The sequence below is a fragment of the Kitasatospora sp. NPDC034023 genome (assembly GCF_055575795.1).
The window spans coordinates 1-54,164 of the sequence record NZ_JBVIRY010000023.1; the positions used below are offsets into that span (position 1 = coordinate 1).

Below are 54,164 nucleotides of genomic sequence, written 5' to 3' on the forward strand. Positions count from 1 at the left end.
CCCACCCCTGAACACGACAACGGCCTGCACAACCCCAACGGGGTCGTACAGGCCGACGTCACGCAGGCCCTCACCGATTAACCAACAGCATCCGGAACCCGGCGGGGGCCCTCTGGGCGTACGGGGTGTACAGGGCGTACGGGCTCAGCCCAGGTGGGTGCGGACCGCCTCGGCCAGCCGCTGCCCGACCGCCTCGGCCTGCACCGGGTCGGCGGCCTCGACCATCACCCGGACCAGCGGCTCGGTGCCCGACGGCCGCAGCAGCACCCGGCCGGTGGAGCCCAGCTCGGCCTCGGCCGCGGCGACCGCGGCGGCCAGCTCGGTGCTGGTCTTCACCCGGGACTTGTCGACGCCCTTGACGTTGATCAGGACCTGCGGCAGCCGGGTCATCACGGCGGCCAGGTCGGCCAGCGGCTGCTTGGTGGCGGCCAGTCGGGCGCCCAGCATCAGGCCGGTCAGGGTGCCGTCACCGGTGGTGGCGTGGTCCAGCAGGATGACGTGGCCGGACTGCTCGCCGCCCAGCGCGAAGCCGTGCTCCTTCATGGCCTCCAGCACGTAGCGGTCGCCGACGGCGGTCTCCACCAGCTCGATGCCCTCGCGCTCCATTGCCAGCTTGAAGCCGAGGTTGGACATCACGGTGGCCACCGCGGTGTTGCCGCGCAGGGTGCCGGCCTCCTTCATGGCGACCGCGAGGATGGCGATGATCTGGTCGCCGTCCACCTCGTCGCCCTCGGCGTCGGCGGCCAGGCAGCGGTCGGCGTCGCCGTCCAGGGCGATGCCGAAGTCGGCCTTGTGCTCCTTCATCGCGACGCGCAGCCGGTCCAGGTGGGTGGAGCCGACGCCGTCGTTGATGTTGAGGCCGGTGGGCTCGGCCCCCAGGGTGTGGACGACCTCGGCGCCGGCCCGGGCGAAGGCCTCGGGGGCGACGTAGGCGGCCGCGCCGTGGGCGCCGTCGATGACGACCTTGACGCCGTCCAGGCGGTTGGGCAGCACGCCGATCAGGTGGGCGACGTACTTGTCGAAGCCCTCGGTGTACTCGCGGACCCGGCCGACGGCGGCGCCGGTCGGACGGTTCCAGTCCTCCTCGCCGAGCGTGTGCTTGCGGTAGTGGGACTCGATCGCGTCCTCGATGCGGTCGTCCAGCTTGTGGCCGCCGCGGGCGAGGAACTTGATGCCGTTGTCCGGCATGGCGTTGTGACTGGCGGACAGCATCACGCCGAAGTCGGCGCCGAGCGCGCCGGTGAGGTAGGCCACGGCCGGGGTGGGCAGGACGCCGACCCGCAGGACGTCGACTCCGGCACTCGCCAGACCGGCGATGACGGCGGCCTCCAGGAACTCTCCCGAGGCACGCGGGTCACGGCCGACCACCGCGACCGGCCGGTGGCCGTCGAAGGCACCGGCCTCGCCGAGCACGTGCGCCGCCGCGACCGACAGCCCGAGCGCGAGCTCCGCCGTCAGGCCCTGGTTGGCCACCCCGCGTACGCCGTCCGTACCGAAGAGTCGTCCCACTGTCCCGTCCTCCATCACCACTGCTCGGAACCCAACCGATGATCCCGGCCGCCGCACAGTAGCCGGGGAACGCGTCGCCCCGGAGTACACGTGGTACTCCGGGGCGACGGTTGCGCAACACCAGGGGGGCGGCGCCGCCAGGGCGGACGCCCCCCTGGGACGCGATTAGCGCTTGCTGTACTGCGGCGCCTTGCGGGCCTTCTTGAGACCGGCCTTCTTGCGCTCGACGGCGCGGGCGTCACGGGTCAGGAAGCCGGCCTTCTTCAGCGCGCCGCGGTTGTTGTCCACGTCGGCCTCGTTCAGGGCACGGGCCACGCCGAGGCGCAGCGCGTAGGCCTGGCCGGACACGCCGCCGCCGCTGATGCGGGCGACGACGTCGTAACGGCCGTCCAGCTCGAGGAGCTTGAAGGGCTCGTTCACGGTCTGCTGGTGCACCTTGTTGGGGAAGTAGTCCTCAAGGGTGCGACCGTTGATCTTCCACTGGCCGGTGCCGGGGACGATGCGCACGCGGGCGATCGCCTCCTTGCGACGGCCGAGGCCGGCGCCCGGGATGGCCTCGCCGAAGCGGCCGGCCAGGGACTCGGAGGTGTAGCTCTCCTCGGAGGTGTACTCGCCCTCGACGGCCTCGGCGGCCTCGTCGAAGTCGACCTCAAGGGTTTCAGTGGTCTCGGCCACGGTGTTCCTCAGCTCTTTTCAGTGATGGGGGGCTTGGTGGCCGAATTACTGCGAGACCTGGGTGATCTCGAACGGCACCGGCTGCTGGGCAGCGTGGGGGTGCTGGTCGCCCGAGTAGACCTTCAGCTTCGAGAGCATCTGGCGGCCCAGGCTGTTCTTGGGGATCATGCCCTTGATGGCCTTCTCGACGGCCTTCTCCGGGTTGTTCGCCAGCAGGTCGTCGTAGCGCACCGAGCGCAGACCGCCCGGGAAGCCCGAGTGGCGGTAGGCCAGCTTCTGGGTCTTCTTGTTACCGGACAGGTGCACCTTGTCGGCGTTGATGATGATGACGAAGTCACCAGTGTCAACGTGCGGCGCGTAGATCGCCTTGTGCTTGCCCCGGAGGAGGTTGGCGGCCTGGGAAGCCAGGCGGCCGAGCACGACGTCGGTCGCGTCGATGACGTGCCACTGACGCTGGACGTCGCCGGGCTTGGGGCTGTACGTACGCACGGTCGTAGCCTTCGCTTTTCAGTGAGTGAGTCCTGACAGGAGCACCCGGACGGAAGAGCAGCCTGGTCAACCTTGGACGCAATTCAAGGGGGACCGCTGGTCGTCGACCTGATGTCTCCGGCGTACCGACCTCTCACGTGAGATAGAGCGAGCCAATACGCACATCAAGCGTCCAGGTTACCGGCACGACGGGAAGGGGTCAAAAATCGACGTGGACCCCCCTCGCCGTCACTCAGCGTTCGCGCTCCACCCGGGTCACGTCCCAGACCGGTTCCGGCGACTCGTACACCCGGCCGTCGGCCCCGAACACCAGGAAGCGGTCGAAGGTCTTGGCGAACCAGCGGTCGTGGGTGACGCACAGCACGGTGCCGTCGAAGGCCTCCAGCCCGGCCTGCAGCGCCTCGGCGCTCTCCAGGTCCAGGTTGTCGGTCGGCTCGTCGAGCAACAGGGCTGTCACACCGGAGAGTTCGAGCTTGAGGATCATCAGCCGGGCCTGCTGCCCGCCGGACAGCGACTCGAACTTCTGCTCCTCCTGGCGGTCCAGCTCGTACCGCCGCAGCGCGCCCATCGCGGCGCCGCGGCTGAGCGCGTGCTCCTCCTCGACGATGGAGCGGACGGTACGGCCGAACAGCTCCGGGTGGGCGTGGGTCTGCCGGAAGTGGCCGGGCACGACCCGGGCGCCGAGCTTCCAGCCGCCGGTGTGCGCGACCGTCTCGTCGCCGGCCAGCAGCCGCAGGAGGTGCGACTTGCCGGCGCCGTTGGCGCCCAGCACCCCGATCCGCTCGCCGTAGAAGACCTCCAGGTCGAAGGGCTGCATCAGGTCGGTGAGTTCCAACTGCTCCAGGGTGAACGCGCGCACGCCGGTGCGGCCGCCCTTGAGCCGCATGGTGATGCTCTGCTCGCGCGGGGGCTCCTCCGGCCGGCCGGCCTCCTCGAACTTCTTCAGCCGGGTCTGCGCGGCCGCGTAGCGGGTGGCGAGGGCGTGGCTGACCGATGCGGCCTGGCGCAGGGTCACCACCAGCTTCTTGAGCTTGGCGTGCTCCTCGTCCCAGCGCCGCCCCAGCTCCTCGAAGCGCGCGAACCGGTCCTTGCGGGCCTCGTGGAAGGAGTCGAAGCCGCCACCGTGCACCCAGACGCTGCTGCCGGCGGCACCGGACTCCACGCTGATGATCTTCTCCGCCGTGCGGGAGAGCAGCTCGCGGTCGTGTGAGATGTACAACACGGTCTTCGAGGTCGCCTTGATGGCCTCCTCCAGCCAGCGCTTGCCCGGCACGTCCAGGTAGTTGTCCGGCTCGTCCAGCAGCAGCACCTCCTCGGGGCCGCGCAGCAGCGTCTCCAGGACGAGCCGCTTCTGCTCACCGCCGGAGAGCGTGTTCAGGCCGCGCCACTGGGCCTTGTCGAAGGGCACGCCGAGGGCCGCCATGGTGCAGACGTCCCAGTCGGTCTCGTAGTCGTAGCCGCCGACGTCGGCCCAGTCGGAGAGCGCCTGGGCGTAGGCCATCTGCGTCTTCTCGTCGTCCTGGGCGATCATCGCCAGCTCGGCCGCGTCCACCGCGCGGGCGGCCACCGCGATCCGCTCGGGGGCGACCGACACCAGCAGGTCGCGGACCGAGGCGTCGGCCGGCAGCGCGCCCGGGGTGGACCGCTGGTCCTCGCGGCCGGTGGTGCCGACGAACTGGCGCATCACGCCGAGCCCGCCGCTGATCGTCACCGAGCCGCCGTGCGGCTGGAGGTCCCCCGCGATCATCCGCAGCAGGGTGGTCTTGCCGGCGCCGTTCGCGCCGACCAGGGCGACCGCGGCGCCCTCGCCGACCCGGAAGGACGCGTCGTCGAACAGCACCCGTCCGTCCGGCAGGTAGTACTCAAGGTGCGAAATTTCGACGTGTCCCATGGGAGCGATTGTCCCAAGCGGACGCCCATGGCCAAAACGGATTACCCGACGGGCTGCCCCGGCAGGGTGCGCATCCGCCGGGCCTGGCGATTGCGCTCGGCCAGCTGGTCGTCCGCCGGGTAGCCGACCTCCTCCAGCGTCAGCCCGTACGGCCGGATCACGTTGACCGCGGAGTTGCGCACCCCGCCCGCCAGCACCTCGCCGGGGAACTCCACCGGCCGGTGCCCGTCGCCGACCAGCAGCATCGCGCCGACCAGCGCCCGGACCATGTTGTGGCAGAAGGCGTCGGCCCGGACGGTGGCGACCGCGAGCGAGCCTTCCTGGGCGGCGTAGGCGTCCACCGGGACCCGGTCCCAGTGCAGCTCCAGCAGGGTGCGGATGGTGGTGGCGCCCTCGCGCTTCTTGCAGTACGCGGCGAAGTCGTGCTCGCCGAGCAGCAGCTTCGCCGCGGCGTTCATCCGGTCCACGTCCAGCGGGCGGTCGTGCCAGAGCACGTGGCCGCGCAGCAGCGGGTCCACCCCGCCCGGGTGGTCGGCGACGCGGTACGCGTACCGCCGCCAGATCGCCGAGAAGCGGGCGTCGAACCCGGCCGGCGCCTCGCCGACCCGGTAGATCCGGACGTCCCCGGGGAGCCGGCCGGCCAGCCGGCGCAGCAGCTTGTCCCGGTGCGCCTCCCACAGCTCGGCCGGCAGGTCGACGTGCGCGACCTGGCCGCGGGCGTGCACCCCGGCGTCGGTACGGCCGGCCACGGTCAGCGGGAACAGCTCCGGACTGCGGGTGACGATCTGCAGCGCGCTCTCGATCTCCTCCTGGACCGTCCGCCGGCCGCCCTTCTGCCGGGCCCAGCCGGAGAACTCGGCGCCCTGGTAGGCGAGGTCGAGGCGGACCCGGACGTACCCGTCCGCCGGTCCGTCCTTCACCGGCGGCTGCTCGGCGCAATCGTTGACCACAATCCACTCCAGACAGAAGGAACGGGCCCGCTCCCCCACGAATGGGAGAACGGGCCCGCACTACACCTACAGGTGTCAGGCCTGCTCGGCGGCCTCGGCCTCGGCGGCCTCGGCCTCGGCGGCCTTGGTCTCGACGGCAGCGGCCTCGTCGGCCTCCTTGACGGCGCGCTTGGTGGCGCCCTCGGCCTCGCCGACGGCGGTCTGCGCGACGGTCAGCGCCTCGACCAGCTCGATCACGGCCATCGGGGCGTTGTCGCCACGACGGGGACCGATCTTGGTGATACGGGTGTAACCACCCGGGCGGTTCTCGTAGCGCGGCGCGATCTCGGTGAAGAGGGTGTGCAGCACGGCGATGTCGGTGATCGTCTTGCGAACCAGACGACGGTTGTGGATGTCGCCCTTCTTCGCCTTGGTGATCAGCTTCTCCGCCAGCGGGCGCATCCGACGGGCCTTGGCCTCGGTCGTGGTGATGCGGCCGTACTGGAACAGCTCCCGGCACAGACCGGCGAGCAGCAGCGGCTCGTGGTGCGGGCCGCCGCCGAGGCGGGCACCCTTGGTGGGACGCGGCATGGAATTACTCCTCGAATCTCCGACTGCGGCCGTACCAGGTACCGCAGCGGGCGTACAGGCACGGTGCCCGCACGACTTTCACGACAGCGGAGGCGGTTCCGGAGAACCGCCCCCGCGGTCAAGTCTCTCAGTACTGCTCGGTCTCCGCGTAACCCGCGTCGTCCAGGTCGTCGGCGCCGAAGGCGTCGGCGGCGGCGGTCGGGTCGAACCCGGGCGGGCTGTCCTTGAGGGCCAGGCCCATGCCGGCCAGCTTCGCCTTGACCTCGTCGATCGACTTCGCACCGAAGTTGCGGATGTCGAGCAGGTCGGCCTCGGAGCGGGCGACGAGCTCACCCACGGTGTGGATGCCCTCGCGCTTGAGGCAGTTGTACGACCGAACGGTGAGCTCCAGCTCCTCGATCGGCAGCGCCAGGTCGGCGGCCAGGGCGGCGTCCGTCGGGGACGGGCCCATGTCGATGCCCTCGGCGTCGATGTTCAGCTCGCGGGCGAGGCCGAACAGCTCCACCAGGGTCTTGCCGGCCGAGGCCATGGCGTCGCGCGGACGCATGGCGGGCTTGGTCTCGACGTCGACGATCAGCTTGTCGAAGTCGGTCCGCTGCTCGACACGGGTGGCCTCGACCTTGTAGGTGACCTTCAGCACGGGGCTGTAGATCGAGTCGACCGGGATGCGGCCGATCTCCTGGCCGGAGGCCTTGTTCTGGACGGCGGAGACGTAGCCGCGACCGCGCTCGACGGTCAGCTCCATCTCCAGCTTGCCCTTGCCGTTGAGCGTGGCGAGGACCAGCTCGGGGTTGTGCACCTCGACACCCGCCGGCGGGGCGATGTCGGCGGCGGTGACGACACCCGGGCCCTGCTTGCGCAGGTACATCACGACCGGCTCGTCGTGCTCCGAGGAGACGACCAGCTGCTTGATGTTGAGGATGAGGTCGGTCACGTCCTCCTTGACGCCCGGCACGGTGGTGAACTCGTGCAGGACGCCGTCGATGCGGATGCTGGTGACAGCGGCACCCGGGATCGACGACAGGAGCGTGCGGCGCAGGGAGTTGCCGAGGGTGTAGCCGAAGCCCGGCTCCAGCGGCTCGATCACGAACCGCGAGCGGAACTCGTCGACGACCTCTTCGGTCAGCGAGGGGCGCTGAGCGATAAGCATGGGGGCGTTCCTCCAGTTGTCTTCGGCACCCACTATTTGATGCCGACAGGACCAAGCGTACGGGCTCCCGAAAGCAGTGACTATTCACTACGTGGGAGCCCGTACGAGGTTTAAAACAGAACCCAGCGTGCCCGAAGGCGCTGCGTCAGACGCGGCGGCGCTTCGGCGGACGGCAGCCGTTGTGCGGGGTGGGGGTGACGTCCTGGATCGAGCCGACCTCCAGGCCGGTGGCCTGGAGCGAACGGATCGCGGTCTCGCGGCCGGAGCCCGGACCCTTCACGAAGACGTCAACCTTGCGCATGCCGTGCTCCTGCGCGCGACGGGCAGCGGCCTCGGCGGCCATCTGCGCGGCGAACGGGGTGGACTTGCGCGAGCCCTTGAAGCCGACGTGGCCGGCGGAGGCCCAGGAGATCACGTTGCCCGCGGGGTCGGTGATCGAAACGATGGTGTTGTTGAACGTGCTCTTGATGTGCGCGTGGCCGTGAGCGACGTTCTTCTTTTCCTTGCGGCGGATCTTCTTCGCGCCGGCAGCCTGACGACCCTTGGGGGGCATAAGTCTGTTCTCCTACTGAGGTGGTCGGTCCGCTGACCCGCGGGCCGGAGGGATGTCCGGTGACGGGACGGACTACTTCTTGCCCGGCTTCTTCTTGCCGGCGATCGCGCGACGCGGGCCCTTGCGGGTACGCGCGTTGGTGTGGGTGCGCTGGCCGCGGACCGGCAGGCCACGGCGGTGACGCAGACCCTCGTAGCAGCCGATCTCGACCTTGCGGCGGATGTCGGCGGCCACCTCACGGCGGAGGTCACCCTCGACCGTGTAGTTGGCGTCAATGTACTGGCCGAGCTTGATCAGGTCGTCCTCGGAGATGTCGCGAACGCGGACATCCGGGCTGACACCGGTCTCGGCGAGGGTCTGCTGGGCGCGGGTACGGCCGATGCCGTACACGTACGTAAGGGCGATCTCGATCCGCTTCTCACGGGGGAGATCAACGCCGGCGAGGCGTGCCATTCAAGGCTCCTGTGGTTCTTCAGAGGTCTTGCGTGCTACCTACTCCGACACCTCACGGTGAGGGAGCCCCGGCCTCTTACCGGGGGCGGCAGTCCGTCCGCGAAGGGACGGATCGGGTAGCCCGCTTATGACGTTTTCGCGTCGCGCGAAGTACTACGAGAAATGCTGGAGAGCGATCAGCCCTGGCGCTGCTTGTGGCGCAGGTTGTCGCAGATCACCATGACCCGGCCGTGACGGCGGATCACCTTGCACTTGTCGCAGATCTTCTTGACGCTCGGCTTGACCTTCATGCTTCAGGTTCTCCGGGTCTAGATCTGACGTTCTTACTTGTAGCGGTAGACGATCCGGCCGCGCGTGAGGTCGTAGGGGCTGAGCTCCACGACGACCCGGTCGTCCGGCAGGATGCGGATGTAGTGCATGCGCATCTTGCCACTGATGTGCGCGAGGACCTTGTGACCGTTCTGCAGCTCGACCTTGAACATCGCGTTCGGAAGAGACTCGATCACGGTGCCCTCGATCTCAATGGCGCCTTGCTTCTTAGCCATGAACTGCGAGATCCACCTTCCGGGACCGGCTACCGTATGCGGAACGCTCGTGCGAACCTGGGTTCACCCCGTCCCCGAGGGGAAGAGGGCGCGCTGAAGCACGCTACGAGTGAGCCGACGGTCCATCCTACGCCAGCGTTTCCGGTGGACCAAAACGGGGGCCCCGGAAAGCGGCACCCGTCACACCGGCGGCGTCAGACCCCGGCGGAGAGCGTCAGCGGCTGGACGTGCGCGGTGCAGGCCGAGCAGCGGCGGGCGGCCTCGGGGATCTCGGTGAGGCACTCGGGGCACGGGCGCTTGGGGGCCTTCGGCTTCTTCGGCAGGTAGCGCGCGGTCGCCTTGGTGATCGGCAGCACCACGCAGAAGTAGAGCACCGCGGCGGTCATGACGAAGGCGATCAGGACGTTGAGGAACTGGCCGTACGGGAAGGTGACCCCGGCCACCGTCGCCTTGTACGAGCTGAAGTCGCCGGCCGCACCGACCACCACGCCCACCAGCGGGGTGAGGAAGGCGGACACGAAGCCGGTCACCACCCCGGTGAACGCGGCACCGATGACCACACCGACCGCCATGTCGATGACGTTGCCGCGCATCATGAAGTCGCGGAATCCCTTGAGCACGTGCTCACTCCTGCATCGCTCGTAAACCGGTCGGGCGGCAGCTGACCACTGCCAGTCGATAAAAATAGGACAAAAGCCCTGGAGGTCCAAACCTCCAGGGCTCTGATCCCTTGTCAGCAGCGGCGCTCGGGCGCCGCGACGACTACGCGAGCGGGTCCGGAGCTGCGGTGATGCCCAGCTTGGCCAGTTCGGCCCGGCCTCCGTCGAAGGCGGTCAGGACCAGCGGGCCCTGCTCGGTCACGGCCACCGAGTGCTCCCAGTGCGAGGCCCAGGTGCCGTCGTTGGTGACGACCGTCCACTCGTCGTCCAGGACGGTCGTGTGCGGGGTGCCCAGCGAGACCATCGGCTCGATCGCCAGCACGGTGCCGGGGACCAGCTTGGGGCCCTTGCCGCGGCCGCGCTCGACGTAGTTCAGCACGTGGGGCTCCATGTGCATCGCGGTGCCGATGCCGTGGCCGCCGTAGCCCTCGGTGATACCCCACTTGCCCTTCGGCGGCAGCGGCTGGCGGCGGATGAAGCCCTCGATCGCCTTGGAGACGTCGACCAGGCGGTTGTTCTTCTTCATCTGGGCGATGCCGGCCCACATCGAGCCCTCGGTGACCCGGCTCAGCATCTCGACCTCGGGGCGGACCTCGCCGACCGCCACGCTGATCGCCGCGTCGCCGTGCCAGCCGTCCAGGATGGCGCCGCAGTCGATCGAGATGAGGTCGCCCTCCTGCAGCACCCGCTCGCCCGGGATACCGTGCACGACCTCGTTGTTCACCGAGGCGCAGATCACGCCGGGGAACCAGAGACCGCCGTGGTTGGCGCGGAAGTTCGAGGTGGCGCCGTGGTCGGTGATGACCTTGTCCGCGATGTCGTTGAGGTCCTGGGTGGTCACCCCCGGAGCGACCGCCTCGCGGCAGGCCTTCAGGGCCTCGGCGACGACCAGCCCGGCCGCTCGCATCTTCGCGATCTGCTCGGGGGTCTTGATCTCCACCATCTGGTCACGCCTTCCAAGTCCGGATTACCACTGCCCTACCACCGTACGACGCCGAAACGGCCGGGCCACCCGCTGGGCGGGCGACCCGGCCGTACCGTCGTACGTTCGCCGAGAGACTCAGCTGTCCTGCTTCAGCGCCTCGATCGCGCGGGCGGTGACCTCGTCCACCTTGCCGAGGGCCGGGATGGTCACCAGGAGACCCTGCTCCTTGTAGTAACCGATGATCGGCTCGGTCTCGGTGTGGTAGACCTCCAGGCGCGTGCGCACCTTGTCCTCGGTGTCGTCCGAGCGCTGGTACAGCTCGCCGCCGCACTCGTCGCAGACGCCCTCGGCCTTCGGCGGGTTGTAGTCCACGTGGAAGACGTGGCCACCGTCGTTGCGGCACAGGCGACGGCCCGCGATCCGCTTGACGACCTCGTCCTCCGGGACCTCCAGGTCCAGCACGCCGTCCAGCTTGATGCCCTGCTCGGCGAGGAACTCGTCGAGCGCCTCGGCCTGGCCGAGGTTGCGGGGGAAGCCGTCCAGCAGGAAGCCGTTCACGGCGTCCTCCTGGAGCATGCGGTCCTTGGCCATCCCGATGGTGACCTCGTCCGGTACCAGACGGCCCGCGTCCATGTAGCTCTTGGCCTCGAGCCCCAGCGGGGTGCCCTGACCGATGTTGGCGCGGAACAGGTCTCCGGTGGAGATGTGGGGAATGGACAGGGTCTTGGCGAGCAGGTGCGCCTGAGTACCCTTCCCGGCCCCGGGAGGACCAACGAGGACGATACGCATCAGCGGAGGAACCCTTCGTAATTGCGCTGCTGGAGCTGGCTCTCGATCTGCTTCACAGTTTCGAGTCCGACGCCGACGACGATGAGCACACTGGTGCCGCCGAACGGGAAAGCGGTCTGCTGTCCGAAGGCGACCAGGGCGATCATCGGGATCAACGCGATCAGGCCCAGGTAGAGCGAACCCGGCCACGTGATTCGGGTCAGCACGTAGTTCAGGTACTCGGCCGTCGGCCGGCCGGCCCGGATGCCCGGGATGAACCCACCATACTTCTTCATATTGTCGGCAACTTCTTCGGGGTTGAAGGAGATCGCGACGTAGAAGAAGGCGAAGAAGACGATCAGCAGGAAGTAGGTCGCCATGTAGATCGGGTGGTCACCCTTGACGAAGTTCGTCCGGATCCACGTGGCCCAGCCCGCCTGGCTGTTGGTCAGCTGGACCACCAGGGCGGGAATGTAGAGCAGCGACGAGGCGAAGATGACCGGGATGACACCGGCCTGGTTCACCTTGAGCGGGATGTAGGTCGAGGTGCCGCCGAACGCCCGGCGGCCGATCATCCGCTTCGCGTACTGGACCGGGATCCGGCGCTGGGCCTGCTCGACGAAGATGACCAGCATCACGACGATGATGCCGACCGCGACCACGGAGAGGAACTCGACCCAGCCGCCGCCGATGGTGCCGCCGGTCTTGATCGCCCACATCGAGGTCGGGAACTGCGCCGCGATCGAGGTGAAGATCAGCAGCGACATGCCGTTGCCGATGCCGCGGTCGGTGATCAGCTCACCCAGCCACATGATGACCGTGGTGCCGGCCGTCATCGTGAGGACCATGACCGCGATCCGGAACACTCCGGTGTCCGGGACGATCTGGTTGGCCACCGGGCAGCCCGAGAACAGCGCGCCACTGGAGGCCGTCGCGACGATGCCGGTGCCCTGGAGCACGGCGAGCGCGATGGTCAGGTAGCGGGTGTACTGGGTGATCTTCGCCTGGCCGGCCTGGCCCTCCTTCTTCAGCATCTCCAGTCGCGGGATCACGACGGTGAGGAGCTGGAGGATGATGCTCGCCGTGATGTACGGCATGATGCCGAGCGCGAAGATCGTCAATTGGAGGAGCGCGCCACCGCTGAACAGGTTGACGAGCCCGAAGAGGCCGTTGTTCTTTGTCGCCTTCACACACTCGTTCACGGCCGTGAAGCTCACGCCGGGGATCGGAATGTGCGAGCCCAGCCGGAACAGCACCATGATGCCCAGCGTGAACAGCAGCTTCTTGCGCAGGTCGGGCGTCTGGAACGCCCGCGCGAACGCACTGAGCACGGTGCCTCCTGCGCCTCCCGCACGTCGTCGGCGGGAGGGTCGGTCCTGAATGGGGAGTTTGCGGTTCGGGCTCCCGTACAGACGGCACAGGCGAGCCTACGCGCAGCCTACAAGGGAACTCCACGGACTCTAACAGTGCGCGGCCACTCGGAAGAAGCGCGTACGGCCCCTCCCCCACTCACGGGGTACGGGATGCCCGGGTTTGCCACACAAAAGAACGAGCACCCGGCCGTCCGGAACCGAACGGTCCCGCACGGCCCGGGAACGGCACGAGCCCCGCACCTCCCGAAGGAGGTGCGGGGCTCGAAGCCGGAGTGTCAGCGGGCTCAGATGAGCTCGTTGACCGTACCGCCGGCGGCCTTGATCTTCTCGGCGGCGGTGCCGGAGACGGCGTCCACCGAGACCTGCAGGGCAACCGAGATCTCGCCGGTGCCGAGCACCTTGACGAGCGAGTTCTTGCGAACCGCGCCCTTCTCGACGAGACCCTCGACGGTGACCTCTCCACCCTGCGGGTAGAGCTCGGCCAGCTTGTCGAGGTTGACCACCTGGAAGGTGATCTTGAAGGGGTTCTTGAAGCCCTTCAGCTTCGGCAGGCGCATGTGGAGGGGCATCTGGCCACCCTCGAAGCGCTGCGGAACCTGGTAGCGGGCCTTGGTGCCCTTGGTACCACGACCAGCGGTCTTACCCTTGGAGCCCTCACCACGACCGACACGGATCTTGTCGGTCTTGGCACCAGGGGCGGGACGCAGGTTGTGGATCTTGATCGGGTTCTCGCCCATGATCAGTCCACCTCCTCAACCGTCACCAGGTGACGGACCGTGTGGGCCATCCCGCGGATCTCGGGACGGTCCTCCTTCACCACGACGTCGTGCATGCGCTTGAGACCAAGCGAACGCAGGGTGTCACGGTGGTTCTGCTTGCTGCCGATGTACGACTTGGTCTGCGTGATCTTCAGGCGAGCCATCAGGCGCTCACCCCAGCAGCACGCGCCCGCAGCAGAGCAGCGGGGGCCACGTCCTCCAGCGGCAGGCCACGACGAGCGGCGATCTCCTCGGGGCGCACGAGGCCCTTCAGAGCAGCCACGGTGGCGTGCACGATGTTGATCGCGTTGTCCGAGCCGAGCGACTTCGACAGGATGTCGTGGATGCCGGCGCACTCCAGGACGGCGCGCACCGGACCACCGGCGATAACACCGGTACCGGGGGCGGCGGGCTTCAGGAGCACGACGCCGGCGGCCTTCTCACCCTGGATGGGGTGCGGGATGGTGCCCTGGATACGGGGGACCTTGAAGAAGTTCTTCTTGGCCTCCTCAACACCCTTGGCGATGGCGGCCGGAACCTCCTTCGCCTTCCCGTAACCAACACCCACGGTGCCATCGCCATCGCCCACCACGACCAGCGCGGTGAAGGAGAAACGACGACCACCCTTGACAACCTTGGCGACACGGTTGATCGCGACGACGCGCTCGACGTAAGCGGTCTTCTCGACGGCGGGGGCGTTGCCCCGGTCGTCACGCTTACGGTCACGCCGCTCGCCACCGGTGCCGCCGCCGGCGCCGCTACCGCGGCGCTGGGGTCCAGCCATTGGAATTACCTCTCTCGATTACGTCCGCCGACAGAGTCGACGAGCGGCTTAGAAGTCGAGCCCGGCCTCGCGGGCCGCGTCCGCCAGGGCGGCGATGCGGCCGGCGTACCGGTTGCCCGCGCGGTCGAAGACGACCGACTCGATGCCGGCGGCCTTGGCGCGCTCGGCGACCAGGCTCCCGACCTTCTTGGCCAGCTCGGTCTTGTCGCCCTCGGCGCCCTTGATGGACACGTCGAGGGTGGACGCCGACGCCAGGGTGTGACCCTTGGCGTCGTCGATGACCTGGGCGACCATGTGACGGTTCGAGCGCGTCACGACGAGACGCGGACGCACCTCGGTGCCGACGACGCGCTTGCGAACGCGGATCGCGCGGCGCTTGCGAGCGGCGCTCTTGTAGGCGTTGCCCTTGCCGATCTTGACAGAGACACTCATCGCTTACTTACCACTCTTTCCGACCTTGCGGCGGATGACCTCGCCCGCGTACTTGACACCCTTGGCCTTGTACGGGTCGGGCTTGCGCAGCTTGCGGATCTTCGCGGCGACCTCGCCGACCTTCTGCTTGTCGATGCCGTCCACGTGGAACTTGGTGGCCGACTCGACGACGAAGGAGATGCCCTCGGGCGCCTCGACGAGGATCGGGTGGCTGTAGCCCAGCTGGAACTCCATGTCGGAGCCCTTCGCCAGAACTCGGTAGCCGACACCGCTGATCTCCAGCGACTTGCGGTAGCCCGCGGTCACGCCGGTGATCATGTTCGCCACCAGCGTGCGGGAAAGGCCGTGCAGGGCCTTCGACAGACGCTCGTCGTTGGGGCGGGTGACGAGCAGCGTGCCGTCCTCGCCCTTACCGATCTCGATCGGCGCGGCGACGACGTGGGTGAGGGAGCCCTTCGGGCCCTTCACCGAGACCGCCTGGCCATCGATGGTGACGTCCACGCCAGCGGGGACCTGGATGGGCAGCCGTCCAATGCGCGACATTGCTGTACCTCCGTTTCCCGAATTACCAGACGTAGGCGAGGACTTCTCCGCCTACGCCCTTCTTGGCGGCCTGCTTGTCGGTCAGGAGGCCGGAGGACGTGGAGATGATCGCCACGCCCAGGCCGCCGAGAACCTTCGGCAGGTTGGTGGACTTTGCGTAAACGCGCAGACCCGGCTTGCTGATGCGCTTGATGCCGGCGATGGAGCGCTCACGGTTGGGGCCGAACTTGAGCTCGATGGTCAGCTTCTTGCCGACCTCGCCCTCGACGGGCTCCTCAACCTTGTAGGAGGAGATGTACCCCTCCTGCTGCAGGATCTCGGCGACGTGCGCCTTGATCTTGCTGGCCGGCATCGCCACGGTGTCGTGGTACGCCGAGTTCGCGTTACGCAGACGCGTGAGCATGTCTGCGATGGGGTCGGTCATGGTCATGATGGCCTCAGGCCTCTCTCGCCGCGGTTTCTCCGCGCCAGGTCCCCCTCCCGCACTCTTCCGAGTGCGGTAGGGGCACAAGCGCAGGGGACCTGCGACGTCGTAAGACTGGGTGCGAGCCCTCCGTAAAGGGCCACGAACATCCATGGGGAAGCCGTGGCAGGGGGCCCGACCCCACTACCTTACGGGAATCCGTACGGCAGGCCCAAAACGGGCCGGTGTGGGATCGGGCACCTCTGCTTCGCTGGGTGCCTAAAGCGCCTGGATTACCAGGAGCTCTTGGTCACGCCCGGCAGCTCGCCGCGGTGCGCCATCTCACGGAGGCAGACACGGCACAGGCCGAACTTGCGGTACACCGAGTGCGGACGGCCGCAGCGCTGGCACCGGGTGTAGGCCCGGACGCCGAACTTCGGCTTGCGCTCGGACTTCGCGATGAGGGACTTCTTCGCCATTGGCTCACGCCTCCTTGAACGGGAAGCCCAGAGCACGCAGGAGCGCCCGGCCCTCGTCGTCGGTCTGAGCGGTGGTCACGACGGTGATGTCCATACCGCGCTGACGGTCGACCTTGTCCTGGTCGATCTCGTGGAACATAACCTGCTCGGTCAGACCGAAGGTGTAGTTGCCACGGCCGTCGAACTGCTTCGGGGAGAGGCCGCGGAAGTCGCGGATTCGCGGCAGGGCCAGCGAAACCAGACGGTCCAGGAACTCCCACATGCGGTCACCACGGAGGGTGACGTGCGTGCCGATCGGCTGGCCCTCGCGCAGCTTGAACTGCGCGATGGACTTGCGAGCCTTGGTCACGGCCGGCTTCTGACCGGTGATCGCGGTCAGGTCGCGGATCGCGCCCTCGATCAGCTTGCTGTCACGGGCGGCCTCGCCGACACCCATGTTGACGACGACCTTGACCAGGCCGGGCGTCAGCATGACGTTCTCGTACGAGAACTGCTCCTGCAGCTGACCCTTGATCTCGGAGTTGTAACGCTCCTTGAGACGGGGGGTCACCTTCTCAACAGTCGTCTCAGACATCAGATGTCCTCACCGGTTCGCTTGGCAACGCGGATCTTGTTGCCCTCGTCATCGAAGCGGTAGCCAACGCGGGTGACGACCTTCTTGCCGTCCTTCTCCACGACCAGCTGGACGTTGGAGACGTGCACCGGGGCCTCGACGGTGACGATGCCACCCTGAGTGCCCGGGCCCGGCTTGGTGTGCTTCTTGACCCGGTTCACACCCTCGACCAGGACCTTGTTCTCGGCGGGCATGGCCTGGATGACCTTGCCCTGCTTGCCGCGGTCCTTGCCGGTGATGACCTGAACCAGGTCACCCTTCTTGATCTTCATGCTGTTCGCCATGAGTTAGAGCACCTCCGGCGCAAGCGAGATGATCTTCATGAACTTCTTGTCACGCAGCTCGCGGCCCACCGGGCCGAAGATGCGGGTACCACGGGGGTCACCATCGGTGTTCTTCAGAACGACCGCGGCGTTCTCGTCGAAACGGATGTACGAGCCATCCGGACGACGACGCGACTTCACGGTACGGACGACGACGCACTTGACGACGTCACCCTTCTTCACCGAACCGCCGGGGATCGCGTCCTTGACGGTCGCGACGATGACGTCCCCGATGCCGGCGTAGCGGCGACCGGAACCACCGAGAACGCGGATGCAAAGGATTTCCTTCGCGCCCGTGTTGTCGGCGACACGCAGTCGCGACTCCTGCTGGATCACAGCTTTCTCCTGATCGTCAACGAGAGCTGACGGGCCGGCCGCTGCTCACACCAGCGCCCACGAGGGGCCTGGTGCACATACGGCCGTACCGCATCAACTTCGTTACTTGGCCTTCTCGAGGATCTCGACGACGCGCCAGCGCTTCGTCGCGGACAGCGGGCGGGTCTCCGCCAGGAGGACCCGGTCGCCGATGCCGCAGGCGTTCGCCTCGTCGTGCGCCTTCAGCTTGTTCGTACGGCGGATGACCTTGCCGTACAGAGCGTGCTTGACGCGGTCCTCGACGGCGACGACGACGGTCTTGTCCATCTTGTCGCTGACGACGAGACCCTCACGGGTCTTGCGGAAACCGCGCGTCTCGTTGGTGTTCTCAGTCATCAGGCGCTCTCCACCGTCTCGATGCCCAGCTCGCGCTCGCGCATCAGGGTGTAGATCCGCGCGATGTCCTTACGGACGAGCTTGAGCCGTCCGTGGTTGTCGAGCTGCCCGGTCGCCGCCTGGAAGCGGAGGTTGAACAGCTCCTCCTTGGCCTCACGGAGCTTGGCAACGAGACCCTCGTTGTCCAGCTCGCGGAGGTCAGCAGCCTTGGTGCCGGCCGACATCAGCTCTCACCTGCCTCGCGCCGGATGATCCGGCACTTCATCGGGAGCTTGTGAGCAGCGCGGGTCAGCGCCTCACGAGCCACCTTCTCGTTGGGGTACGACAGCTCGAACATGACCCGACCCGGGTGCACGTTCGCGATCCACCACTCGGGCGAACCCTTACCGGAACCCATGCGGGTCTCGGCCGGCTTCTTGGTGAGCGGACGGTCCGGGTAGATGTTGATCCAGACCTTGCCGCCACGCTTGATGTGACGGGTGACGGCGATACGAGCGGACTCGATCTGCCGGTTCGTCACGTAGGCCGGGGTGACGGCCTGGATGCCGTACTCGCCGAAGGCGAGCTCGGTGCCACCCTTGGCAGCGCCACGGCGCTTCGGGTGGTGCTGCTTGCGGTGCTTGACCCGACGGGGGATCAGCATTGGGGTCAGGCCTCCGTTCCGGTGTTCTCGGCAGCCGGAGCCTCGGCGACCGGGGCCGCGGGGGCCTCGGAAGCGGCGGGGCGACGGCCACGGCCACCGCGCTCGCCACCACGGCGCTCGCCACCGCGGGCGGGACGACCACCCTCGGGACGGGCCGGGCGGTTGCCCGAGCGGGCAGCGGCGTTCTCAGCGCGGACCTCGGCGATGTTCTTGACGTCGCCCTTGTAGATCCAGACCTTCACACCGATGCGGCCGAAGGTCGTCTTGGCCTCGAAGAAGCCGTAGTCGACGTTCGCGCGCAGGGTGTGCAGCGGCACACGGCCCTCGCGGTAGAACTCCGAACGGCTCATCTCGGCGCCGCCGAGACGACCGGAGCACTGGACCTTGATGCCCTTGGCGCCGGACTTCATGGTGCCCTGCATCGACTTGCGCATGGCACGGCGGAACGACACGCGGGAGGACAGCTGCTCCGCGACGCCCTGAGCCACGAGCTGGGCGTCCAGCTCGGGGTTCTTGACCTCGAGGATGTTCAGCTGGACCTGCTTGCCGGTCAGCTTCTCGAGGTCGCCGCGGATGCGGTCGGCCTCGGTGCCACGGCGACCGATGACGATGCCGGGGCGAGCGGTGTGGATGTCGACGCGGACGCGGTCGCGGGTGCGCTCGATCTCGACCTTGGAGATGCCGGCGCGCTCCATGCCCTTCGTCATCATGCGACGAATGGCAACGTCTTCCTTGACGTAGTCCTTGTACAGCTTGTCGGCGTACCAGCGGGACTTGAAGTCCGTGCTGATGCCGAGGCGGAACCCGTGCGGGTTAACCTTCTGGCCCATTACCGGGTCCCTTCCTTGCTGCTGACGACCACGGTGATGTGGCTGGTCCGCTTGCGGATCCGGTAGGCACGGCCCTGGGCGCGCGGACGGAACCGCTTCAGGGTCGGACCCTCGTCAACGTACGCCTCGCTGATGACGAGGTCGTCCACGTTGTTGTGGTTGTAGTTGTGCACGGCGTTGGCAATGGCGCTGTCGAGCACCTTGCCGACCGGCACGGTGGCGGCCTGCGGAGCGAAACGCAGGACCGCCTGGGCCTCCGTGGCGTTCAGGCCACGGATGAGGTCCACCACGCGGCGGGCCTTCATGGGCGTGACGCGGATGTACCGCGCCTGGGCCCTGGCTTCCATGGTTGTCCCCTTGCTGGTGTAAGTCATTGAGTCGGTAATCTCGCTGGCGACTAGCGACGCTTCGACTTGCGGTCGTCCTTGACGTGACCGCGGAACGTGCGCGTCGGCGCGAACTCGCCGAGCTTGTGGCCGACCATCGACTCGGTGACGAACACCGGGACGTGCTTACGGCCATCGTGCACCGCGATCGTGTGGCCGAGCATGGCCGGGAAGATCACGGAGCGACGGGACCAGGTCTTGATGACGTTCTGGGTACCCGCCTCATTCTGCGCGTCCACCTTCTTGAGAAGGTGGCCGTCGATGAAGGGGCCCTTCTTGAGACTGCGCGGCATCTGACCTGCTCCTAGCGCTTCTTGTTGGTCTTGCGGCGGCGCACGATGAGAGCGTCCGACGCCTTCTTCGGGCGACGGGTACGACCCTCCTTCTGGCCCCACGGCGAGACCGGGTGGCGGCCACCAGAGGTCTTACCCTCACCACCACCGTGCGGGTGGTCGATCGGGTTCATGGCGACACCACGCACGGTCGGGCGGACGCCCTTCCAGCGCATACGGCCGGCCTTGCCCCAGTTGATGTTCGACTGCTCGGCGTTGCCGACCTCGCCGACGGTCGCGCGGCAGCGCGCGTCGACCAGGCGGATCTCACCGGAGGGCATGCGCAGGTGCGCCATCTTGCCCTCACGCGCCAGCAGCTGGATGCCGGACCCGGCGGAGCGGGCCAGCTTGGCACCGCCACCGGGACGCAGCTCCACCGCGTGGATGGTGGTACCGACCGGGATGTTGCGCAGCGGCAGGTTGTTGCCCGGCTTGATGTCGGCGCCAGCGCCGTTCTCGATCCGGTCACCCTGCGCGATGCCGCGCGGTGCGATGATGTAGCGCTTCTCGCCGTCCAGGTAGTGCAGGAGCGCGATGCGCGCGGTGCGGTTCGGGTCGTACTCGATGTGAGCGACCTTGGCCGGCACGCCGTCCTTGTCGTGACGACGGAAGTCGATCACGCGGTAGGCGCGCTTGTGGCCGCCACCCTGGTGGCGAGCGGTGATCCGACCGGCGTTGTTACGGCCGCCCTTGCTGTGCAGGGGGCGAACCAGCGACTTCTCCGGCGTGGACCGCGTGATCTCTACGAAGTCGGCCACGCTGGAGCCACGACGGCCCGGCGTAGTCGGCTTGTACTTGCGGATGCCCATTTGGCTCTCTCGTCCTCGTCCTTATCGACGATCACGATCTCCGTTAGGAGACCGGACCACCGAAGATGTCGATGCGGTTGCCCTCGGCCAGCGTCACGATGGCGCGCTTGGTGTCCTTGCGCTTGCCAAAGCCCGTCTTGGAGCGCTTGCGCTTGCCCTGACGGTTGATCGTGTTGACAGCCTCGACCTTGACCGAGAAGACCGCCTCGACGGCCTGCTTGATCTGGGTCTTGTTGGCGCCCGGCGACACGATGAACGTGTACTTGTTCTCGTCGAGAAGGCTGTAGCTCTTCTCGGAGATGACCGGCTTCACCAGGACGTCACGGGGGTCCGTGAACGTCTTGCTCGTGATCTCTGCAGCCATCAGGCGGCGCTCCCTTCGAGCTCGCCCTCAGCAGCCACGGCCTTGGCGGACGCGGCCGGACCGGCCACGAAACGCTCGAAGGCGGCCTGGGTGAAGACCACATCGTCGGAGACGAGCACGTCGTAGGTGTTCAGCTGACCGGCGTCCAGGATGTGCACGTGCGGCAGGTTGCGGGCGCTCTTCAGACCCAGCTCGTCGGCACGCTCGACGACGAGGAGGATGTTCTTGCGCTCGGTGATCTTGCCGAACAGACCCTTGGCGGCCTTGGTCGACGGCGCCTCGGTCGCGGTCACGTCGGTGACGACGTGAATGCGGTTGTGGCGGGCCCGGTCGGTGAGCGCACCGCGCAGGGCGGCGGCGATCATCTTCTTCGGGGTCCGCTGCGAGTAGTCACGCGGCACGGGACCGTGCACGACGCCACCGCCGGCGAACTGCGGCGCACGGGTCGAGCCCTGACGGGCGCGGCCGGTGCCCTTCTGGCGGTACGGCTTCTTGCCGCCACCGCGGACCTCGCCACGAGTCTTGGTCTTGTGGGTGCCCTGACGGGCCGCAGCGAGCTGCGCCACGACGACCTGGTGCATCAGCGGAACGCTGACCTTCGCGTCGAAGATCTCGGCCGGCAGCTCGAGGCTGCCGGTCTTGTCGCCCGAGGGCGACAGGATGTCAATGGTGCTCATATCCTCACAGCCCCTTCGCCGCGGTGCGGACGAGGACGAGGCCGCCGTTCGGGCCCGGGATTGCGCCCTTGATCAGGAGCAGCCCCTTCTCCGCGTCAACGGCATGGATGGTCAGGTTCTGGGTGGTCACACGCTCGTGGCCCATCCGGCCGGCCATCCTCACGCCCTTGAACACGCGACCCGGGGTGGCGCAGCCACCGATCGAGCCGGGCGAGCGGTGCTTGCGCTGCACACCGTGACCGGCGCCGAGGCCCCGGAAGTTGTGGCGCTTCATGACACCGGCGAAGCCCTTGCCCTTGGAGGTGCCGGTCACGTCGACCTTGACACCCGCCTCGAACAGCTCCGCGGTGATCTCCTGGCCGAGGGTGTACTCGGAGGCGTCCGTGGTACGGAGCTCGACCAGGTGGCGGCGGGGGGTGACACCGGCCTTGGCGAAGTGGCCCGCGAGGGGCTTGTTCACCTTGCGGGGGTCGATCTCGCCGAAGCCGATCTGGACGGCGTCGTAGCCGGCCGGGCTGTCGGCGGTGTGGACCTGGGTCACGACATTGGGCCCAGCCTTGACGACGGTCACCGGGACAACCCGGTTGTTCTCGTCCCAGACCTGGGTCATGCCGAGCTTCTCGCCCAGGATGCCCTTAATCTGCTTAGCCATCTTCGGTGCGCCTCTCAGAGCTTGATCTCGATGTCGACGCCAGCCGGCAGGTCGAGACGCATCAGCGAGTCAACCGTCTTCGGCGTGGGGTCGAGGATGTCGATCAGACGCTTGTGAGTGCGCATCTCGAAGTGCTCGCGCGAGTCCTTGTACTTGTGCGGCGAGCGGATGACGCAGTACACGTTCTTCTCAGTGGGCAGCGGCACCGGGCCTGCGACCTGCGCACCAGTACGGATCACCGTCTCGACGATCTTCTTCGCCGAGGAGTCGATGACCTCGTGGTCGTAGGCCTTGAGCCGGATGCGGATCTTCTGTCCCGCCATGGCTACTCAGTAGTCCTTCTGTCTAATTGCTTCTCGACTTCCCTCCGACCCCCGCGCTCGGGCGTGTCGCACTCGCGCTTGTAAAAAACCGGCGAAATAACTCGTCGGTTTAGAACTTCTGGGGTGGGGGGTGCCGGATTGAGGCCCCGCACACGCTTCCCGGAAGATTCCCGTACTTTCGCCCCGCAGCTGCCGTGGCGTAGAACTCACGCTTGACGGCCATCACGGGAACGACGAGTAGGTGGGACTCGCTTCCAGTCCTCCCGGCGGGAGGCGCGCAGCATCGGCACTCAACCGAGCAACTTGGACATACTGCCACATGGAGCAGCCCTGATGCCAATCGGGGCCGGTGAGGTGATCCTCACCGGCCCCGACGGTCACCCGATGGTGGGTCGTGTCAGTTCTTGGGCGGACGTCCGCAGGTGACGTCCACGTCCGTCGCCGTGGTGTTGGCGCACCAGAGCCTCGGCTGGTCCGGAACGAAGGTGTACTCGCTCAGGTCCATGTTGATCGGGTTGCAGGCCTGCTTGCCCTTGTAGGGCGAGTACTTGGGGCACTGCCCGTTGTCGAGCTGCTGCAGGTGGGCGCGGAGCGCGTCCAGGCCCATGTCCTCGACGCCCGGGTTGGTGGACGGCATGAAGCGGTTGGCCGACCAGGAGCCGCCCATGGTCGCGAACAGGGCGAGCGCGCACACGAGGCCGGCGGCCAGCTGCGACATCACCCGCGGCGAGATCCGCGCGGCCCGGGCCGGGGCCACCTCGCGCAGCGTGCCGCGGATCCAGCCGAAGCCGCGCTCGTACGTCAGCATCACGCCCATGACGGCCAGGATGATCAGGCAGTAGAAGATGATCCAGGTCGTCCGCGGGTACAGCTGGACGGCCTGGTTGTGCTCCATGTGCGAGGCGAACCAGAAGCGCATCAGCCAGGCGCCGGCGAGGACGAAGCCCGCGGTGCGGACCACCATGCTGCGCAGGCCCACGCCGACGCCGATGCCCACGCCGACCAGCAGGAGCACACCGAAGCCGGTCTGCCCGGCGATGTCGCCCTCACCCGGCCAGTTGTGGTAGCTCAGGGTGCCGGAGCGGTCCGAGGCCCAGCCCATGACGTAGGCCGGGTCGATGTAGGTGTTGATGTAGGCGTACCGGTCCATCGTGGAGGCGCCGAGGCGGACCAGCTGGTACAGCAGCGGGGCGCCGATCACACCGGCGGTGACCAGCATGGTGGCGAGGAAGACCAGCGCGCGCTTGAGGGCGGTCCGGCCGCGGCGCCACGGGAAGAGCATCAGGACGAGGATGAACGAGCCCGGCGCCGCCCACAGGTACCAGCCCGAGTACCAGAGGAACATCACGCCGAACGCGGCGCCGAAGCCGAGGCCGCGCAGCACCGCCGAGCGGGTCGAGAGCTCGCCGGACCGGCGGATCTCCCGGAAGCAGGCCGCCAGCAGCGGCAGCAGCACCAGCATGGAGCCGTGGCTGTACGGACGGATCGGGTCGAGGAACACGATCGACGCAGGCACCGCGATCGCCATCGCCCAGAACGGGCGCAGCAGCATCCGCCAGGAGAGGTAGGCCATCGGCCCGACCAGCGCGCTGAGGATCAGCTGCAGGTCCTTGAGCGCGTGGCCCACGCCGGGGATGCCGTGGTGGAAGAGCTTGGCCCAGAGGGCGAGCAGGGCGGGGAACAGCGGCGGGTACACCCCGGGCAGGCCGTGGCCGCGCATCATGTCGTTGGCCATGCCCATGAGGTTGCCGGGGTCGCCCTCCTGGCCGCCGAGGCCCCAGGGGGTGCCGTGCAGGGCGACCACGACGCCGCCGGCCACGACGCCGGTGCCCAGGCCCGCCACCGCGGCGCACGCCAGCCGCTGCGCGACCTGGTAGTAGCGCAGCGTCCCGCGGTAGGCGAGCAGCAGCAGCACCGCGAGGACGGGGATGCCGAGGAGCGCCGCGTACTGCTGGATCTTGGCGAGGCCGCTGACCTGGCCGATCCGGGTGGTCGGGTTGACGCTGATGTGCGTGCACAGCAGCATGAAGCCGAGCGCGACGCCGACGCTGACCAGGCCTTCCGCCAGCGGGAGGACCCAGCGCTTCTCGGTCCACCGCGAGAAGCGGTCGCCCGGCCGGCCGGTCGGTGACCCGTCGGAGGACGCCGTGGTCGACGCGTCGGGCGCGCCGGCACGGCCGCCGACAACGTCCGGGGCCAAATCCGTCATGTCTCTTCGCTTCCGTGAAGCGGCGCAGTGCCGCGGGTCGGACCGTCTCGCCGGATGGGGGGCGAGCTCAGCGGGCGGCGGCCGGGCGCCCGGTCGGCGCAGGTCGGCCGAAACTCGTGGAGGTGCTGCGGGCGTCCGGCGGATGCATCGTTGCCGGCGGCGGCGATGCCGGGCCCGGGCCGCGACTTATGGTAATCGCACCCCCAAGAGCGTGTCATGGCGTGCCTCCGGGCCCTCACGGGGCCTCTTCCGACCCAGTGGGGGCGGAACCCGGGCGGATAGGGTGAGCTCCGCGCAGTTCCCGCCCTCCACGACTACCGGCCCGGAGCCTCCTGCCCATGTCTCGCACCGCACGCAAGAGGTCGGTTCTGACGGCCTGCCCGCCCTTGACGGAGGCCCTCGGACGGAAGAACGGGTTCGGCCTCCTGCGGCTCGTCCTGGCCCTCGCCGTGATCTTCGCCCACGCGATGCCGCTCGGGATGGGCAAGCCCGACCTCGGGCTGCTGCAGAGCCGCGGTCAGACCAACGTCGGTGCGATCGCGGTGAGCGGCTTCTTCGTGCTGTCCGGTCTGCTGATCACGCGCAGCGGCATGCGGCTGAGCCCGGCGCGCTTCCTGTGGAACCGCGCCATCCGCATCCTGCCCGGCCTCTGGGCCTGTCTGCTGCTGACGGCCTTCGTGGTCGCCCCGGTCGTGGCCTACCACCAGGGCCGGATGGCGGGCTTCTGGTCGCACCCGGAGGGCCCGCTGGCCTACCTGGAGGCCAACTGGTCGATCGGGGTGTACCAGTGGGGCATCTCCGGACTGCTCGACCACGTCCCGCACCCCACCGCCTTCAACGGCTCGGTCTGGTCGCTGGCGTACGAGGTCCTCTGCTACCTGCTGGTGGTCTCGCTGGCCGCGGTCGGGGTGCTGCGGCGCGCACGCTGGGCCGTCACCCTGATGATCCTGGGGCTCTACGCGTACATGGTCCACCTGGCGTCGGGCTTCCACCTGCTGCGCGCCCCGGAGTACGCGCCGACCGGCCTCACCGGCTGGCAGCTGCCTTTCCTGGGCTCGATCAGCCTGGACATGTTCATACCGCTGACCTTCATGTTCGGCCTCGGCGCGCTGGCGGAGCTGTACAAGAACCGCCTGCCGATCAACGACCCGGCCGGTGTGCTGGCCGCCGTCGTCTTCCTCGGCAGCGCCCACTACGGCGGCTTCACCGTGTTCGGCCTGCCCGCCTTCGCCTACCTGCTGGTCTGGCTCGCCTGCCGGATGCCCGGCCCGCTGACCAAGGTCGGCACCAAGGTGGACCTCTCGTACGGGGTGTACATCTACGCGTTCCCGATCCAGCAGTGCCTGGCGCTCTGGGGCGTCAACAAGCACGGCTACTGGACCTACACGGCGGCCTCGGTGGCGCTCTCGGTCACGGCGGCGGTCTGCTCCTGGTACGCCGTGGAGAAGCCCGCGCTGAAGCTGAAGGACCTGGGCCTGCGCAAGCCGCCGCGGCAGGAGGAGCCGCCGGCCGCACCGCCGGTACGGCCCCTGTCGCAGGTCTCGACCTGACCCTCCCCACCCCCGAACGGATCCGGGCCCGGTACGCGCACTGCGTACCGGGCCCGGTTCGTACGGTCCTCGGGGGACCGCCCGGAGCTAGCCGGAGACCTTCTCGTCGAAGCGCTCCTGGTTGAGCCGCGCGCCCTCGGTGATGGCGACCGTGCGGGCCATGTCGGTGAGCTTCCTCTCCAGGGAGCGGAAGCGCAGGTAGGTGTTGAGCGCCAGGAAGGCCAGCGCCAGGACCATCAGGTACAGCACCAGGTCGGTGCCGCGGCCGACGCCGAGCCGGTTCGCCACCCAGGTGACGTCGCTCGGACGCAGCACCGCGTAGATGTTCGCGAGTACGAACAGCACGAAGGCGATGCGCTTCCAGGCCCTGGTGTTGGTCCGGTCCCAGCGCCGGATGAAGATGAGCGCCGCGGTACCGGCGCCCAGCACCAGCACCAGTTGGATCCAGAAGTACTTCATCGCCGGCCACGCTCCCGGAGCGAGATGTCGAAGAGGATGTTGACGCCGTTGATCAGGGACTGGCCCTTGGCGCGTGAGTAGTCGGTGTAGAGGATGTCCACGGGGACCTCCACGACGCGCAGCGAGGACTTCGCCAGCAGGCCGACGATCTCCGAGGCGTGGGCCATCCCGTTCATGGTGATGCGCAGCTGGGAGGCCGCCTGGCGGTTGATCACCCGCAGCCCGTTGTGCGAGTCGGTGAGCTTCAGCTTGCGGGCGGTCGGGCTGACCGCGGCCGCCGTGCGGAGCACCACGCGCTTGATCATCGGGACCTGCTCGGACTGCTCGATGAACCGGGAGCCCAGGACCACGTCGGCGGTCCCGCCGCGCAGCACGGCGACCATCTTCTCGACGTCGGCCGTCTGGTGCTGGCCGTCGGCGTCGAAGGTGGCGAAGTACTGGGCGCCGGGCTGCTGCAGCGCGTAGGAGAGCCCGGTCTGCAGGGCGGCGCCCTGGCCCAGGTTCACCGGGTGCCGCACCAGGTGGGCCCCGGTGGTCAGGATGTGCTCGGCCGAGCCGTCGGTGCTCCCGTCGTCGACCACGACGATGTTCGGGAACGTCTTGCGGGCGTTCTCCACCACATCGGCGATCACCTGGCCTTCGTTGTAGGCGGGGATCACCAGCCAGACGTCGTCGTATTGGGACATGGTCGCTTCCTGGGCACTGGGAGGGGGTTGCTGGAGGGATCTCACGGATCAGGCCCGGCGGCCGGCCACATGGCTCAGCATCGCCCCGACGCCTCGCAGGCCCGCCTTGCGGCCGGCCGCGGGGATCATGCTGAGCGCGTGCAGCCGGGACGAGATGAAGCGGCGGGAGATGGTGGCCGCCCGGTGCCAGCCGTGGGCGTCCAGCCGGTCGGCGGTCTCGCGGAAGAAGCGCCGGGCTTCCTCGAAGCGCTTGCCCGTGAAGGCGGTGACCGAGGACTCGCTGACCGCGTGCCGCCGATAGCTGAAGCACACCTCGGGCACGACCGCCAGCGGGACGTCCGCGAGGAGCAGGTCGACGATGATCGCGAGGTCCTGGATGACGCCCAGGTCCGCCCGGAAGCTGGTCGCCTGGATGTCCTTGGTGCGCCAGCACACGGACGGGAAGTACAGCCAGTCGCCGCGCATCAGGCTCATCGCGAGCGGCTCGCCGGACATCAGCAGCGGCCCCGGGTCCTTCGGCGCGTACAGCCGGCGCTTGACGGTGTCGGCGAGGCTGCCGACCGGGTTGCCGTCGGCGCCGATGACGAGCACGCCGGGCTGGACCATGCCCGCGTCCGGGAAGCGCTCCAGCGCGTCCCGGACCACCTTCAGGTAGTTGGGGTGCAGCAGGTCGTCGCAGCCCATGAGCACGAGGTAGTCGTACTCGGCGAGCTGGACGCAGCGGTTGAAGTTGCCGCTGACGCCCAGGTTGGTCTCGTTCCGCAGGTACCGCACCCGCGGGTCCGCGAGGGACTCGAACCAGCCGGGGACGTCCGGCTCCTTGCCGTCGTCGACGACCGTGAGGCGCCAGTCGTCACCGTCCTGGGCCAGCACGCTGCGAACGGCGTCCTGCATCAGCCGGACGTCGCCGTAGTACGGCATCAGGATCTCGAAACGGGACATCGGGTACCTAGACCTTGCCAATGAGCTCGGGCCGGCGGGCGGCGGCGCGGGTGGCGGGCTCGATGGCCTTCACGTTCGCCGGCATCCGGCGGATGAGGGCGAGCAGCAGCACCAGGCCGGCCCGGGCCAGGTAGATCGTCGCCTTGATCGGGGAGGCCGAGGGCGTGCCGGTGGTCCGCTCGCGCATCGCGACCGGGACCTGGCGGATGACGAAGCCGCAGCGGGCGGCGCCGACCATGCTCTCGATGGTGTCGCCCAGGTACTCGACCGGGTACCAGTGCGAGAAGAACTCGATCATCGGCTTGTTGCAGGCCTTGAAGCCCGAGGTGGTGTCGGTGAGCCGGGTCTTGGCGACCCGCGACAGCACCACCGAGAGCAGCTTCATCGCCCAGGAGCGCGGGCCGCGCACCCGGTACGAGCCCTCGCCGGCGAAGCGGGCGCCGATGACCAGGTCCGCCTCGCTGCGGAGCTTCTCGAGCAGCGCGGGCACGTAGGCCGGGTCGTGCTGGCCGTCCGCGTCGCACTGGATCGCCACGTCGTAGTCGTGCAGGTGCGCGTAGCGGTAGCCGAAGCGCATCGCGCCGCCGACACCGAGGTTGTACGGCAGCTGCGCGACCTTGGAGCCGTAGGCGGCGGCGACGGCGGCGGTGCTGTCCGTCGAGCCGTCGTCGACGACCAGGGTGTCGACGCCGGGGAGCTTCTGCTGGATCTCGCGGAGGATCTTCGGCAGGCCCTCGGCCTCGTTCCAGGCGGGAAGGATGATCAGTACCCGCTTGCCGTCGATCATGCCTTCACCTCGGGGTCGTTCACGTCGCTGCCCGAGCGGGCAATCGGGAAGTCGTGGTGCTCGGCGAGGTGGGCGCGCATCATCGCGACATCCTCGGCCAACGTGCGGGTCTCGGCCTCCAGCCGGCTGGTCTCCCAGCTGAGGTGCACGCAGACCAGCAGGACCAGCACGAAGCCGGCGAACAGCACGAGGCTGACCCCGGAGGCCACCCCGAGGCGCCGCGCGGTCGAGTCCAGCAGCCGTGGGAAGAAGCCCAGCGGGGCGATCACCACGCCGATGGCCAGCCAGAGGGCCGCGTACTTCTCCCGGAGCTGCTGGCGGCGCAGCAGCTCCAGAATCCACACGAGCACCAGCACGCCGGTGATCGAAGTCAGCACACTCAGCTGCACGATGGATCTCGCCTTTCACGCGTCGGTGAGGCATAGGGGTGAATGGAGCACATGCTAGGGACGCCGGTACCGCGGGGCGTCGCCGGGGGGAGCGGTGACGACATCGTGATCAGCTCGCGGAGACCGTGTCGGCGGAGACGGCGGCCTGCGAAGACCCCGTACCGGCGCCGCGCACGCTACCGTCGCCGCGCAGCGCCAGCAACATGACCGCCAGCACCACCAGCGGACCGACGGTGTACGCGGCCTCCACCCGGCTCGCCGGAGCGCCCGGCAGGCAGGTCACCAGCAGCAGCGTCACGGTGCCGAGCACCCATCCGAGCAGCTGCCGGCGGTGGTGGCCGCGGGCGATGACCGCCTGGCCGACGACCGTGGCGAGCAGGTAGGCGAGCGTGCCCACCGAGAGCCAGAGGAAGTCCACCGGGCCCAGAGCATGCCGGTCCGCGTTGAACGCGACGTGAATCACCCATGGCCCCAGGACCACGGCGGGCACCCCGCCGAGGACGCCGAGGGCGGCCACCATGCCACAGGTCTTGGTGAGGAGCTTACGGAAACCGGCCCGGTCGCCGGTCGCCACGGCCGTCGACAGCCCCGACATCAGGGAGGCCTGCAGCGCGCCGAAGACGAACAGCGGCACCCGGCTGAGCACCATCGCGCCGGTGAACGCGCCGACCAGCACGGCCTGCGAGGGCGCCAGCACCTGGATGCTGAGCACGGCGGCGTTGGCGACGAACTGCGCCAGCAGGAACGAGACGGTCAGCATGCCCAGGCCGCTGCACAGCTCCCGCCAGCCGATGGCCGGCCCGGGCAGCGCGATCCGCAGCGTCCTCGGCAGGCTCACCAGCATGGCCAGCACCGGGGAGACGGCCAGGATCAGGCTGTACGCGAGCGCCGAGTGCACGCCCGCCAGCAGCAGGCCGATCGAGAAGACGATCCGCAGGACGCCGTCCAGCCCGAGCTGGAGGCCGTACGCACCGAAGTGCCCGAGGCCGGCCAGCACCCCGCGGGTCAGGTAGCACGCGGCCGGTCCGACGAAGGCCGCGGCCAGCGCCACGACCAGGCTCCGGTCGCCGTGGAAGAACACGTCCGCGAGCTGCCGGGAGAACACCCCCAGCCCGATGAGCACCGCCAGCAGCAGCCCGCCGGTCAGCACGGCCGCCTTGCGCAGCACCGGGGCCGCGCCCTCGCCCCGGGCGGCCCGGGCGGCGATCACCCGGGTCAGCTCCTGCTCGACCGGGAAGAACAGCCCGAGCGCGAAGGACATCGCCATCGTCCACAGGACGGAGACCTCGGCGAGCGAGTCGCGGTCGAGCGCGTGCCCGGCCACCGCGAGGTGCGCGTACGAGGCCACCCCGAGGGTGACCGTCCCGACGCCGACCGCCAGCAGTCCCGGTGGCAGCGCGCGCGTCAGCCGGCCGAGCACGCCGCTCACCGCTCCGCCGCGATGCGCAGCGCCCGGAAGGCCGGACGCTCCAGGGCCTCGGCCAGCATCGCCCGCCACTCGGGCAGCGGTGCCAGTCCGGCGGCGGCCCAGCGGTCGTGGCCGAGCACGCTGAAGGCGGGGCGGACGGCCGGGCGGACGAACGCCTCCGAGGTGGTGGGGCGGATCCGCTCCGGGTCGAGCCCGCTCAGCGCGTAGGTCTCGCGGGCCAGTCCGAACCAGGTGGTCCGGCCGCTCGCGGTGCCGTGGTAGACCCCGGCGGGGGCCTGCCCGGCGAGCGCGGCCCGGCCGAGCTCGACCAGGCGGCCGGCGAGCGCGTACGACCAGGTCGGCTGGCCGTGCTGGTCGTCGACCACGTCCAGGGTGTCCCGCTGAGCGGCCAGCTTGAGCATGGTGGCCACGAAGTTCGGGCCGTGCTCGCCGTACAGCCACGCGGTGCGCACGACGTAGCCGTGCTCGGGGAGCAGTTCGGCGACGGCCCGCTCCCCCACCAGCTTGCTGCGGCCGTACGCGTTGACCGGCGTGGTCGGGGCGTCCTCCGGGCAGGGCTCGGTGGCGTCGCCCGGCAGGACGTAGTCGGTGGAGACGTGCAGCAGCCGGGCGCCGGTCTTGGCGCAGGCCGCGGCCAGGTGGCGCACGCCGGTGCCGTTGACGGCGGTGGCGGCCTCCTCCTCGGTCTCCGCACCGTCGACGTTCGTCCACGCGGCGCAGTTGACCACGATGTCGTGGCCGTCGACGGCGGCCTGCACGGCCGCGGCGTCGGTGATGTCGAGGTCCGCCCGGCGCAGCGCGGTGATCTCGGCGGTCGGGTCGGCGGCCAGCACCGACAGCAGGTCCTGCCCGAGCATCCCGGCCGCGCCGGTGACCAGCCAGCGCACCCGGCCGGTGGCGTTCACGGTCACTTCGCCAGGGCCGCCTTCTGCTTCAGGGGCTCCCACCAGGCGCGGTTCTCGCGGTACCAGGCGATGGTCGCGGCGAGGCCGTCCTCGAAGCGGACCTGCGGCTCGTAGCCGAGCTCCTCGCGGATCTTGCTGATGTCGATCGAGTAGCGCAGGTCGTGGCCCTTGCGGTCCTCGACGTACTCGACGCTGTCCCAGCCGGCGCCCGCAGCCTCCAGCAGCAGGCCGGTCAGCTCCTTGTTGGTGGCCTCGGTGCCGCCGCCGATGTTGTAGACCTCACCCGCGCGACCGCCGCGCATGACCAGCTCGATGCCCCGGCAGTGGTCCGAGACGTGCAGCCAGTCGCGGACGTTGCCACCGTTCCCGTACAGCGGCACCTTCTTGCCGTCGATCAGGTTGGTGGTGAACAGCGGGATGACCTTCTCCGGGAACTGGTAGTGCCCGTAGTTGTTGGAGCAGCGGGTCACCACGACGTCCATGCCGTGGGTGCGGTGGTAGGCCAGCGCCAGCAGGTCGGAGGAGGCCTTGGAGGCCGAGTACGGGGAGTTCGGCACCAGCGGCCAGGTCTCGGTCCAGGAGCCCTCGCTGATCGAGCCGTACACCTCGTCGGTGGAGATGTGCACGAAGCGGCCGACGCCGTGCTTGCGGGCGGCGTCCAGCAGGACCTGGGTGCCCACGACGTTGGTCAGCACGAACGGGCCCGCGCCGGCGATCGACCGGTCCACGTGCGACTCGGCGGCGAAGTGCACCACCACGTCGTGGCCCGGCATGACCTGGTCGACGGCGTCCGCGTCGCAGATGTCGCCCTGGACGAAGGTGTAGCCCTGGTGGTCGGCCACCGGAGCCAGGTTCTCCAGGACGCCCGAGTAGGTGAGCTTGTCAAAGACGGTGATCCGGGCGCTCTCATCCGCTCCGAGAAGCTGACGGACGAACTCCGAACCGATGAATCCGGCGCCGCCGGTCACGAGGATGCGCATAATGCGCGTAGTCTACCGTCGCCGATCGGCCCCCTCGAACGGCCCAGGACAGGGCCCGCCCGCCTCTCACTTAAGCTGCTCGCATGCGTGGAATCCTCCTGGCCGGCGGGACCGGCTCGCGCCTGTGGCCACTGACCCGAGCGGTCTCGAAGCAGCTGCTCCCGGTCTTCGACAAGCCGATGATCTACTACCCGCTGTCCACCCTGGTGATGGCGGGCATCAGCGAGATCCTGATCATCACCACCCCGGCCGACCGCGAGCAGTTCGAACGCCTGCTGGGCGACGGCTCGCAGCTCGGCCTCAAGCTGGAGTACGCCGTCCAGGAGAAGCCCGAGGGCATCGCCCAGGCCTTCGTCCTCGGCGCGGACTTCATCGGCGACGACTCGGTCGCCCTCATCCTCGGCGACAACATCTTCCACGGCAGCGGCCTCGGGACCCGGCTGGCCGAGCACACCGACTCCCCCGGCGGCCGGGTCTTCGCCTACCCGGTGGCCGACCCGACCGCGTACGGCGTGGTCGAGTTCGACGAGCAGGGCCAGGCGATCTCCATCGAGGAGAAGCCCGAGAAGCCCAAGTCCCGGTACGCCGTCCCCGGCCTCTACTTCTACGACAACCAGGTCGTGGAGATCGCCCGCGGCCTGAAGCCCAGCGCGCGCGGCGAGCTGGAGATCACCGCGGTCAACGACGCCTACCTGCGCAAGGGTGAGCTGAACGTCACGATCCTGGATCGCGGCACCGCCTGGCTGGACACCGGCACCTTCGTCTCGATGGTGCAGGCCTCGGAGTTCGTCCGGGTCATCGAGGAGCGCCAGGGCTTCAAGATCGGCTGCATCGAGGAGGCCGTCTGGCGGGCCGGCCTGATCGGCTCCGAGCAGCTGCGCGAGCTCGCCGAGCCGCTGCTGAAGAGCGGTTACGGACAGTACCTGCTGGCCCTGCTGGACGAGGAGAACGCCCGGTGAAGTTCCGTGAACTGAGCATCGAGGGCCTGGTCGAGATCACCCCTCAGCTGCACGGCGACCCGCGCGGCATGTTCACCGAGTGGTACCGCTTCGACCGGCTGGCCGAGGTCGTCGGCCACCCGCTGCGGCTGGCCCAGGCCAACATGTCGGTCTCCTCGCGCGGTGTGGTGCGCGGCATCCACTTCGCCGACGTGCCGCCCGGCCAGGCCAAGTACGTGACCTGCGTGCGCGGCGCCGTCCTCGACGTCATCGTGGACCTGCGGGTCGGCTCGCCGACCTTCGGCCGCTGGGAGGGCGTGCGGCTCGACGACGTGGAGCGCCGCGCGGTCTACATCCCGGAGGGCCTCGGCCACGGCTTCTGCGCGCTGTCCGACGACGCCACGCTGTCGTACCTCTGCTCCGAGACGTACAACCCGACCGGCGAGCACTCGGTCCACCCGCTCGACCCCGACCTGGGCATCGAGTGGCCGGCCGAGCAGCCGCTGCTGTCGGCCCGGGACGAGGCCGCGCCGTCGCTGGCGGAGGCGATCTCCTCCGGCCTGCTGCCGACGTACGAGACCTGCAAGGCGTTCACCGAGAGCCTGCGCACCCAGGAGAACTGAGGTCCCCACAGGACCGAGGTCCCGCGAGGACGCACGAAGGCCCGGCCGGAGGAATCCGGCCGGGCCTTCGCGCTTGCGGTCACTTGTCCCGGAACACCCAGTACTTGTAGCCGAAGTAGTTCACCACCGAGAGCAGCACCAGCGCGACGGCGCGGGCCAGCAGGTAGAACAGGCCCAGCTTCACGAGGCCGCCGACCAGCAGCACGGTGCCGACCCAGTTGCCGCCAGCCATCACCAGGTAGCGGGCGGTCTGCTTGCCGACCGGCGAGGAGCTGTCGAAGGCCCAGATCCGGTTCAGCAGGAAGTTCGTGGTGAAGCCGGCCAGCACCGCGACGAAGGTGGACGGCGCCAGCGGCAGGTCGAGCACCCCGTGCAGGAGGTACAGCAGGCCCATGTCGACCGTGGTGCTGGTGACGCCGGCGGCCAGGAACCGCACCGCGCTATGGCCCAGGAGTCCGGCGATCCGGCCCTTCACGGTGGAGCCGGACACTTCGGAGGGCGATTCCAGTTGAGTCACGGGGGAATCGTAAGTGCAACGCCCGGCGGCCACACAGCCGCCCGGGCCAGGCGAATTCGGCCACCCGTTATCTTGGTCGCGTGTCCTCATACTCCCCCGCCGTGACCTCTCCTCCCTCGCCCGCCGCGAGCAGATCCGGCGACAGCTCCAGCCGTCCGGGCCGCCTGCTGTTCCGGCGGACCTGGTGGACCGCGTTCATCGGGTTCTTCCTGGTCTGCGCGGGCTGGGCCCTCGCCTCGCCGTACGACGCGAGCCCGGACGAGCGGGAGCACATCATCCGCGCGGTCGGGGTGGCCCGGGGCGAGTTCGCGCCCAAGCCCGAGGCGGCCGGCGGCGGCATCGGCGCCTTCCAGCACGTGCCGGCCTCGATCGTCCGGGACAACTGCTGGTGGTTCGACCCCACCAAGTCGGCGGCCTGCGCCAAGGCGCCCGGCGGTGCGGACCAGCAGATCGAGCGGGTGGCCACCAGGGCCGGCCGGTACAATCCCGTCTACTACGCGCTCGTCGGCTGGCCGATGGCCCTCTGGCCGAACTGGCTGGGCCTCACCCTGGCCCGGCTGATCAGCGCGGGCCTGGTCTCGGCGCTGCTCGCCTGCGCCGCGCACAGCCTCGTCGCCTGGACCAGGCACCGGATCGCGGCGGCCGGGCTGCTGGTCGCGGTCACCCCGATCACCGCGCACCTGGCGGGCTCGATCAACCCCAACGGCATCGAGATCGCGGCCGGCGTGGCCCTGGTCGCGGCCCTCATCCCGACCATGCTGGACCCGGACCAGCCGCTGCGCCGCGCGGCCATGGTGCAGATCGGGATCGCCGGCTCGGTGCTCATGACGGTCCGCGCGCTCGGTCCGCTCTGGTGTGCGGCGGTCCTCGGGATCATGCTGATCCCGGCCAAGCGGGAACGGCTGAAGCAGCTGCTGCGCTTCCGGCCGGCCTGGTGGGCGGCCGGCACGCTGTTCGCCACCGGCGCCGCGGGGGCGCTGTGGACCGTGGTCATGAAGGCCTCGGAGCTGATGCCCGTCCAGGTGCCGCCCGGCATCACGGTGCCCAAGGCGATCCGGCACGAGGTGGTCGTGCGCTGGCCCGACTACTTCACCGAAGTGATCGGCGTCCCGTCCTGGCTCGACACGCACCTACCCGGCACCGCCTACTACCTCTGGTACCTGGCCATCGGCTGCCTGGTGCTGCCCGCGCTCGCCTTCGGCGCGTGGAGCGACCGCTGGCGGGTGCTCGCGTTCTTCCTGGCCCCGTTCGCGGTGATCACGCTCTCGGACGCGATCTCGGCGCACAAGGTCGGCTTCGTCGGCCAGGGCCGGTACCTGCTGCCCGTCGCCGTCGGGGTCCCGCTGCTCGCGGCCTTCGTCCTCGGACGGCGCGGCGTCCTCGAAGGAGCCCGGTCGGCCTCGCTGGTCCGCACGGTCGCGCTGGTGGTGCTGCCGCTGCAGCTGGCCTTCCTGGGGTACACCATGATCCGCTGGCAGGCCGGCATCGGCACCGCCGTGGACTACACGCCGCTCAACCCGCTGGCCGGCACCTGGCACCCGCCGGCGGGCTCGGCCACCGCGCTGCTGACCGCCGCGGCCGGCTGCGTGGTGCTCGGGATCTGGGCGTGGACCAGCACCGGCCGCCGGGCCGGGGCCGCCCCGGAGGAGCGGCCGGCCGCGGTCAGCGCTTCCTGAAGACCCACAGTTTGAGGAGGACGAACCGGGCCACGGTGGCGAGACCGTTCGCCACCACGAGCCCGGTCACCTCCACCACGCGGGACGCGTGCGGCACCGCCACGCCGAGCAGCGCCAGGGCACCGCTGCTGAGGCCGAGCCCGATCAGGAACGCGACCGCGCCCTGGAGCTGGTGGCGCACCGCGCCGTCCGAGCCGGTGATGCCGAAGGTGAAGCGGCGGTTGGCCGCGGTGTTGGCCACCGCGCTGACGGCCAGCGCGACCAGGTTGGCCACCTGCGACGAGGTGACCGGGCGCAGGGCGACGAACAGCGCCAGGTAGAAGAGGGTGCTCAGCACCCCGATGACCAGGAAGGACGGCAGCTGCCGCCGGACCGATCGCGGTCCGGCGGTTTTTGCGTCGGGCTCGTCCCGGTGCTCGTGCCCGCCGTGTCCGCCGTGTTCGTCGTGTCCGTCGCGGTTCGCGGAGAGGATCTCGTTCACTCGCCCGTACCGTACCGCTCCGGCTCCTCGGCCGAGTCGTAGCCGACGAAGTAGGCGGGCCGTGCCTGGACCGCCGAGTAGATCCGGCCGACGTACTCGCCGAGCAGTCCGACGCAGACCAGCTGGACGGCGCCGATGAACAGCATCCCTATGAAGAGCGAGGACCAGCCGGGCACGGTGGAGCCGACCGCGTACGCGACCGTGGTGTAGAGCGCCAGCGCGATGCAGACCAGGAAGCTGAACAGCCCGAGCCAGGTGGCCAGCCGCAGCGGGGACGCCGAGAAGTTGGTGACGCTGTCCAGCGCCAGCCGGACCATCTTGGACAGCGGGTAGTGGGTGCTGCCCGCGACCCGCTCCTCGCGTACGTAGACCACCTCGCCGCTGGGGAAGCCCAGCCACGGCACCAGCAGCCGGTAGACCGGCTGGTGCTCGGGCATCGCCTTCAGCGCGTTCACCGCGGCCCGGCTGAGCAGCCGGTAGTCGCCGGCCTGGGTGGGCATCCGCTTGCCGACCAGCTTGCGCATCAGCCAGTAGTAGGCCCCGGCGGTGTGCCGCTTGAAGAAGGTGTCGGTGCCGCGGTCGCCGCGGACGCCGTAGACGATGTCGAGGCCCTGCTCGCGGGCGAGCTCCAGCATCTCGGGGATCTTCTCCGGCGGGTCCTGCAGGTCGGCGTCGATGGAGACGACGTAGTCGCCGAAGGCGCGGTGGATGCCGGCGGTGAGGGCGGCCTGGTGCCCGGAGTTGCGGGCGAAGCGGACGATGCGGAACTCCGGCCAGTCCTGGCGGATCTTCTGCATCAGCACCGGTGTCGCGTCGGTGCTGCCGTCGTCGACCCCGACCACCTCGTAGGCCACGTCGAGCCCGTCGAGGATCGGCCGCAGCCGCTCGACGGTCAGCGGGAGCGCCTCCTGCTCGTTGTAGATCGGCATCACGACCGACAACAGCGGTGCCGTAGACATGCGTTGGTCCCACTTTCCGCGACGGCGGGGCTGGTTTGTGGCCCGACCATAACAGTCTGCGATGAGCGGCCGGTGAAAGGAGGCGCGCTCCGGTGAGGTGCCCGTGAAACGTCGAAGGGCCCCGCGCACCGTGCGGTGCGCGGGGCCCTTCGGCAGACTCAGCCTGTACGAGGCAGGCAGGTCAGAGCATCAATTACTTGATGATCTTGGTGACCTGGCCGGCGCCGACGGTGCGGCCACCCTCACGGATGGCGAACTTCAGGCCCTCCTCCATGGCGATCGGCTGGATCAGCGCGACCGTCATGGCGGTGTTGTCGCCCGGCATGACCATCTCGGTGCCCTCGGGGAGGGTCACGACGCCGGTCACGTCCGTGGTACGGAAGTAGAACTGCGGGCGGTAGTTGTTGAAGAAGGGGGTGTGACGGCCACCCTCGTCCTTCGACAGGATGTAGGACTGGGCCTCGAAGTCGGTGTGCGGCGTGACCGAACCCGGCTTGATGATGACCTGGCCGCGCTCGACGTCCTCGCGCTTGATGCCACGGAGCAGCAGACCGACGTTCTCACCGGCCTGGCCCTCGTCGAGCAGCTTGCGGAACATCTCGATGCCGGTGACCGTGGTGGTGGTCTTGGTCTCCTTGATGCCGATGATGTCGACAGTCTCGTTGACCTTGAGGATGCCACGCTCGATACGACCGGTGACGACGGTGCCACGACCGGTGATCGTGAAGACGTCCTCGATCGGCATCAGGAACGGCTGGTCCACGGCGCGGGCCGGGGTCGGGATGCTCTCGTCGACGGCGTGCATCAGGCCGAGGAGCTTCTCGCCCCACTCCTTGTCGCCCTCCAGCGCCTTCAGCGCGGAGACGCGGACGACCGGCAGGTCGTCGCCCGGGAACTCGTACTCGGAGAGGAGCTCACGGACCTCGAGCTCGACGAGCTCCAGGATCTCCTCGTCGTCCACCATGTCGGCCTTGTTCAGGGCGACGACGATGTAGGGGACGCCGACCTGGCGGGCCAGGAGGACGTGCTCCTTGGTCTGCGGCATCGGGCCGTCGGTGGCGGCGACGACGAGGATCGCACCGTCCATCTGGGCCGCACCGGTGATCATGTTCTTGATGTAGTCCGCGTGACCCGGGCAGTCGACGTGGGCGTAGTGACGCGCCTCGGTCTGGTACTCGACGTGCGCGATCGAGATGGTGATACCGCGCTGCCGCTCCTCCGGCGCCTTGTCGATCTGGTCGAACGGCGTGAAGGGGTTGATCTCCGGGTACGCGTCGTGCAGCACCTTGGTGATGGCCGCGGTAAGGGTCGTCTTACCGTGGTCAATGTGACCGATGGTGCCGATGTTGACGTGGGGCTTCGTCCGCTCGAACTTCGCCTTCGCCACTGCAGTCCTCCTGAGGACAGTTCTGTACGCCGTGCTGACGTCAGTTGGTCTTGGTCGGGATTGGGCCCGGGTGCCGTAGGCACCGCGCGCCGTCCCGCGGGGTGGGGGCCGGAGGCCCCGGGAGAATCCGTCCGGATCCTCCCGGGTCGCCTCCTAATAGCCTAAGGGGTCGGAATCATCCCGAATATCGGGATGTCACTCACCCTTGGACTTGGCGATGATCTCCTCAGCCACGGCCTTGGGGACCTCGGCGTACGAGTCGAACTGCATCGAGTAGCTCGCGCGACCAGAGGTCTTGCTGCGCAGGTCACCGACGTAGCCGAACATCTCGGAGAGGGGCACCAGCGCCGAGACGACGCGGGCACCGTGACGCTCGTCCATGGACCGGATCTGGCCACGGCGAGAGTTGATGTCACCGATCACGTCGCCCATGTAGTCCTCGGGCGTGGTGACCTCGACGGCCATCATCGGCTCGAGGATGACCGGCTTGGCCTTCCTCGCGCCTTCCTTGAAGGCCATCGAACCGGCGATCTTGAACGCCAGCTCGGAGGAGTCGACGTCGTGCGACTGACCGTCGAGCAGCTTCACGCGGACACCCTGCAGCGGGTAGCCGGCGAGAACACCGAACTCCATGGCCTCCTGGCAACCGGCGTCGACCGACGGGATGTACTCCCGCGGGACGCGGCCACCGGTGACCATGTTGACGAACTCGTAGCCCTCGGCCTTCTCGAGCGGCTCGATCGCGATCTGCACCTTGGCGAACTGACCGGAACCACCGGTCTGCTTCTTGTGGGTGTAGTCGATGCGCTCGACGGCCGCACGGATCGTCTCGCGGTACGCGACCTGCGGCTTGCCGACGTTGGCCTCGACCTTGAACTCACGCTTCATACGGTCGACCAGCACCTCGAGGTGCAGCTCGCCCATACCCGCGATGATGGTCTGGCCGGTCTCCTCGTCCGTGTTGACCTGGAAGGACGGGTCCTCCTCGGCGAGACGCTGGATGGCAACACCCAGCTTCTCCTGGTCACCCTTGGACTTGGGCTCGATGGCGACGCGGATAACCGGGGCCGGGAAGTCCATGGACTCCAGGATGACCGGGTTCTTCTCGTCGGCCAGCGTCTCACCGGTGGTGGTCTGCTTCAGGCCCATGACGGCGACGATGTCGCCGGCGCCCACCGACTCGATCTCCTCACGCTTGTTGGCGTGCATGCGGTAGATCTTGCCGATGCGCTCCTTCTTGCCCTTCACGGCGTTCAGCACCGAGGTGCCGGACTCCAGGCGGCCGGAGTAGATCCGGACGAAGGTGAGCTTGCCCAGGTGCGGGTCGGACATGATCTTGAACGCCAGCGCGGCCAGCGGCTCGTCGTCCGAAGCCTTGCGGGAGATCTTGGTCTCCGGGTCGTTCGGCTTCGTGCCCTCGATGGACTCGATGTCCAGCGGCGACGGCAGGTACTTGACGACGGCGTCGAGCAGGGGCTGAACACCCTTGTTCTTGAACGCGGTGCCACAGAAGATCGGCGTGAAGGCCGACTCGAGGGTGCCCTTGCGGATCGCCTCGTAGAGGAGCTCCTCGGGGACGTCCTCGCCCTCCATGGCGAGCATCATCACGTCATCGCTGACGTTCGACACCTCGTCCAGGAGCATCTCGCGGTACTCGTTCGCCTGGTCCACCAGGTCGGCCGGGATGTCGACGACGTCGTACATCTCGCCCTTGGCGGCCTCGGCGGACCAGACCAGCGCCTTCATGCGGACCAGGTCGACAACGCCCTGGAAGTCCGACTCGGCACCGATCGGGAGCTGCATGACCAGCGGGGTCGCGCCGAGGCGGTCCACGATGGTCTTGACGCAGAAGAAGAAGTTCGCGCCCGTGCGGTCCAGCTTGTTGATGAAGCAGATGCGCGGAACGCCGTAGCGGTCAGCCTGCCGCCACACGGTCTCGGACTGGGGCTCGACACCGGCAACACCGTCGAACACCGTCACGGCACCGTCGAGGACGCGCAGCGAACGCTCCACCTCGACGGTGAAGTCGACGTGACCCGGGGTGTCGATGATGTTGATGGTGTGATCGGCATCGTCGACGGTCCAGTGACAGGTCGTCGCGGCCGACGTGATCGTGATGCCGCGCTCCTGCTCCTGCTCCATCCAGTCCATGGTGGCAGCGCCATCGTGGACCTCACCGATCTTGTACGACACACCGGTGTAGAACAGGATCCGCTCGGTGGTGGTGGTCTTGCCCGCGTCGATGTGCGCCATGATCCCGATGTTGCGGACCTTGGCGAGGTCAAGGGAGGTTGCAGCCATGGTGGCTCGTTCTCTCTCTGTCTAGTGACGGGGTAGGGACTACCAGCGGTAGTGCGCGAAGGCCTTGTTGGACTCGGCCATCTTGTGGGTGTCCTCGCGACGCTTCACGGAAGCGCCCAGACCGTTGCTGGCGTCGAGGATCTCGTTCATCAGACGCTCGGTCATGGTCTTCTCGCGACGGGCGCGGGAGTAACCGACCATCCAGCGCAGCGCCAGGGTGCTGGCGCGGCCCGGGCGGACCTCGACCGGAACCTGGTAGGTCGCGCCACCGACACGGCGGGACTTGACCTCGAGGGCCGGCTTCACGTTCTCCAGCGCGCGCTTCAGCGCGACGACCGGGTCGGCGCCGGTCTTCTCACGAACGCCCTCGAGGGCGCCGTAGACGATCCGCTCGGCGGTGGAGCGCTTGCCGTGCAGCAGGATCTTGTTGACCAGCTGGGTGACGACCGGGGAGCCGTAAACCGGGTCGATGATGACCGGGCGCTTCGGGGCGGGGCCCTTACGAGGCATTCTTACTTCTCCTTCTTGGCGCCGTAGCGGCTGCGAGCCTGCTTGCGGTTCTTGACACCCTGGGTGTCAAGCGAACCGCGGATGATCTTGTAGCGGACACCAGGAAGGTCCTTCACACGACCACCGCGCACCAGCACGATGGAGTGCTCCTGCAGGTTGTGGCCCTCGCCCGGAATGTAAGCGGTGACCTCGATCCCGCTGGTGAGGCGCACACGGGCGACCTTACGAAGCGCCGAGTTCGGCTTCTTCGGGGTGGTCGTGTACACACGCGTGCAGACCCCACGGCGCTGCGGGGAACCCTTCAGCGCGGGAGTCTTGTTCTTCTCGACCTTGTCCTGCCGGCCCTTTCGGACCAGCTGCTGGATCGTAGGCACCGTTTCTCCGTTTTCTGTGTGCCAAGGCTTGGTGGAACTAACCTGCGGTGTCTCCCTCGCACACAACCCCGTGGTCGACCCACGCGGTCGGGTGTGTTGGGCTTTTCCGACACGGAATCCCATGGCTGATGTACAGCGACGGCGCTCTACGCGCGGGGCGCTGTAAGACGCTCCGGCTCGGCGCGGCGACCGGTGTGCATGCACGCACAAGGACCCGGGGACACCCCAGGCACAAGGTCAGAGCGTACCTAGCGCATGGGGCTCGGTCAAAACAAATGCAACGCCGCAGGTCGCCGCCTTCGGCCGAGCGTCACGCGGGTGTCCCGCACGTGACCGCCCGGTGTCGGGCCACCTCCACCCGCTCTACCACAGTCGTCCGCTCTGTGCCACCCACGCGCCGACGGAGCGCAGCGACGGAGACCCACCCGCCACCGGAGCGCAGCGACGGAGAGCCACGTGACGGAGCGCAGCGCCACCACGCCGCAGCACCGGTCGGCCGACCCTAGGCGATGCCGGCGAGGACCAGCAGGGCCCAGAACGCGGTGCCCATGTAGCCGAGGACCAGGCCGAGGACGGCCGCCCAGTCACCGTCCATGTTGCGGTCGCGGATCTGGGACCGGGCGATGTGGCCGGTGATCACCGCGGGCAGCACCGGCAGCGCCAGAAAGCCGGTCAGGCCGCACACCAGGGACACCACCGCCAGCACGTTGGTGGGGCGGGCCTGCGGGGGCGGGGGCGGGGCGGGCAGGAATGTGGCCGGAACCGGTGTGGCGACCGTGGCCGGCGTCACCATCGGGCCGGCCGGCAGGTCGGCCACCAGCGCGGCCAGCTGGCCGTAGGTCTGCGCCGCGACCACGGCCTCGTGGCGCTGCTCGTACTCCTCGACGGAGAGCCGGCCCTCGGCGAACGCGGCCTTCAGCACGTCGACCGTCCGGTCGCGGTCCGCGTGGCCCGCCCGCATCGCGGCCTGCGGGGACGGCGCCTGCGGGGACGGGGCCTGCTGCCAGCCGACGACCGGCCGGTGGCCGTAGCCCTGCCCGTGGCCGTAGCCCTGCCCGTAGCCCTGCTGGCGGCCCTGGCCGTGCTTGTGGCCGGGACCGGGTTCGCCCCACGGTTGAACGGACATCCGCCACCTCCCGGTACCGCGGCACCCCCGCGCACCCTCACTGGTCCTCATAGTGCAGGACGAACAGGGGAACTGAGTAGTTGCCGATTCGGCCCAGTAGACGTCGGGAATGGGATTCAGGGCGGCGCGGCTCACCCGTTCGGCGGACACGCTCAGGGAATCCTCAACTCGGGCGACAGCCCGTTCGGGCAGTGCCAGGCTGAACCCCGGGAGTCCGGCCACCACGAACTCCGGCCACCACGAGCAGAGAAGGCCGCCATGCAGGCGTCATCACCGCCCTCCTCCGACCACCCCGAACCGGGCACCCCGTCCGCCGTCAGCATCCGAGGGCTGTGGAAGCACTTCGGCACCCAGGCCGCCGTGGCCGGGCTGAGCCTGGAACTGCCGGCGGGCTCGTTCATCGGCCTGGTCGGCCCGAACGGCGCCGGCAAGACCACCACGCTGTCGATGGTCACCGGACTGCTGCGGCCCGACCAGGGCACCGTCCTGGTGCACGGCACCGACGTGTGGGCGGACCCGGTCACGGTCAAGGCGCGGATCGGCATCCTGCCCGAGGGCCTGCGGATGTTCGAGCGGCTCAGCGGACGCGAACTGCTGCAGTACACCGGGCGGCTGCGCGGCCTGCCCGGCGCCGAGGTGGACCGCCGCGCCGAGGAACTGCTGACCGTCCTGGACCTCGGCCGGGACGCCGACAAGCTGGTCGCCGACTACTCCACCGGCATGCGCAAGAAGATCGGCCTGGCCGCCGCGCTGCTGCACAACCCCGACGTGCTGTTCCTGGACGAGCCCTTCGAGGGCGTCGACCCGGTCTCCGCCCAGACCATCCGCGGCGTGCTCAAGCGGTACGCGGCGGCCGGTTCCACGGTCGTCTTCTCCAGCCACGTGATGGAGCTGGTCGAGCAGCTCTGCGACTGGGTCGCGGTGGTCAACGCGGGCCGGGTGATCGCCCAGGGCCCGCTGGACTCGGTGCGGGGCGGGCGCAGCCTGCACGAGGCCTTCCTCGACCTGATCGGCGTCCGCGAGGACGACGGGCAGGCGCTCGGCTGGCTCGGGGGCACCCAGTGAGCACCGCCGCCGTCCGCACCCCCGTCCCCGTCCCCGACGGGCGGACGGTGGTCCGCGCCCTGGTCGCGCTCAAGCTGCGGCTGCTGCGCAACGGGCTGCGGCGCAGCCCCGGCCGAACCGCCGTCTTCGTGATCGGCGGCGTCGTGGGCCTGGCCTTCGCGGGTGGCATCGCCGTCGCCCTGGCCGCGCTGAACGGGCACTTCGCGGGCTCCGGGGACGCCGGCGTGATGCTGCTCGGCGTGCTGACCCTGGGCTGGGCCGCGCTGCCGCTCTTCCTGTTCTCCAGCGACGAGAGCGCCGACCCGACCCGGCTCACCATGCTGCCGCTGCGGCCCGGCCCGCTGCTGCGCGGCTCGCTGCTGGCCGCGCTGATCGGGCCCGGGCCGCTGATCAACCTGGTGCTGGTGACCGGCGCGGTACTGGCCGGCGCCGGCGGCGGGGCCTCGGCCGCGGTCGCCGTGGTCGGCGTGCCGCTCGCGGTGCTCTGCCTGGTCACGCTCTCCCGGGCGGTCGCGGCCGGCAACGCCCGGATGCTCTCCAGCCGTCGCGGCAAGGACTTCGCGATCTTCGGCGGGCTGGCCTTCGCGCTCCTGATCCAGGCCGCCAACGTCGGTTCGCAGAGCGTCTTCGGTCGCCCCGGCGACGACCTCGACCTCGGTCCGCTGAAGCCGATCGCCTCCGTGCTGCGCTGGATCCCGCCGATCAGCGCCGCCGACGCGCCGCGCACCGCCGCCGAGGGCCGGTACGGGCTCGCGCTCCTGCAGCTCGCCGCGGCCGGCGTGCTGCTGGCGCTGCTGCTGCGTTGGTGGCGCGGCAGCCTGCAGGAACTCATGGTCACCGCCGACTCCTCCACCCTGGAGGTGGCGCGCGGGGTGCAGCGCTCGCGCGGCTGGGGCTTCCTGCCCCAGGGCCGGGCCGGCGCGGTGATGCAGCGCCACCTGCGGTACGCCTGGCGCGAACCGCGGGCCAAGGCCGCGCTGTTCACCAGCATCGGCATGACGGTGGTGATCTGCGTGCTGTCGATGGTCCAGGGCTGGGCGAGCGTGTACCTGCTCGCGATGACCGGGATGTTCCTCGGACTGCAGATGCTCAACCTGTTCGGCATGGACGGCTCGGCGTTCTGGATGGTCGCCGCCACCCTGCGCACCCCGGCCGACGCCCGCGACGAGCTGCGCGGCCGGGCGTACGCGGTGCTGTCCTACGCGATCCCGGTGACGGGGGTGCTCGGGCTGGCACTGGCGGGCGTCACCGACACGTGGGCGGACCTGCCGGCCGCGCTCGGCCTGGCCTTCGCACTGCTCGGCTGCGGGGTGGCGCTCGGCGCGATGTTCAGCGTGCTGGTGCCGTACGCCATGCCCGCCGACAACAACCCGATGCGCAATGCCGCCCCCGGCCAGAGCGGGCTGGTCATGCTCAACTCGTTCGGCTCGATGTTCGGCGTCGCACTGCTCGCCCTGCCGGTCGGCGGCTACCTCGGCTGGGCGCTGACCTCGGACGGGCCGAGCTGGCCGGTCCTGCTGATCGGCCCGCTGTACGGCGCCCTGGTCGCCGTCCTCGGCGTACGGATGGCGGCCACCCGGCTGCTGGAGCGCATCCCGGAGATCCTGGCCAAGGCCGTCCAGCGCTGAGCCGAACCGTTTCCTCCGACGCCCGGTCCCGTCCTGGGGCCGGGCGCCGCTGCCTGCTCCCCCGCCCCTCCCCGCCGTCCTCCGCAGTCGTCCGTCCCGGTCGTCGGTGCGGGCTCCGGCATCATGGGCAGGAGGAACAGGGCCGTCGAGGAGAGCAGGGACACACCGTGGGCAAGGGCGCGCAGCAGGGCGGAGACGCCGGGCCGCTACTGGAGCAGGCGGTGCGGGCGGTGCTGACGGCCCCCGAGGAGCGGCTGGACCTCGCGCTGGACACCGGGGCGTCGCTGCTGGCCGCCTCGGCCGGGCAGTGGCCGGCGGTCAGCCGGGCCCTGCTGGGGTACGCGGACACCGCCGTCGGCCGCTGCTGGTCCGCCGGGTGGCGCCCGGCCGACCTGGCGCGGGTGGTGCGGCGCGGGCTGAAGCCCGTCCACCTGGCCCTCGCGGTGGACCTGATCGCCGCCGAGGACCGCCGCCACCCCGCGGCGGCGCTCGACCGGCGCTGGCAGGAGCAGCTGCGCGAGCTGGAGGTCGAGGCCTGGTGGTCCGGCGACGAGCAGTACCTGGGGGCGTTCGCCCAGCGGCACCGGCTGGACCGCTTCGCGCTCGCCACCGCCGTCCTGGAGCTGCTGCGCACCTGGGGCCGGCTGCCGCCGATCGCCCCGGTGGGACCGGCTCCCGGGCAGACGGTGCGGCCGCAGCACGTCGGGTCGCGGCAGTCGGGGCCGCGGCACTCGGGGTCGGAGCGTCCCGGTTCCTTGGCCGGCGAGCCGCGGATGCTGGCCCGGATCCGGGCGCTGCTGGCCAAGGCCGAGTCCACCGAGTACCCGGAGGAGGCCGAGGCGCTGACCGCCAAGGCCCAGCAGCTGATGGCCCAGCACAGCATCGACGAGGCGCTGCTGGCCGCCGCCGGTGCGGACCGGGACGCCCCGGCGGCGCTGCGGATCGGGGTGGACAACCCGTACGAGGGCCCCAAGACGATGCTGCTGGACGCGGTCGCGGTGGCCAACCGGTGCCGGGTGGTGTGGGCGAAGGAGTTCGGCTTCTGCACCGTGGTCGGCTTCGACGGCGACCTGGACGGCGTCGAGCTGCTCTACACCTCGCTGCTGGTGCAGGCCACCCACGCGCTCAACAAGGCGGGCTCCCGCCGGGACTCGCGCAGCAAGGCGTTCCGGCACTCCTTCCTGGTCGCGTACGCGGCGCGGATCCGCGAGCGGCTGACCGCCGCCACCGAGCGGACCACCAGCGCCGCCGCGGCCGGCCGGCACCTGCGCGAGGACGGCACCGAGGAGCAGCTGCTGCCGGACGAGCGGCTGCTGCCCGCGCTCGCCGCCCGCTCGGAGGCGGTGGACGAGGAGATCGGCCGACTGTTCCCGAAGCTGGTCTCGCAGCGGGTCCGGGTCAGCGACGGCAAGGGCTGGGCGGCCGGACGGGCCGCCGCCGACCGGGCCGCGCTACACGGGCGCGCCGGGGAGATCCGTCGGTAGCACCGCACCGAGACCTGGTAGAACGTATTCCGCCACGAACGAAGGGGGATTCGACGTGACGGAGCCGGCTGCCGAGTCGGGGTATCGGGACCGGGTGCGCGGAGCGCTGCTCGGCGGGGCCATCGGCGATGCGTTGGGCTGGCCGGTGGAGTTCCAGCAGCTCCACCAGATCCAGGGCCACTACGGGCCGGCGGGCGTGACCTCCCTGCCGGGCGGTCCCGGGCCGGTCGAGGTCACCGACGACACCCAGATGACGCTGTTCACCGCCGAGGGCCTGATCCGCGGTTTCGTCCGCGGCTGGACGGGCGGCGGAGGCTCGGTGCCGGAGGCCGTCCACGGCGCCTACCGGCGCTGGCTGCTGACGCAGTACCAGCCCGCGCCGGACACCGTGCCGCAGCCCCGCCCGTACGACGGCTGGCTGCTGCGGCAGCCCTTCCTGTACGCGCGGCGGGCGCCGGGCAACGCCTGTCTGAGCGGGGTGTCCGAGCACCCGGTGTTCGAGGCACCGTCCGTGATCGGGCGGCCGGGGCCGATCAACCCGGGTTCCAAGGGCTGCGGCACGGTGATGCGCTCGGCGCCGTTCGGGCTGGCCCGGCTGGGCGTCGAGCAGTCCTTCGGGCTGGCCGTGCAGTGCGCCCAGCTCACCCACGGGCACCCGACCGGCTACCTCGCGGCGGGCGCCTTCGCGGCGCTGATCGAGCGGCTCGCGAACGGGACGGAGCCGTGGGCGGCGGTCGGCGAGACCGTGGAGCAGATCCGCGAGCTGCCGGGCTCCAAGGAGACCGTTCAGGCGCTGGCCCGGGCGGTGCGGGTCGCCCAGGAGTCCGAGCCCGCGGCGGAGGCGGTGGAGCGGGTCGGGCTCGGCTGGATCGCCGAGGAGTGCCTGGCCATCGCGGTGTACTCGCTGCTGGCGGCCACCCTCGACCCCGACCCGGTGCGCACCGCGCTGCTGCTGTCGGTGAACCACTCCGGGGACAGCGACTCGACCGGCGCGGTCTGCGGCAACCTGGTCGGGGCCGCGTACGGCGCCTCGGCACTGCCCGCCGAGTGGGCCGGGGCGGTGGAGGGGCGGGCCGAGCTGCGGCAGGTCGCGGACGACCTGCTGGTGCTGTTCGGCAGCCGCGACCCGCTCCACCCGGGGCTCGGCGGGCGCTACCCGGCCTGGTAGGGGCGCCTCCCTGGCGGGTTCCCTCCCCGGTACGGGTCCCTCAGCGTGCCTGCGGATCGGTGACCTGGCCGAGGAACAGCGGCCGCCCGCCCTGGGTGTCCCGGATCAGGAACAGGAACGGCCGGTCGATGTGCAGTTGGACGGGCTGGTCCGGGGCCGGCGCGGCCGCTCCGGCGATCCCGACGCCGCTGCCGGCCGCCGCGACCGTGCCGTCCTCGTCGACCTCGACGGTGGCCTTCTGCACCACCGTGCTGACGGCGAGCGGATCCTTGGCGATGCCGCTGAGGTCGGCCCCGTCGAAGAGCGACTTCACGCCGAGCGAGCGCAGCGCGGAGGTGAGCTCGTTGGACGTGTCGAAGTGGAAGCGCGGAAGCTGCAGGTCGACGTGCCGCTCGGCGAGGGCACCGAGGATCCGGTCGAGCTGGGGCTGGTCCAGGCCCTTGGTGAAGGCCGCGAAGCCGCCCTGCGCGGGGACGATCAGGTCCATCGCCAACCCGCCGCCCGCGTACGGGAGTTCGACGGCCTGCCAGGGCTCGCCGACGATCCCGCCGGAGCCGTCGGCGTACTTGAACCCGCCGGTCTGACTCATCGAGGGGACGGCCGGGGCGGAACCGTCGAGCTTGTGGAACGGGCGGTCGGCGGTCTGCGAGGGCTTGAACGCGGAGGCCCACTTGGCCTTGAGGTAGAGCGCGTCGGTGAGCACCAGCCGGGTGTCCGCGGTGATCGCGTTCGGGGCGAAGAGGTCCTTGATCCGGCCCTCGGTGGCCTTCTCCACGGCCGCGTTGACGGCCTTGCGGGAGCCCTCCGGATCCTTGGCGAAGTCGGCGGGGTGCACGCCGGCGTCGAACGCGGCGGCGAGGGTGGCCAGGTAGTCCGGTGAGACGGCGAGGCCCCGCTGGGCCCAGAGGTCGTCGCTCTGGCGCAGGGTGAGCCCGTTGCCGGAGGGTGCCTGGCGGTTCAGCGCACCGATGGCGAGGGCGTACTGCTGCGGGGTGAGCTCGGTGTGCAGGGCCTTGGCGAGTTCGTCGGCGGTGGTGCCCCGGGTGCCGGGCAGCAGCATGGCGAGCACGGTGGCCAGGCCGGACGGGGAGACCACGAGGTTGCGGCCGGCGTCGTCGGGCCGCGTGGTGAGGGTGTGCAGGAGATCGAGGCCGAAGGCGTCGGTGGCGGTCGCGGTCGCGGTCAGCTGGGCCGGGTCGACCGGGGGCCGGCTGGCGGGCGCCGAGGCCCTGAGCTCCGCGGGCGCGGCCGCCCCGCTGCTGCCACAGCCGGCGAGCAGCGGTGCGGCGAGCGCGGCGGCGAGGAGCAGCGCCGCCGGGCGGCGCGGTGGACGACGGGTTCCGGTGCTGCGGTTCGTCATGGCCCTTCGACGCGCCGCCCCGCCGACCGGTTCCGCTCGCCCCGCCGAGCGGCCCTGCGCGAACGCCGCCGCCCGGCCCTGGATGGACCCCGCCGAGCGGCCCTGCGCGAACGCCGCCGCCCGGCCCTGGATGGACCCCGCCGAGCAGCCCTGGGTGGACCCGCCGCCCGGCCCTGGGTGGACCCCGCCGAGCAGCCCTGGGTGGACCCGCCGCCCGGCCCTGGGTGGACCCCGCCGAGCGGCCCTTGGTGGACCCCGCCGCCCGGCTCCGCTCAGTCCCAGAGCGCGCCGAGCTCCAGCAGTTCGTCCCGGTGCTCGATCCGCTCCACCCAGTCGGCCGGCCAGGCCGTCTCGCCGTGGTGGGCGCCCGCGAAGGCGCCGGTCAGGCAGGCGAGGGAGTCGGAGTCGCCGCTGGAGTAGGCGGCCCGGCGGACGGCGGCCACGGGGTCGTCCGGCAGCAGCAGGAAGCAGAGCAGGCCGGTGCCGAAGGCCTCCTCGGCGACCCAGCCCTCGCCGGTGGCCAGGCAGGGGTCGGCCTCCGGGTCGGGGGCGGCGAGCGCGGCCTCCAGCTGGTCGAGGACGGCGAGGCAGTCGTCCCAGCCGCGGGCGATGACGGCCTGCGGCGAGGCGCCGTACCAGAGCGCGGCAAGGTCGCCGAGCCAGAACTCGTCGTACCGCTCCCGGCTCGCCAGCGCGTACGCCCGCAGCGCCGCGGGCAGGCCGGCCGGCGGCACGCCCTCGGCGAGCTTGCGGACGGCGTACGCGGTGAGGTCACTGGCGGCGAGCGCGGTGGGGTGGCCGTGGGTGAGCGCGGACTGCAGCTGGGCGGCGCCGGAGAGCTGCCGGGCGTCCAGCTCGCGGATCAGCCCGATCGGGGCGACCCGCATGTTGGCGCCGCAGCCCTTGGAGCCGACGTCGCTCGCCTGCTGCCAGCGGTACTCGGCGTGGCTGAGCCGCTCGCAGGAGCGCAGGCAGGTCATGCCCGGGGCGCGGTTGTTCTCCGGGGAGCGCCACCAGTCGACGAACTCCTCGCGAACCGGCCGTTCCAGCCGTAGGGGCGTGAGGGGCCCGCGCGCCAGGGCGGTGCGCAGGCCGCGGCCGAGGGCGAGCGTCATCTGGGTGTCGTCGGTGACCAAGGCCTTGTCGGGCAGCGGGAGTTGCCGCCAGTCCGGATGGTCGGCGGCGATCGCCTCGACGGTCTTGAACTCCGTCACCCGGCCGATCGCGTCGCCGATCGCCAGCCCCAGCAGCGCCCCCGTCGCCTTGCCCACGGCCGCTCCCCCCTCTTCTCCGTCTGTCTGTCCGTCTGCCCGGCTGTCCGTCAGACCTCGACCAGTAGTTCCCTGAGCCCCCGGATCACGTACCCCGGGTTCCACTCGGGCTCGCGGACCAGCCGCAGGCCCGGGGCCCGGCGCAGCAGGGTGCCGTAGGACTCGGTGAGCTCCAGTCTGGCAAGCGGGGCGCCGAGACAGAAGTGGATTCCGGCACCGAAGGTGATGTGCGGGTTGTCGGCGCGGCCGAGGTCGAGCCGGTCGGGGTCGGCGAAGCGCTCGGGGTCGCGGTTGGCGGAGCCGAAGAGCAGGGCGACCTCGGAGCCGCGCGGGATGGTGACGCCGCGGACCTCGATGTCCTCCAGGACCCAGCGCTCGAACATCTGCAGCGGGGTGTCCCAGCGCATCAGTTCCTCGATCGCGGTGGGCAGCAGCTCGTCCACCGCGCCGCGTAGCCGGGCGAGCTCCTCGGGGTGGCGGAAGAGCGCCCACCAGCCGTTGCCGGTGGTGTTGACGGTCGCCTCGTGGCCGGCGTTGAGCAGCAGCACGCAGGTGGAGATCATCTCCTGCTCGCTCAGCGCGTCGGAGCCCTCCTGGGCCTGGATGAGCGCGCTGATCAGGTCCTCGCCCGGGTTCACCCGGCGTTCGCGGATCAGGGCGCGCAGGTAGTCGGAGAACTCGATGCTCGCGGTGACGGCCCGGCGGGCGGCCTCCTCGGTCGGGTTGAGCTCGAACATCCCGGTGATGTCGGCGGACCACGGCCGCAGCAGGTGCCGGTCGCCCGCCGGGACGCCGAGCATCTCGGCGATCACGGCGACCGGCAGCGGCTCGGCGACGGTGGCGATCAGGTCGCCGCCGCCGGCCGCGAGCAGGTCGTCGACGAGCTCGCCGGCCAGGCGCCGGACGGTCGGGCGCAGGCCCTCGACCATGCGCGGGGTGAAGGCCTTGGAGACGAGCCGGCGGATCCGGGTGTGGTCGGGCGCCTCCAGGTCGAGCAGCCCGTGGTCGTTCAGGGTGTGGAAGGGCTCGTGCGCCGGGTCGGGCCCGGGGCGGCCGAACTCCGCGTGGCTGAAGCGGTGGGTGTAGGTGCGGCCGAGCCGTCGGTCGCGCAGCAGCGCGCTGACGTCCTCGTGGCGCGCGACGAGCCACTGGTTCGTCGGCTCGAAGTACGTCACCGGCGCGTGGTCGCGCAGTTCGGCGTACGCGTCGTACGGGTGGGCCACGAACGCCGCCGACCAGGGGTCGAACTTCGCCGTCGTCGTCATCGGTCGATCACTCCAGGCCGTGAGGGGAAGCCGGAAGGATCATCGTACGCACGCGGTACGTCCGATTTAAGACCCTTCCGGCTTCAGACCCTTCCGCCTTGAGACCCTTCCGCCTTCAGGCCCTTCGGGCTGCCCGCCACCCCTCACGCCCGCTCACTCACCAGCCGCCGCACCAGCTCGGGCAGCGCCTCCGAGATCGGCTCCCGGATCACCTCGTCCGCCGCCTCGTCGTACGGCGTGGGCTCGCCGTTCACGATGATCAGCTTCGCCCCGGCCTCCACCGCGCTGTACGGCAGCGCCGCCACCGGGAACACCTGCAGGCTGGTGCCGACCGCGATGAAGACGTCGCAGCCGCGGGCGATCGACTCGGCCTGGCCGAGCACCTCCGGGTCCAGGTTCTCGCCGAACATCACCGTGCGCGGCTTGAGGATCCCCCCGCACTCCCGGCAGGCCGGGTCCGGCTCGCCTGCCTCGACCCGCGCCAGCGCGTCGGCCATCGGCGCGACCACCCGGCAGCGCAGGCACTGCGTCTCCCGTGCGGTGCCGTGCAGTTCGAGCACCTTGCGGGCGGGCAGCCCGGCCGCCTGGTGCAGCCCGTCCACGTTCTGGGTGAGCACCCGCAGCGGCAGCCCGGAGCGCTCCAGGTCGACCAGCGCCCGGTGCCCGGCGTTCGGCTCGGCGGCCAGCGCGCCCGTCTCCAGCCGCAGCAGCCAGGACCGCCGCCGGACCTCCGGGTCGTCCCGGTACGGCCCGATGGTGACCAGCTCCTGCGCCGCCGGGTCCTTCTGCCACAGGCCCTGCGGGCCGCGGTAGTCGGGGATGCCGGAGTCGGTCGAGATGCCCGCGCCGGTGAGCACGGCGATCAGGGGGCGCTTCGCGTTCATGGACCGGACGGTACGGCCACCGGCCCGGGCACGGCCACCGAAATTCCGGGTGCTCCGCGCCGTGAGCCGACGGGCGGCGCGCGGAGGTCAGACCAGCACCGGCCGCGGCGCGACGGCCGGACGGACGAGCGGGGCCAGCGCCACCAGGTAGCAGGCGGCGGCGAGCGGGATGAAGGCCAGGTCGGCCCCCGAAGCGAGCGTGCCGAGCAGCACCAGCACCGGGCTCCACCAGCGCAGCG

66 protein-coding genes (1 of these 66 running past the window's edge) are annotated in these 54,164 nt (G+C 69.9%); 8 read left to right on the forward strand and 58 right to left on the reverse strand.

Annotated features, from left to right (window positions below):
* Positions 1–144: 144 nt before the first annotated feature.
* From glmM to ACZ52R_RS27410, 37 genes are all read right to left on the reverse strand, one after another.
* Entirely contained in the window at positions 145–1,509 is a 1,365-nt protein-coding gene (gene glmM / locus ACZ52R_RS27230; protein WP_465616187.1) for a phosphoglucosamine mutase, read from the reverse strand.
* Between the two features lie 165 nt (positions 1,510–1,674).
* Complete coding sequence (gene rpsI / locus ACZ52R_RS27235) at positions 1,675–2,196, reverse strand: 30S ribosomal protein S9 (RefSeq protein WP_396288796.1); 522 nt, start codon at positions 2,194–2,196, stop codon at positions 1,675–1,677.
* A 33-nt stretch (positions 2,197–2,229) separates the two neighbouring features.
* On the reverse strand, positions 2,230–2,673 hold the full coding sequence (gene rplM / locus ACZ52R_RS27240; RefSeq protein WP_465616185.1) for a 50S ribosomal protein L13: 444 nt from the start codon (positions 2,671–2,673) through the stop codon (positions 2,230–2,232).
* 232 nt (positions 2,674–2,905) lie between these two features.
* Positions 2,906–4,564 carry an ABC-F family ATP-binding cassette domain-containing protein gene (locus ACZ52R_RS27245; protein ID WP_465616183.1) on the reverse strand — a complete coding sequence of 553 codons (1,659 nt, stop codon included), beginning with the start codon at positions 4,562–4,564 and terminating at the stop codon, positions 2,906–2,908.
* Between the two features lie 41 nt (positions 4,565–4,605).
* Entirely contained in the window at positions 4,606–5,514 is a 909-nt protein-coding gene (gene truA / locus ACZ52R_RS27250) for a tRNA pseudouridine(38-40) synthase TruA (RefSeq protein WP_465616181.1), read from the reverse strand.
* Between the two features lie 75 nt (positions 5,515–5,589).
* Positions 5,590–6,084, reverse strand: a complete 495-nt coding sequence (gene rplQ / locus ACZ52R_RS27255) for a 50S ribosomal protein L17 (protein WP_465754337.1) — start codon at positions 6,082–6,084, stop codon at positions 5,590–5,592.
* A gap of 127 nt (positions 6,085–6,211) precedes the next feature.
* A complete protein-coding gene (locus ACZ52R_RS27260; protein ID WP_030055844.1) occupies positions 6,212–7,234 on the reverse strand; it encodes a DNA-directed RNA polymerase subunit alpha in 1,023 nt (340 codons plus the stop codon).
* A gap of 145 nt (positions 7,235–7,379) precedes the next feature.
* Positions 7,380–7,787 carry a 30S ribosomal protein S11 gene (gene rpsK, locus ACZ52R_RS27265; RefSeq protein ID WP_030232513.1) on the reverse strand — a complete coding sequence of 136 codons (408 nt, stop codon included), beginning with the start codon at positions 7,785–7,787 and terminating at the stop codon, positions 7,380–7,382.
* A gap of 72 nt (positions 7,788–7,859) precedes the next feature.
* Positions 7,860–8,240 carry a 30S ribosomal protein S13 gene (gene rpsM / locus ACZ52R_RS27270; protein WP_360495035.1) on the reverse strand — a complete coding sequence of 127 codons (381 nt, stop codon included), beginning with the start codon at positions 8,238–8,240 and terminating at the stop codon, positions 7,860–7,862.
* A gap of 176 nt (positions 8,241–8,416) precedes the next feature.
* Positions 8,417–8,530: a 50S ribosomal protein L36 gene (gene rpmJ, locus ACZ52R_RS27275; RefSeq protein ID WP_003956441.1), complete on the reverse strand. Its 114-nt coding sequence runs from the start codon at positions 8,528–8,530 to the stop codon at positions 8,417–8,419.
* Between the two features lie 33 nt (positions 8,531–8,563).
* Positions 8,564–8,785: a translation initiation factor IF-1 gene (infA, locus tag ACZ52R_RS27280; RefSeq protein ID WP_003956442.1), complete on the reverse strand. Its 222-nt coding sequence runs from the start codon at positions 8,783–8,785 to the stop codon at positions 8,564–8,566.
* Between the two features lie 194 nt (positions 8,786–8,979).
* Positions 8,980–9,405 (reverse strand): large conductance mechanosensitive channel protein MscL, encoded by a 426-nt coding sequence (gene mscL, locus ACZ52R_RS27285; protein ID WP_465662434.1) that lies wholly within the window; start codon positions 9,403–9,405, stop codon positions 8,980–8,982.
* 142 nt (positions 9,406–9,547) lie between these two features.
* Entirely contained in the window at positions 9,548–10,387 is an 840-nt protein-coding gene (gene map / locus ACZ52R_RS27290; RefSeq protein ID WP_360495029.1) for a type I methionyl aminopeptidase, read from the reverse strand.
* 117 nt (positions 10,388–10,504) lie between these two features.
* Complete coding sequence (locus ACZ52R_RS27295; RefSeq protein WP_360495026.1) at positions 10,505–11,158, reverse strand: adenylate kinase; 654 nt, start codon at positions 11,156–11,158, stop codon at positions 10,505–10,507.
* Positions 11,158–12,468, reverse strand: a complete 1,311-nt coding sequence (secY, locus tag ACZ52R_RS27300) for a preprotein translocase subunit SecY (RefSeq protein ID WP_360495023.1) — start codon at positions 12,466–12,468, stop codon at positions 11,158–11,160. Before secY ends, ACZ52R_RS27295 begins: the two co-directional genes overlap by 1 nt.
* A 326-nt stretch (positions 12,469–12,794) precedes the next feature.
* Positions 12,795–13,247 carry a 50S ribosomal protein L15 gene (gene rplO / locus ACZ52R_RS27305; protein WP_360495020.1) on the reverse strand — a complete coding sequence of 151 codons (453 nt, stop codon included), beginning with the start codon at positions 13,245–13,247 and terminating at the stop codon, positions 12,795–12,797.
* A gap of 2 nt (positions 13,248–13,249) precedes the next feature.
* The gene (rpmD, locus tag ACZ52R_RS27310) at positions 13,250–13,432 is read right to left on the reverse strand and encodes a 50S ribosomal protein L30 (RefSeq protein WP_030055835.1); all 183 of its coding nucleotides are present in this window, start codon (positions 13,430–13,432) and stop codon (positions 13,250–13,252) included.
* Positions 13,432–14,052, reverse strand: a complete 621-nt coding sequence (gene rpsE / locus ACZ52R_RS27315) for a 30S ribosomal protein S5 (RefSeq protein WP_030393306.1) — start codon at positions 14,050–14,052, stop codon at positions 13,432–13,434. The genes rpmD and rpsE overlap by 1 nt, the downstream gene beginning before the upstream one ends.
* A gap of 48 nt (positions 14,053–14,100) precedes the next feature.
* Positions 14,101–14,484, reverse strand: a complete 384-nt coding sequence (gene rplR, locus ACZ52R_RS27320) for a 50S ribosomal protein L18 (RefSeq protein ID WP_030280785.1) — start codon at positions 14,482–14,484, stop codon at positions 14,101–14,103.
* A gap of 3 nt (positions 14,485–14,487) precedes the next feature.
* Complete coding sequence (gene rplF / locus ACZ52R_RS27325) at positions 14,488–15,027, reverse strand: 50S ribosomal protein L6 (protein WP_030055832.1); 540 nt, start codon at positions 15,025–15,027, stop codon at positions 14,488–14,490.
* Between the two features lie 22 nt (positions 15,028–15,049).
* Positions 15,050–15,457, reverse strand: a complete 408-nt coding sequence (gene rpsH / locus ACZ52R_RS27330; protein ID WP_033824224.1) for a 30S ribosomal protein S8 — start codon at positions 15,455–15,457, stop codon at positions 15,050–15,052.
* Positions 15,458–15,723: 266 nt separating this feature from the next.
* Positions 15,724–15,909 carry a type Z 30S ribosomal protein S14 gene (locus tag ACZ52R_RS27335; RefSeq protein WP_030055830.1) on the reverse strand — a complete coding sequence of 62 codons (186 nt, stop codon included), beginning with the start codon at positions 15,907–15,909 and terminating at the stop codon, positions 15,724–15,726.
* Between the two features lie 4 nt (positions 15,910–15,913).
* Positions 15,914–16,483, reverse strand: coding sequence for a 50S ribosomal protein L5 (gene rplE, locus ACZ52R_RS27340; protein ID WP_030393302.1), 570 nt, complete (start codon positions 16,481–16,483; stop codon positions 15,914–15,916).
* Positions 16,483–16,794, reverse strand: coding sequence for a 50S ribosomal protein L24 (gene rplX / locus ACZ52R_RS27345; RefSeq protein ID WP_030055828.1), 312 nt, complete (start codon positions 16,792–16,794; stop codon positions 16,483–16,485). Before rplX ends, rplE begins: the two co-directional genes overlap by 1 nt.
* A gap of 15 nt (positions 16,795–16,809) precedes the next feature.
* Positions 16,810–17,181, reverse strand: a complete 372-nt coding sequence (gene rplN / locus ACZ52R_RS27350) for a 50S ribosomal protein L14 (RefSeq protein WP_030393301.1) — start codon at positions 17,179–17,181, stop codon at positions 16,810–16,812.
* A 102-nt stretch (positions 17,182–17,283) separates the two neighbouring features.
* Positions 17,284–17,556, reverse strand: a complete 273-nt coding sequence (gene rpsQ, locus ACZ52R_RS27355) for a 30S ribosomal protein S17 (RefSeq protein ID WP_030055826.1) — start codon at positions 17,554–17,556, stop codon at positions 17,284–17,286.
* Positions 17,556–17,780: a 50S ribosomal protein L29 gene (rpmC, locus tag ACZ52R_RS27360; protein ID WP_049649042.1), complete on the reverse strand. Its 225-nt coding sequence runs from the start codon at positions 17,778–17,780 to the stop codon at positions 17,556–17,558. The genes rpsQ and rpmC overlap by 1 nt, the downstream gene beginning before the upstream one ends.
* On the reverse strand, positions 17,780–18,199 hold the full coding sequence (rplP, locus tag ACZ52R_RS27365) for a 50S ribosomal protein L16 (protein WP_030055824.1): 420 nt from the start codon (positions 18,197–18,199) through the stop codon (positions 17,780–17,782). Before rplP ends, rpmC begins: the two co-directional genes overlap by 1 nt.
* 5 nt (positions 18,200–18,204) lie before the next feature.
* The gene (gene rpsC / locus ACZ52R_RS27370) at positions 18,205–19,029 is read right to left on the reverse strand and encodes a 30S ribosomal protein S3 (protein WP_030393298.1); all 825 of its coding nucleotides are present in this window, start codon (positions 19,027–19,029) and stop codon (positions 18,205–18,207) included.
* The gene (gene rplV / locus ACZ52R_RS27375; RefSeq protein WP_033824229.1) at positions 19,029–19,376 is read right to left on the reverse strand and encodes a 50S ribosomal protein L22; all 348 of its coding nucleotides are present in this window, start codon (positions 19,374–19,376) and stop codon (positions 19,029–19,031) included. Before rplV ends, rpsC begins: the two co-directional genes overlap by 1 nt.
* 50 nt (positions 19,377–19,426) lie before the next feature.
* On the reverse strand, positions 19,427–19,708 hold the full coding sequence (rpsS, locus tag ACZ52R_RS27380) for a 30S ribosomal protein S19 (protein ID WP_030055821.1): 282 nt from the start codon (positions 19,706–19,708) through the stop codon (positions 19,427–19,429).
* Between the two features lie 11 nt (positions 19,709–19,719).
* Entirely contained in the window at positions 19,720–20,556 is an 837-nt protein-coding gene (gene rplB, locus ACZ52R_RS27385) for a 50S ribosomal protein L2 (protein WP_188306762.1), read from the reverse strand.
* Between the two features lie 43 nt (positions 20,557–20,599).
* Positions 20,600–20,920 carry a 50S ribosomal protein L23 gene (gene rplW, locus ACZ52R_RS27390; RefSeq protein WP_030055819.1) on the reverse strand — a complete coding sequence of 107 codons (321 nt, stop codon included), beginning with the start codon at positions 20,918–20,920 and terminating at the stop codon, positions 20,600–20,602.
* Positions 20,920–21,597 (reverse strand): 50S ribosomal protein L4, encoded by a 678-nt coding sequence (gene rplD, locus ACZ52R_RS27395; protein WP_360495016.1) that lies wholly within the window; start codon positions 21,595–21,597, stop codon positions 20,920–20,922. The genes rplW and rplD overlap by 1 nt, the downstream gene beginning before the upstream one ends.
* Before the next feature lie 4 nt (positions 21,598–21,601).
* The gene (gene rplC / locus ACZ52R_RS27400) at positions 21,602–22,249 is read right to left on the reverse strand and encodes a 50S ribosomal protein L3 (RefSeq protein WP_360495013.1); all 648 of its coding nucleotides are present in this window, start codon (positions 22,247–22,249) and stop codon (positions 21,602–21,604) included.
* A gap of 14 nt (positions 22,250–22,263) precedes the next feature.
* The gene (gene rpsJ / locus ACZ52R_RS27405) at positions 22,264–22,572 is read right to left on the reverse strand and encodes a 30S ribosomal protein S10 (protein ID WP_012785157.1); all 309 of its coding nucleotides are present in this window, start codon (positions 22,570–22,572) and stop codon (positions 22,264–22,266) included.
* Between the two features lie 397 nt (positions 22,573–22,969).
* On the reverse strand, positions 22,970–24,781 hold the full coding sequence (locus ACZ52R_RS27410) for a hypothetical protein (protein ID WP_465754338.1): 1,812 nt from the start codon (positions 24,779–24,781) through the stop codon (positions 22,970–22,972).
* Positions 24,782–25,119: 338 nt separating this feature from the next.
* On the opposite strand from ACZ52R_RS27410, the gene ACZ52R_RS27415 reads away from it, so the two are divergent.
* Positions 25,120–26,331 carry an acyltransferase family protein gene (locus ACZ52R_RS27415; RefSeq protein ID WP_465662437.1) on the forward strand — a complete coding sequence of 404 codons (1,212 nt, stop codon included), beginning with the start codon at positions 25,120–25,122 and terminating at the stop codon, positions 26,329–26,331.
* 87 nt (positions 26,332–26,418) lie between these two features.
* Here the strand turns inward: ACZ52R_RS27415 and ACZ52R_RS27420 are convergent, their stop codons facing one another.
* The 8 genes from ACZ52R_RS27420 to rfbB all read right to left on the reverse strand — a co-directional run bounded on the left by ACZ52R_RS27420 (position 26,419) and on the right by rfbB (position 32,908).
* Positions 26,419–26,790 (reverse strand): DUF2304 domain-containing protein, encoded by a 372-nt coding sequence (locus tag ACZ52R_RS27420; protein ID WP_360495004.1) that lies wholly within the window; start codon positions 26,788–26,790, stop codon positions 26,419–26,421.
* The gene (locus ACZ52R_RS27425) at positions 26,787–27,476 is read right to left on the reverse strand and encodes a glycosyltransferase family 2 protein (RefSeq protein ID WP_465616169.1); all 690 of its coding nucleotides are present in this window, start codon (positions 27,474–27,476) and stop codon (positions 26,787–26,789) included. The genes ACZ52R_RS27420 and ACZ52R_RS27425 overlap by 4 nt, the downstream gene beginning before the upstream one ends.
* A 48-nt stretch (positions 27,477–27,524) precedes the next feature.
* The gene (locus ACZ52R_RS27430) at positions 27,525–28,418 is read right to left on the reverse strand and encodes a glycosyltransferase family 2 protein (RefSeq protein WP_360494998.1); all 894 of its coding nucleotides are present in this window, start codon (positions 28,416–28,418) and stop codon (positions 27,525–27,527) included.
* 7 nt (positions 28,419–28,425) lie between these two features.
* On the reverse strand, positions 28,426–29,205 hold the full coding sequence (locus tag ACZ52R_RS27435) for a glycosyltransferase family 2 protein (RefSeq protein ID WP_360494995.1): 780 nt from the start codon (positions 29,203–29,205) through the stop codon (positions 28,426–28,428).
* The gene (locus ACZ52R_RS27440) at positions 29,202–29,594 is read right to left on the reverse strand and encodes a DUF2304 domain-containing protein (protein WP_360254645.1); all 393 of its coding nucleotides are present in this window, start codon (positions 29,592–29,594) and stop codon (positions 29,202–29,204) included. The genes ACZ52R_RS27435 and ACZ52R_RS27440 overlap by 4 nt, the downstream gene beginning before the upstream one ends.
* A gap of 109 nt (positions 29,595–29,703) precedes the next feature.
* Positions 29,704–31,023 carry a lipopolysaccharide biosynthesis protein gene (locus ACZ52R_RS27445; protein WP_465616166.1) on the reverse strand — a complete coding sequence of 440 codons (1,320 nt, stop codon included), beginning with the start codon at positions 31,021–31,023 and terminating at the stop codon, positions 29,704–29,706.
* A complete protein-coding gene (rfbD, locus tag ACZ52R_RS27450; protein ID WP_465616165.1) occupies positions 31,020–31,934 on the reverse strand; it encodes a dTDP-4-dehydrorhamnose reductase in 915 nt (304 codons plus the stop codon). Before rfbD ends, ACZ52R_RS27445 begins: the two co-directional genes overlap by 4 nt.
* Positions 31,931–32,908, reverse strand: coding sequence for a dTDP-glucose 4,6-dehydratase (rfbB, locus tag ACZ52R_RS27455; RefSeq protein ID WP_360494983.1), 978 nt, complete (start codon positions 32,906–32,908; stop codon positions 31,931–31,933). The genes rfbD and rfbB overlap by 4 nt, the downstream gene beginning before the upstream one ends.
* Positions 32,909–32,991: 83 nt before the next feature.
* Here rfbB and rfbA point away from each other — a divergent pair, with 83 nt between their 5' ends.
* The gene (rfbA, locus tag ACZ52R_RS27460) at positions 32,992–33,867 is read left to right on the forward strand and encodes a glucose-1-phosphate thymidylyltransferase RfbA (RefSeq protein WP_360494980.1); all 876 of its coding nucleotides are present in this window, start codon (positions 32,992–32,994) and stop codon (positions 33,865–33,867) included.
* A complete protein-coding gene (gene rfbC / locus ACZ52R_RS27465; RefSeq protein WP_465616162.1) occupies positions 33,864–34,469 on the forward strand; it encodes a dTDP-4-dehydrorhamnose 3,5-epimerase in 606 nt (201 codons plus the stop codon). Before rfbA ends, rfbC begins: the two co-directional genes overlap by 4 nt.
* A gap of 79 nt (positions 34,470–34,548) precedes the next feature.
* Here the strand turns inward: rfbC and ACZ52R_RS27470 are convergent, their stop codons facing one another.
* Positions 34,549–34,986, reverse strand: coding sequence for a GtrA family protein (locus ACZ52R_RS27470; RefSeq protein WP_360494974.1), 438 nt, complete (start codon positions 34,984–34,986; stop codon positions 34,549–34,551).
* 101 nt (positions 34,987–35,087) lie between these two features.
* On the opposite strand from ACZ52R_RS27470, the gene ACZ52R_RS27475 reads away from it, so the two are divergent.
* On the forward strand, positions 35,088–36,662 hold the full coding sequence (locus ACZ52R_RS27475) for a DUF2142 domain-containing protein (RefSeq protein ID WP_360494971.1): 1,575 nt from the start codon (positions 35,088–35,090) through the stop codon (positions 36,660–36,662).
* On the opposite strand, the gene ACZ52R_RS27480 is transcribed toward ACZ52R_RS27475, so the two are convergent.
* The 7 genes from ACZ52R_RS27480 to ACZ52R_RS27510 form a co-directional block, all read right to left on the reverse strand.
* A complete protein-coding gene (locus ACZ52R_RS27480; protein WP_360494968.1) occupies positions 36,649–37,143 on the reverse strand; it encodes a GtrA family protein in 495 nt (164 codons plus the stop codon). The two genes, ACZ52R_RS27475 and ACZ52R_RS27480, sit on opposite strands and share 14 nt — an antisense overlap.
* A complete protein-coding gene (locus ACZ52R_RS27485) occupies positions 37,140–38,102 on the reverse strand; it encodes a glycosyltransferase family 2 protein (RefSeq protein ID WP_360494965.1) in 963 nt (320 codons plus the stop codon). Before ACZ52R_RS27485 ends, ACZ52R_RS27480 begins: the two co-directional genes overlap by 4 nt.
* 193 nt (positions 38,103–38,295) lie before the next feature.
* A complete protein-coding gene (gene tuf / locus ACZ52R_RS27490) occupies positions 38,296–39,489 on the reverse strand; it encodes an elongation factor Tu (protein WP_031063092.1) in 1,194 nt (397 codons plus the stop codon).
* Positions 39,490–39,684: 195 nt separating this feature from the next.
* Positions 39,685–41,790 carry an elongation factor G gene (gene fusA, locus ACZ52R_RS27495; protein WP_360494962.1) on the reverse strand — a complete coding sequence of 702 codons (2,106 nt, stop codon included), beginning with the start codon at positions 41,788–41,790 and terminating at the stop codon, positions 39,685–39,687.
* Between the two features lie 39 nt (positions 41,791–41,829).
* Complete coding sequence (rpsG, locus tag ACZ52R_RS27500) at positions 41,830–42,300, reverse strand: 30S ribosomal protein S7 (protein ID WP_188306747.1); 471 nt, start codon at positions 42,298–42,300, stop codon at positions 41,830–41,832.
* Between the two features lie 2 nt (positions 42,301–42,302).
* Positions 42,303–42,674 carry a 30S ribosomal protein S12 gene (gene rpsL / locus ACZ52R_RS27505; RefSeq protein ID WP_014144289.1) on the reverse strand — a complete coding sequence of 124 codons (372 nt, stop codon included), beginning with the start codon at positions 42,672–42,674 and terminating at the stop codon, positions 42,303–42,305.
* Positions 42,675–43,176: 502 nt separating this feature from the next.
* Entirely contained in the window at positions 43,177–43,800 is a 624-nt protein-coding gene (locus tag ACZ52R_RS27510) for a DUF1707 and DUF4190 domain-containing protein (RefSeq protein WP_465616155.1), read from the reverse strand.
* Between the two features lie 258 nt (positions 43,801–44,058).
* Here ACZ52R_RS27510 and ACZ52R_RS27515 point away from each other — a divergent pair, with 258 nt between their 5' ends.
* The 4 genes from ACZ52R_RS27515 to ACZ52R_RS27530 all read left to right on the forward strand — a co-directional run bounded on the left by ACZ52R_RS27515 (position 44,059) and on the right by ACZ52R_RS27530 (position 49,145).
* On the forward strand, positions 44,059–44,865 hold the full coding sequence (locus tag ACZ52R_RS27515; protein WP_360494956.1) for an ABC transporter ATP-binding protein: 807 nt from the start codon (positions 44,059–44,061) through the stop codon (positions 44,863–44,865).
* On the forward strand, positions 44,862–46,493 hold the full coding sequence (locus tag ACZ52R_RS27520; protein WP_465754339.1) for a transporter: 1,632 nt from the start codon (positions 44,862–44,864) through the stop codon (positions 46,491–46,493). The genes ACZ52R_RS27515 and ACZ52R_RS27520 overlap by 4 nt, the downstream gene beginning before the upstream one ends.
* A gap of 167 nt (positions 46,494–46,660) precedes the next feature.
* On the forward strand, positions 46,661–47,977 hold the full coding sequence (locus tag ACZ52R_RS27525; RefSeq protein ID WP_465616149.1) for a DUF2786 domain-containing protein: 1,317 nt from the start codon (positions 46,661–46,663) through the stop codon (positions 47,975–47,977).
* Positions 47,978–48,032: 55 nt separating this feature from the next.
* Positions 48,033–49,145 (forward strand): ADP-ribosylglycohydrolase family protein, encoded by a 1,113-nt coding sequence (locus ACZ52R_RS27530; RefSeq protein WP_465616147.1) that lies wholly within the window; start codon positions 48,033–48,035, stop codon positions 49,143–49,145.
* Between the two features lie 40 nt (positions 49,146–49,185).
* On the opposite strand, the gene ACZ52R_RS27535 is transcribed toward ACZ52R_RS27530, so the two are convergent.
* The 5 genes from ACZ52R_RS27535 to ACZ52R_RS27555 form a co-directional block, all read right to left on the reverse strand.
* Positions 49,186–50,505 carry a serpin family protein gene (locus tag ACZ52R_RS27535; protein ID WP_465616146.1) on the reverse strand — a complete coding sequence of 440 codons (1,320 nt, stop codon included), beginning with the start codon at positions 50,503–50,505 and terminating at the stop codon, positions 49,186–49,188.
* 272 nt (positions 50,506–50,777) lie between these two features.
* Positions 50,778–51,776 (reverse strand): ADP-ribosylglycohydrolase family protein, encoded by a 999-nt coding sequence (locus ACZ52R_RS27540; protein ID WP_465754340.1) that lies wholly within the window; start codon positions 51,774–51,776, stop codon positions 50,778–50,780.
* A 50-nt stretch (positions 51,777–51,826) separates the two neighbouring features.
* Entirely contained in the window at positions 51,827–53,041 is a 1,215-nt protein-coding gene (locus ACZ52R_RS27545) for a cytochrome P450 (RefSeq protein WP_465616142.1), read from the reverse strand.
* A gap of 143 nt (positions 53,042–53,184) precedes the next feature.
* On the reverse strand, positions 53,185–53,925 hold the full coding sequence (locus tag ACZ52R_RS27550; protein ID WP_360494936.1) for an SIR2 family NAD-dependent protein deacylase: 741 nt from the start codon (positions 53,923–53,925) through the stop codon (positions 53,185–53,187).
* A gap of 87 nt (positions 53,926–54,012) precedes the next feature.
* A protein-coding gene (locus ACZ52R_RS27555) for a hypothetical protein (protein WP_465754341.1) crosses the window boundary here: on the reverse strand, positions 54,013–54,164 show its 3' portion. The gene runs 466 nt beyond the window's last position; 152 of the gene's 618 nt are visible here — the last part of the coding sequence; the start codon falls outside the window, past its right edge; its stop codon occupies positions 54,013–54,015.

Bases quoted from the DNA above. Each gene is read 5' to 3' on its own strand.
- rplC (WP_360495013.1), bottom strand. From the start codon at position 22,249: ATGGCTAAGCAGATTAAGGGCATCCTGGGCGAGAAGCTCGGCATGACC.
- ACZ52R_RS27510 (WP_465616155.1), bottom strand. From the start codon at position 43,800: ATGTCCGTTCAACCGTGGGGCGAACCCGGTCCCGGCCACAAGCACGGC.
- rpsK (WP_030232513.1), bottom strand. From the start codon at position 7,787: ATGCCCCCCAAGGGTCGTCAGGCTGCCGGCGCGAAGAAGATCCGCCGC.
- rpsQ (WP_030055826.1), bottom strand. From the start codon at position 17,556: ATGACTGAGAACACCAACGAGACGCGCGGTTTCCGCAAGACCCGTGAG.
- ACZ52R_RS27535 (WP_465616146.1), bottom strand. From the start codon at position 50,505: ATGACGAACCGCAGCACCGGAACCCGTCGTCCACCGCGCCGCCCGGCG.
- map (WP_360495029.1), bottom strand. From the start codon at position 10,387: ATGGTGGAGATCAAGACCCCCGAGCAGATCGCGAAGATGCGAGCGGCC.
- ACZ52R_RS27550 (WP_360494936.1), bottom strand. From the start codon at position 53,925: ATGAACGCGAAGCGCCCCCTGATCGCCGTGCTCACCGGCGCGGGCATC.
- rplF (WP_030055832.1), bottom strand. From the start codon at position 15,027: ATGTCGCGCATTGGACGGCTGCCCATCCAGGTCCCCGCTGGCGTGGAC.
- rplP (WP_030055824.1), bottom strand. From the start codon at position 18,199: ATGCTGATCCCCCGTCGGGTCAAGCACCGCAAGCAGCACCACCCGAAG.
- rpmJ (WP_003956441.1), bottom strand. From the start codon at position 8,530: ATGAAGGTCAAGCCGAGCGTCAAGAAGATCTGCGACAAGTGCAAGGTG.
- rplR (WP_030280785.1), bottom strand. From the start codon at position 14,484: ATGAGTGTCTCTGTCAAGATCGGCAAGGGCAACGCCTACAAGAGCGCC.
- rplE (WP_030393302.1), bottom strand. From the start codon at position 16,483: ATGTCTGAGACGACTGTTGAGAAGGTGACCCCCCGTCTCAAGGAGCGT.
- rfbB (WP_360494983.1), bottom strand. From the start codon at position 32,908: ATGCGCATCCTCGTGACCGGCGGCGCCGGATTCATCGGTTCGGAGTTC.
- ACZ52R_RS27425 (WP_465616169.1), bottom strand. From the start codon at position 27,476: ATGTCCCAATACGACGACGTCTGGCTGGTGATCCCCGCCTACAACGAA.
- rpsC (WP_030393298.1), bottom strand. From the start codon at position 19,029: ATGGGCCAGAAGGTTAACCCGCACGGGTTCCGCCTCGGCATCAGCACG.
- ACZ52R_RS27420 (WP_360495004.1), bottom strand. From the start codon at position 26,790: ATGAAGTACTTCTGGATCCAACTGGTGCTGGTGCTGGGCGCCGGTACC.
- rpmD (WP_030055835.1), bottom strand. From the start codon at position 13,432: ATGGCTCGCCTGAAGATCACGCAGACCAAGTCGTACATCGGCAGCAAG.
- rpsH (WP_033824224.1), bottom strand. From the start codon at position 15,457: ATGACCATGACCGACCCCATCGCAGACATGCTCACGCGTCTGCGTAAC.
- ACZ52R_RS27410 (WP_465754338.1), bottom strand. From the start codon at position 24,781: ATGACGGATTTGGCCCCGGACGTTGTCGGCGGCCGTGCCGGCGCGCCC.
- rplW (WP_030055819.1), bottom strand. From the start codon at position 20,920: ATGGCTGCAGAGATCACGAGCAAGACGTTCACGGACCCCCGTGACGTC.
- rpmC (WP_049649042.1), bottom strand. From the start codon at position 17,780: ATGTCGGCCGGCACCAAGGCTGCTGACCTCCGCGAGCTGGACAACGAG.
- infA (WP_003956442.1), bottom strand. From the start codon at position 8,785: ATGGCTAAGAAGCAAGGCGCCATTGAGATCGAGGGCACCGTGATCGAG.
- rpsE (WP_030393306.1), bottom strand. From the start codon at position 14,052: ATGGCTGGACCCCAGCGCCGCGGTAGCGGCGCCGGCGGCGGCACCGGT.
- ACZ52R_RS27430 (WP_360494998.1), bottom strand. From the start codon at position 28,418: ATGTCCCGTTTCGAGATCCTGATGCCGTACTACGGCGACGTCCGGCTG.
- ACZ52R_RS27295 (WP_360495026.1), bottom strand. From the start codon at position 11,158: ATGCGTATCGTCCTCGTTGGTCCTCCCGGGGCCGGGAAGGGTACTCAG.
- rplD (WP_360495016.1), bottom strand. From the start codon at position 21,597: ATGAGCACCATTGACATCCTGTCGCCCTCGGGCGACAAGACCGGCAGC.
- fusA (WP_360494962.1), bottom strand. From the start codon at position 41,790: ATGGCTGCAACCTCCCTTGACCTCGCCAAGGTCCGCAACATCGGGATC.
- ACZ52R_RS27435 (WP_360494995.1), bottom strand. From the start codon at position 29,205: ATGATCGACGGCAAGCGGGTACTGATCATCCTTCCCGCCTGGAACGAG.
- rpsM (WP_360495035.1), bottom strand. From the start codon at position 8,240: ATGGCACGCCTCGCCGGCGTTGATCTCCCCCGTGAGAAGCGGATCGAG.
- ACZ52R_RS27485 (WP_360494965.1), bottom strand. From the start codon at position 38,102: ATGTCTACGGCACCGCTGTTGTCGGTCGTGATGCCGATCTACAACGAG.
- ACZ52R_RS27335 (WP_030055830.1), bottom strand. From the start codon at position 15,909: ATGGCGAAGAAGTCCCTCATCGCGAAGTCCGAGCGCAAGCCGAAGTTC.
- ACZ52R_RS27245 (WP_465616183.1), bottom strand. From the start codon at position 4,564: ATGGGACACGTCGAAATTTCGCACCTTGAGTACTACCTGCCGGACGGA.
- ACZ52R_RS27415 (WP_465662437.1), top strand. From the start codon at position 25,120: ATGTCTCGCACCGCACGCAAGAGGTCGGTTCTGACGGCCTGCCCGCCC.
- rplX (WP_030055828.1), bottom strand. From the start codon at position 16,794: ATGAAGATCAAGAAGGGTGACCTGGTTCAGGTCATCACCGGCAAGGAC.
- rplV (WP_033824229.1), bottom strand. From the start codon at position 19,376: ATGGAAGCCAGGGCCCAGGCGCGGTACATCCGCGTCACGCCCATGAAG.
- rfbA (WP_360494980.1), top strand. From the start codon at position 32,992: ATGCGTGGAATCCTCCTGGCCGGCGGGACCGGCTCGCGCCTGTGGCCA.
- rpsG (WP_188306747.1), bottom strand. From the start codon at position 42,300: ATGCCTCGTAAGGGCCCCGCCCCGAAGCGCCCGGTCATCATCGACCCG.
- rplO (WP_360495020.1), bottom strand. From the start codon at position 13,247: ATGGGCGAGAACCCGATCAAGATCCACAACCTGCGTCCCGCCCCTGGT.
- rplB (WP_188306762.1), bottom strand. From the start codon at position 20,556: ATGGGCATCCGCAAGTACAAGCCGACTACGCCGGGCCGTCGTGGCTCC.
- rpsS (WP_030055821.1), bottom strand. From the start codon at position 19,708: ATGCCGCGCAGTCTCAAGAAGGGCCCCTTCATCGACGGCCACCTTCTC.
- ACZ52R_RS27515 (WP_360494956.1), top strand. From the start codon at position 44,059: ATGCAGGCGTCATCACCGCCCTCCTCCGACCACCCCGAACCGGGCACC.
- ACZ52R_RS27545 (WP_465616142.1), bottom strand. From the start codon at position 53,041: ATGACGACGACGGCGAAGTTCGACCCCTGGTCGGCGGCGTTCGTGGCC.
- rplQ (WP_465754337.1), bottom strand. From the start codon at position 6,084: ATGCCGCGTCCCACCAAGGGTGCCCGCCTCGGCGGCGGCCCGCACCAC.
- ACZ52R_RS27260 (WP_030055844.1), bottom strand. From the start codon at position 7,234: ATGCTTATCGCTCAGCGCCCCTCGCTGACCGAAGAGGTCGTCGACGAG.
- rpsJ (WP_012785157.1), bottom strand. From the start codon at position 22,572: ATGGCGGGACAGAAGATCCGCATCCGGCTCAAGGCCTACGACCACGAG.